Here is a 57,547-nt window from a genome sequence, read left to right as displayed (position 1 = left end):
ACCACCACCGCGCCGAACACTGGATCGTGGTCAGCGGCACCGCTGAAGTGACCTGCGACGACAACGTGTTTCTGCTGTGCGAAAACCAGTCGACCTACATCCCGATCGCGTCGGTCCACCGTCTGCGCAACCCGGGCAAGATTCCACTCGAGATCATCGAAGTGCAATCGGGCAGCTACCTGGGTGAAGACGATATCGAGCGGTTCGAAGATATCTACGGTCGCTCCACCCCGATCGAGCGCGGCGTGTCGGTGAAAACCATCGCGCAGTAAGCGTTCAGCAAAAATAAAAGCCCCCGTCCAGCCCGCTGCGTTCCCTATCCGCAGTGGGTTGGGCGGGGGCTTTTTTGCTGACGTGATGCCAAATCAGATTTTCGCTGGATTTCTATTTTGCTTTGCAAATGTTTTCCATTTATCTAACAACTCGCCAGGCAACGGATTCAATTTGCCCGTTCTAAAATAACCATTTTGTAATTCGCTCGCTGTCACATGGCCTGAATCAATCATGAATTTGGCCATGTTCCCGCCCCAATGCTGAGCGTCTCCACCTACGCTTGTTGTGAAATAACCCGTTTTGTACTCCGCCCCGGGATACATGGCTTTGAACACCTGATAGGCAAAGTAGTCGGTAATGTGTTCGTCATAATTACTGTTACTGACAGACGTATCCGTATCCCGTTGAAAGCCAACATGTTCGTGCGATGAAGAATGCAAGGCTTCGTGAACAATTGTTGAACGGATTTTATCGACATCAAGCTGACCGTTTTCAGAATAATCGGGGGCGGTTACCCCCATGTAAATTGTTCCGTCTGGCGACGTCCAGGCGGCAGGATTGGCACGAAGTTCTACCTGATTGAACTGCATCGTTTCATTGCCAGGAACAGACCTGATTTTTTCAAAAAGTTCTTTGTGTGTTACATCCACTACTTTTATAGGGCTAACCGATACACCAAATAGTTGATGGATTGTTTCGGCTAGCTGAGTCGTGTCAACGTAGTTTTTTGTTTGCCATGGTTCTGAAGCCTGATTCGCTGGCATTTGTGGACGCGCCAATACGATAGGCTCAAACAGCTTCTGAGCCTGCGCGACTTGCCCAGGCAGTGGTGGCGGTGGCGGCATAGGGCCGGAGCCAAACGGAGGAGGTGGAGGTCCAGCCGATCCCGGTGGCGAAGGTGGTTTTGGAGGTACGGTCGGTACATTAGGCACACGGCCATCGCCATCGATCAACGTGACAGGGTTATTTCTAACCATTCGATACAGGTTCAAGCCATCGACCGCGCCTGCCGGATCAGGATTCAGCCAACGCTGCAACCACGGGATGTAATAGCGAAACCCATAGTAATAAAGCCCCGTCGCATCCCGCTCCTTGCCTGAATACCGAATGGTTTTGTAGTCGACTGCAATGCCATCTGCACCGGCAAACCACGCCGTCTCACCGAAGGGATAGTAGATTTCGCGGCTGATGATGCGTCCGTCATTGGCCAGTTCCACCGTGCAGGAATTCAGGTGATCGACCAGGGTATACCGATACTGATCGTTGATGCCGGACGGTGGATCGCTTTCCCAGTGCAGGACCCGAACAGAATCAAGGCCGGCCTGTGCGGTGATGACGTGCAGCCTCTCCCCGGTGCCACTGTCGGTATGAAGTTCCAGCCCGGGTAAATAGCGCACTTCGGCTATCACGGTTCTGGCATTGGTCTGCAACGAGCGAGTTTTTCGTACCCGTTGGCCACCGCCATCGTAGCGGTAGGCCTCCACGTCATTTCGTCCAGAGTCGCGCTCCACCGGGCTCACCGACTGCAATTGATTGCGCAGATCCCATGTCAGGAATCGCCCGGGATCCAGCTCCAGTAAATTGCCTCGGGCGTCGAATGCCGCGGCGATTTCTTCCTCGGTCGGCGGTTCGCCGTGGCGCCAGGGCAGGCAACGATTGCTGTACCGGGCGGCTTGCAGATCACATCCGGGACTTTGCGCACCGACATGTGTCAGCTTCAGCAGGTTGCCGCTGTCGTCGTACCTGTAGGTTTGCTGGTAGTTGCTGAGCGCCGCCGGATCGTTGCGCCCAACGGATGCCGGCCCTTGGCTGGAAGCGCCCGCCTCCCAGCCAGACGCCGCGATCAATTGATACAGACTGTCGTAAACAAATCGACTGACGGGGTCGATACGTTGATTGTTGAAGTACCGCACCGGCAACGCCTTGTCTTCGATGCTCAGCACATTGCCCATTCGGTCATAGGCGTAGCACAGGTGTTGCAGCAATCCGTTTTGATCAACGTGCGCCCGGCGCTCGATCAGACGCCCGTCTTCCGAAGAGTAGTTGAGGGTCGTTTGAACGTTATTACCCGCCACTTCGCGAGTGATCTGTCCTTGGGCGTTGTACTCGATCTCGCTGACCAGGGTTTGCCAAACCGGCTTGCCCGCCAGTTTCAGGGCGCTGTGGAATAGCCGGCCATCAAGGGTGAAGCCAAAGGTCTGACTGTTCCGCCTGGCATCGACCGATTCGAGCACATTCCCCAGCGGGCCGAACCGCCAGGTAGAGACCGCTCCGTCGCCGGACTCCAACAATTCATTGCGATCAGCAATCGGCTCTGGCCAATCAGGGGCGACGGCCTCCAGCGTGAAATGCTGAACGTGACTGATGCACTGGCCGGTGATCGCAAACGCCTCAGACAATACGGTCCCGCCGGGGCCATCCTGTCGAATCAATTGCCCGGACGCGTTGTGATCCTGATGCCCCTGAGCGGGACGACCATATTCCATGCGCTCGGCACACCGTCGTGGTGCTGTGGCAACGTGTTCAAACACCGCCACCGGACGTAGCCGTTCGTCGTATTCAATTTCGCGTCGTGTGCCGCGACTGTCCCAGTCATGCAGCACTTCATTGGCCACGCCCAAAAGACTGATCTGCGACCCGGCATCCACGCTCAGCGTCGATACGGCAACATCGGTCAGCGAATACACCGTCACGAGATTGGCGGGTGCCAGCGGGTCTTGTTCCTGTAACGACCAAAGCCGGGGGTCCCACTGTTTGACGGCGCGCCCGGCGGCATTGTGAAGCGTGCGGTTGATGCGTGCCTGAGTCGGCTCGCCTTCAACTTCGCGCCAGTAATCAATGGAACGAATCGGCAGCGCTCGCGGATCGACGACCGACACTGTGGGGGTTTTATAGTGCATGCCGACGCGTCCCTGTGAACCAGCGGTTATCTAACCGCTCGCGCCACGGTACGGCTACTGTCAGAAATTACAGTTGCGACCAACGGCAATGGCGCTTGATACGCGAATGTCCATTGCGGCGGCCCTTCGGTAGGATGAGGCTCATGAGTTCAAGGAGCGTACCCACATGTTCATCGGTGTCCTGCTGGTCATCACCTGGCTGATCCTGTTGCTGCGCTACCCATCCAGGGCGTTGCCCGTGTCGATGGCGGCCGCCATCGGTTTGGGCCTGGTGGCCACTTGGGTGATCTGGCTGGACAACCGTGAAGTCAAGCAACTCGCCCGGCTGGAGCTGCGTATCGCCTACGCGCCAGAGCAGTGCCCGGCGGATCGCCCGTTGCAGTTGAAAATGAACAACGGCAACGACGTACCGCTAACCGAATTGCGCTGGCGCATCGCCGCCTATGCGCCGGGCGATACGGTCAATCTGGCCGATAACCAATATGAAGCCCCACGCTATCGTGGCCCCGGTGAATTGCAGGCAGGCGCCAACTGGGAAGACTGTTTGCCCTTGCCGCCATTGCGTCCCGGCTATCGCCCACAAACGCTGGAGTTTCGCGCCGAGCGTTTGCAGGGTAGTTTCTCCGACTAACCCACTTCTTTCTTTGCACAAGGACCGCGCCATGCCCGTTGCGTTGATTACCGGTTGCTCCAGCGGCATTGGCCGCGCCCTCGCCGACGTGTTCAAAGCTGCCGGCTACGAAGTCTGGGCCAGCGCCCGCAAGGCCGAAGACGTGGCCGCATTAGCCGCTGCCGGGTTCACTGCCGTGCAACTGGATGTCAATGATGGCGCCGCGCTCGAACAGCTGAGCGAGCAGATCAATCAGCAACATGGCGGCCTCGACATTCTGATCAACAACGCCGGTTATGGCGCAATGGGGCCGCTGCTTGATGGCGGTGTACCGGCGATGCAGCGGCAATTCGAAACCAACGTGTTTGCGATTGTCGGCGTCACCCGTGCGCTGTTCCCGGTGCTGCGTCGCGCCAAGGGTTTGGTGGTGAACATCGGCAGCGTTTCCGGGATTTTGGTCACGCCGTTTGCCGGTGCCTACTGCGCCTCGAAGGCCGCCGTGCATGCGTTGAGCGATGCGTTGCGCATGGAGCTGGCGCCGTTCGGTATCCGCGTAATGGAGGTCCAGCCGGGCGCCATCGAATCAAGTTTCGCCAAGAATGCCGGGCATGAAGCTGAACAATTGATCACTGAGCATTCGCCGTGGTTTCCACTGCGTGAAGGCATTCGTGCGCGGGCCAAAGCGTCTCAGGACAAGCCGACGCCGGCCCGGGAATTTGCTCAGGGGGTGCTCAAGGCGGTGCAGCAGGGCACGCCACCGCGTTTGATTCGATTGGGCAATGGCAGCCGGGCGTTGCCCTTGTTGGCGGGATTGCTGCCGAAGGGGTTGCTGGAATCGGGGTTGATGAAGCGGTTCGGGTTGCGTGGACAACTCTGAAACCGGGCCGACGCCATCGCGAGCAGGCTCGCTCCTACAGGGATCTTGGGTGTGGATGCTATCTCTGCCACCCAACAGAACCTTGCAGGAGTGAGCCTGCTCGCGATGGCGTCCGAACAAACACAGAACATTTCAGGAACACACTTCAATGACCGACTACACCGACTACTTCGACGAAGTCATCCAGGCCCACGTCGCCATCGAACAATGGCTGGCCGAAGAACGAGACGACTTGGAGCTTGAACAACTGCTGAGCCGGTTTTCGCCACAGTTCTCCATGATCTCGCCATTGGGCCGAGTGCTGGATTACGAGGCCTTGAGCGAGTTGTTCCAGATGGCCGGTGGGAAGAAGCTCGGGTTCAGGATCGAGCTCAGTGACTTGCGCGGTGTGGCGCTGTATGACGGCGGCGCGGTGGTGACTTATCGCGAACAACAGACCGATGCCACCGGGCTGCATTCGGATCGGCGTTCGACGGTGGTGTTTGAGAAGGCCGCCGCCGATGGCAGGATTATCTGGCGGCACTTGCATGAGACGTTTTGCAAAGAGTGAGACCGAGTCGCGGCCTTCGCGAGCAAGCCCGCTCCCACACTTGAGCTGCGTCGATCACATCTTTTGCGTTCACTGAAGATCGAATGTGGGAGCGGGCTTGCTCGCGAAGGCCGCCACTCGGTCCAACGGCTAGTTAACCACCACCGTACAGGTAATCCCCGCTGCCAAAAGCACGCCCTCCGGCACGTCATCAATGTGAATCCGCACCGGCACCCGCTGCGCCAAACGCACCCAGTTAAACGTCGGGTTCACATCGGCAATCAGCTCGCGACTCTCCGGGTTATCCCGGTCGTAGATGCCGCGAGAAATGCTCTCCACATGCCCCTTCAGCACCTCGCCGCTCATCAATTGCATGTCGGCCTTATCGCCCACCCGCACATGGGGCAATTTGGTTTCCTCGAAGAAGCCGTACACCCAGAACGAGTTCATATCGACCACGGCCATCTTCGCTTCGCCGATGCGCGCGTAGTCGCCACGATGCACGTTGAGGTTGGTCACATACCCGTCCACCGCCGCCCGCACCTCGGTGCGTTTGAGGTTGAGTTCGGCGGCTTCGAGTTGCGCTTGCGCGTGTTGATAATCGGCCAGTGCCGAGTCGGCGATGTTGCTGGCGTCGTCGCGATTTTCCTTCGAAATAACCAGGTTATCCATGTCGGCGCGGCGACGGGCATTGACCTTGCGCATCTCCCACGTGGCCTTGCGTGAAGCCACCAGCGACTGCGCCTGCTTGACCGCGATACGGTAGTGTTCGGGGTCGATCTGCATCAGCAAATCGCCCTTCTTCACCTGTTGGTTGTCGCGCACCGGCACGTCCACGACTTCCCCGGTGACGTCGGCGGCGACGTTGATGATGTCGGCGCGTACCCGACCGTCGCGGGTCCACGGGGTGTCCATGTAATGCACCCACAAGGTCCGGCCGATCCATAGTGCGAGGGCCAGCACCAACAGGGTGGCGAGCAGGCTGAAAAGCTGTTTCATCAGGGCCTTCTTCAGAAATAGAGAGTCAGTGATAAACGGTCAGCGCCAGGGCGCCGAACAAACAGGTAAACAGGCTCAGGCGCAGCAGCGCCGGGTGCCAGAAGAAGCGGTACAGGTCGAACCCGGACAAGAACCGGTCCAGCGCCCACGCCAGTGCGGCGGCGATGAAAAACATCAGCGTCATGGTCGGCATGTACACGCCGTGGAAGGCGATTTCACGAGGCATGTGCAAGTCCTTGTGGCTCGGTTTTCGTGTAGGCCGAAAGTGGCGATTGCGGGTCCAGCAACGAGGTACGAATGAAGTGCAGGTAGCTCTTCACCCGGCGCAGGGCCGAGGTGTCGAAGTGCGGTGCGAAAGGTTCATCGGTGGCTTGCACACGGCTGATCGCATGGTCGACCGCGATCAGACTGCGCTCCAGATTGTTCTGGTTCGGTTGCAGAAACAGCCGCACCAGCGAACGGCCCATCACGCGGATTGCCTGGCGCCACGGCTGCGATTCGGCATACGCCGGATGCACCGGCAGAATCGCCTGTTCCTTGCGCAACTCGATGATCGCGTGACCGACTTCCAGCACCACGAACATCCAGCGCAGCAAGTTGCTTTGTACCTGCGGTTGGCCCGCCGCGAGGCCATACGCCTGATGCAGCAAGTCCCGCGTGCGGCTTTCGAAACTCGACGCCAGCCCCTTGAGCTTGCCGCTGATCGCATACACCACTTGCCCGCGCAGGTCCTGCTCGAGCCGGCGCCACAACCAGCGGCTGTTTGGCGGCAAAATAATCGCCCCGGCCGCCGCGCAGACGAGCATGCCCAACACCATGGCGATGTAGTCGTTGATGAAGGCGTAAGGGTTGTAGACCGTGAGGTTGTCCGGCACCGAGCCGGTGCTGAAGAAGATCAGCAAACCGAGGCCGACCCCGGCGTATTGCGGGCGCGACGTGAGGAACGAACCGAGCACGATCACCGGCGCGAGCATCACGCACAGCAGCGGGAAACCGTCGATCCACGGGAAGATGAAAAACATCTCGACGAAACCGATCAGTGCGCCAAGGAACGTCCCGCAGGCCATCTGAAACGCCATGCGTTTAGGGTTTGGCGTGGCGGCTGAAAGGCCGACAGTTGCCGCCGCAATCAAGGTCATCGTTGCGCCACTGGGCCATGCGGTCGCCACCCAATAGCTGCCGAGCACCACCAGAATGAACGCCGCCCGAATCCCCGACGCCGCCGAGGCCATCCAGTTGGTTTGCGGGGTGAACGGCTCGTCCCATTGCTCCCGCGCATGGCTGTGATCGGCCAAGGATGCGTGGGTCTGTGCATAACTGTGCAGGTCGTCGACGAAGCGATAGAGCAACTCGTACGCGGTGTGGAAATCCAGCAGCTCGGCGTCGCTCGGGTTGCTCTCCTGAAAGGTCGCCCGCAAGCGGCGAACCCGCGTCGGCAAACCTTCTTTATACGCGCTCAACTCGACAACCAGGCGTGCGGCGTCTGCGTCGGTCAGGGCACGACCGCTGAAACCGTCGAGCACTTCCGCCAGGTCCTGCAGACCCGGTTTGATTGCCGCGACCGCCGGCTCGGCGCCGCTGCTGCGCGAGCGTTCGAGCAACTGATGCAAGGCGTTGAAGCGGGTGGTGATGCCCATGAATTCGCTGTTCAAACGATTGAGCCGACCGTTGCGCCGACGCATGTGCGGGTCTTCGAACACGGTCACGCTGCGCAAGCCTTCCAGCCCCACCGCTTCAGCGATGAAGCGCACATTGCTGGCTTCAAAAGCCTCCTGTTTGCTGCGACCGCGCAAGCCATCGGTGACGAACAACGCGAACACACCGAAGCGCTGGTACAAGGCGTTGCGCATCGCGGCGCTGGCGGTTTGCGGCAGGATCGCGGCGCTGACCAGCGTCGAGCAGAGAATGCCGAGGGAGATTTCCAGCACCCTCCAAACGGCGGCCATGAACGCGCCGTCCGGGTGCGCCAACGCCGGTAAACCGACCATCGCGGCGGTGTACCCGGCCAACACAAAACCGTAGGCGCGAAAGTTGCGATACCGCGCCGCACCAGCCGAGCAGATGCCGACCCAGATCGCCAGCGAGCCGAGGAACAGTTCGGTGTTTTGCGCGAACAAGGCAATCAGCGCCACCATCACCGCCGAGCCGGTCAAGGTGCCGAGAAAGCGGTAAAAACTCTTGGCGAACACCTGACCGCTTTGCGGCTGCATGACGATGAACACGGTGATCATCGCGGTGCGCGGTTGCGGCAACTCCAGGCGCATCGCCAGCCACAAGGTCAGGAAAGCGGCGAACAACACCTTGAAGATGTAGACCCAGGTCACGCCATCGCTGCGCGCCCAGTCAAAAAAGCCCCGGCGCCATTCAAGGGAATACAGCCAGCGCAAGGGGGCGGGCAAGGGAGTCATGAAAGCCTGCTCATTAAGATTCGATTCAGACGCAGAACCTGTGGGAGCGAGCTTGCTCGCGATGGCGGAGTGTCAGGCGACACATGCATTGACTGACACGGCCTCATCGCGAGCAGGCTCACTCCTACAGGGGCCGAGTTCACTTCAGGAGACTCGGGGTTTTCGGGGCCTGGGTCTGGCTATCTTTCGGCACATCATTCCCCGCGCCAAGCCCGCCACCCAACGCCGTCACCAGTTCCGCATGCGCACTTAACCGCGCCGCCTGCACCTGCTGCTGCACCTGCTGCTGCTTGAACAGCAACGTCTGCGCATTCAGCACATTGAGGTAGTCGGTCAAGCCGCGCTGATAGGCGATCATCGCGATGTCATACGTTTTCTGCGCCGTGGCCACGGACTCGGCGGCGAAGGCCTGCTGCTTGTCCATCGACTCGCGGCGGATCAATTGATCGGAGATGCTCTTCAGCGCATTCACCAGCGTCTGGTTGTACTTGGCCACGGCGACGTCATACCCCGCCGACGCTTCGCCCAACTCCGAGCGCAAACGCCCGCCATCGAAGATCGGCAACGAGATCGCGGGGCCAACGCTGTAGTTGAGTTTTTTGCCGGTCAAGAACTCCAGCGCCCCACCGCCGGTGGCCATGTAGCCGAGGCTGCCGACCAGATCGACGTTGGGATAAAAACCGGCGTGGGCGACATCAATGCCGCGCGCTTGCGCCGCCACTTGCCAGCGACTGGCAACCACGTCCGGGCGTTGGCCGAGCAATTGCGCGGGCAGCGACGACGGCAGTTTCAGCGCGGCGCCCAACGACAGCGTTGGCCGCTGCACCTTCGCGCCCTCCCCCGGACCAAAACCGGCCAGGGCCGCGAGCTGGTTGCGGCTGAGGGCGATTTCTTCGTCCAGCGCATCGATTTGCCGATGGGTTTCCGGCAACGGCGTTTGCGCCTGACTGACTTCAAAGTGCGTGCCGATGCCACCGTCCAGACGCTTCTGTGCGAGGTCGAGAATCTGCTGTTGCTGCAGCAGCGTCGCTTCGACGATGTCGCGCTGGGCGTAATGCAGCGACAGTTCGATGTAGGCGCGCACGATGTTGTTCTGCAATTCCAGCTGCGCCAGACGTGCTTCGGCGGCGCTCATGTGCGCCATGTCCACGGCACGCTCGGTCGCGTTGCTTTCGCGCCCCCACAGATCGAGCGCATAGCTGAAGCCCAGCGCCGCGTTGTTGTCCCAGGTGGTCGTGTTGGCCAGTTCGCCCGGCCCATAGAACTGATCGGTGGGCCAGTTGTGGCGCTTGAGGGTGGATTCGCCATTGACCTGCAACGACTCGGCGGACTCGGCAATGCCGGCCATCGATTTGGCCTGGCGCACTCGCGCCGCCGCCATGGCCATGCTCGGGCTGCCTTGCACGGCGAGGTCGATCCAGCGGTTCAGTTGCGGGTCGCCATAGGCCTGCCACCATTGAGCGGTGGGCCAGTGCGCGTCCTGCGCGGCGTGTTGAATGGCTTCGTCGGTGGCCAGCGAGTCGGCCTCCAGTGCCTTGCCCTGCGGGGCGATACCTGCGGTACCGATGCAGCCGCTAATTGCCAGGGTTAAAGCCAAAACACTGAGCGTCTGAAGCGCTCTGCTGATGCGACGCGGCACTGCTGCGATTTCCTGAGGTGGGGGGGTATTTCGGAGATGCGCAATTCTAGGGGGCGGCCGGAACGGCGATAAGCTGGGATTCTTGTGAATCTTTGTTACCGTTAACGCGATAATCCCTTGGTCGGGGTCTCAGACTTTGAAACCTTGTGTCACAATTTGCCATCTCCCTTGAGAGCACCCCATGGACACTTTGCAAAACATGCGCGCCTTCAGTTACGTGGCCGAGGCTGGCAGTTTCACCGCCGCCGCCGTGCAACTGGACACCACCACCGCCAACGTCTCGCGCGCGGTCTCCAACCTGGAAGCCCACCTGCAAACCCGCCTGCTCAACCGCACCACCCGCCGCATCGCGTTGACCGAAGCGGGCAAGCGCTACCTGTTGCGCTGCGAGCAGATCCTCGCCTACGTCGAAGAAGCCGAAGCCGAGGCCAGCGATGCCCACGCACGTCCGGCCGGACAGCTCAAGGTGCACACCATGACCGGCATCGGTCAGCACTTCGTGATCGACGCCATCGCCCGTTATCGCAAGACGCACCCGGACGTGACCTTCGACCTGACCATGGCCAACCGCGTGCCGGACTTGCTCGACGAGGGCTACGACGTGTCCATCGTCCTCGCCAGCGAACTGCCTGATTCGGGCTTCGTGTCCCAGCGCCTGGGCATCACCTACAGCATCGTCTGCGCCTCGCCGGCGTACGTGAAAGCCAACGGTTGCGCGCAAAAGCCCAGCGACCTGCTGAACCACATGTGCCTGCGCCTGGTGAGCCCGGTGATCCCGCTGGAAAAATGGGCCTTCGACGGACCCGACGGCCAGGAGACAGTAACCATCAACAGTTCACCGTTTCTGGTGAACTCGGCGGACGCAATGAAGACCGCGATCACCAGCGGCATGGGCGTAGGCGTCTTGCCGGTGTATGCGGCAATTGAAGGCTTGCGCAACGGCACGCTGGTAAGAGTGATGCCGAATTACCGCTCGCAGGAATTGAACCTGTATGCGATTTACCCTTCACGGCAATATCTCGACGCGAAGATCAAGACCTGGGTCGAGTACCTGCGCGGCTCGTTGCCGGAAATTCTGGCGGCGCATCAGGCGGAGTTGGCGGCGTATGAATTGAGTGGGAGTCTGGGCGGGGCTCGGCTGGCCAACTGATTTCACGGTCCTACAGACGCGCTGATTTTGGGGAAGGATTCCGACGCGTTCTGTCGGTTGTTGGGTCAGACGGGAAATGGGTAGGCTTTGTGGGTCGCTGCCAAATCAGCGATCGGGTCTGGAAAACCTGACAACCCTCCATCACACCTCATGGCATACTGCGGCGATTTTTTGCACGCAGTTCTTTGTTATGGCGGCTGTGCGCGGGAGACCTTCGGGTCTGCCGGGTGTGATGGTGGTCCGGTTTTTCCAGTCCGCGCACAGTTGCCACCCTTTCGCCTGGAAATCGAAAGATGGCAGCTCCATTTCATCGCCATTGAGTAACTTCCATATGATCAAAGAAACCCCGAATCCTCCGGAAACCGACGACGTTTCCCCCTACGAATCCATCGATTCCAAAAAATTCCACGACGCCACCGAGCGTGCGTTGAATCACTACCTCAACCCTGCGGCCCTGAAATCACCGCCCACCCGCAAACCCAGCACAATGTTCATGCTTGCACCGGACCTCAAGGACGAAGACCTGCTGGCTCACACCTGTGAATCCCTGGCTCAGGCCAGCGTGATGGCCGGCGATTTTGCCGCCTACCTGGAAGGCCCGCACCGCAACACCGCCATGGCCATCCAGCAAATCGTCATGCTCGCCGAACTGGCCGCGAACCGGATGATGGACAACCTCGTACTGCCCAAACCCGCGCCACATCGCTGATCCCACTGATGCGTCAATCCCTGTAGGAGCCGAGCTTGCTCGCGATGACGGAGTGTCAGTCGCCATCAACGTTGAATGTGAGTCTGCTATCGCGAGCGAGCTCGGCTCCTACGGTGGATCGGTGTACATCTGCCAGAGAATGGTCGGCTGTCAGGCCGCCATCGCTGGCAAGCCAGGCTCCTACAATTGATCGGCGTACACCAGCCGCTTCTCACCACTCAACAGGCCGAGCGTTAGCTCGCCTGCAGCTCTTGATCTTGATTCACCCGCCCCCTCGGGAGGCTGAGTGGAGGTGTGCATCCGGGGAGTGGCGCGCAGCGCCGTTCGACGCAGTCGAACACGCTGCATGTAGGTCGTCGCGAAGCAGACCGGAGGGCAGTGTCCCCGGATGGATACCGGAGCGAAGGAACGCCGAGCCCTGGCGAGGGGCCGGACGCTCGGGGCGAGACCTTTGGTTACTTTGGGGCGTTTGCCAAAGTGACACGCCGTAAGGGCGGAACCATTAGCGGCCGTTACCGCAGCAACGGATATGTACACCAAGGAAGAGCATGGTCGTCTGTCAGGACGCCATGACGAGCAAACCCGCTCCCACAGTTTGAAGTGGCGCATATCCGACGTCCGGGCACTCGTACAAAAGCGGGGAAGAATGATAGCGTGCTTGGCATTCTCCACGCCCGACGAGCCCTCCTCCCATGAAAAAGACTGTCCTCGCCTTCAGCCGCGTCACGCCGCAAATGGTTGAACGCCTGCAACAAGACTTCGACGTGATCGTGCCAAACCCGAAAAACGGCGACATCAACGCCCAGTTCAACGAAGCCCTGCCCCACGCCCACGGCCTGATCGGTGTCGGTCGCAAACTCGGGCGTGCACAACTGGAGAACGCCACCAAACTGGAAGTGGTGTCCAGCGTCTCGGTCGGCTACGACAACTACGACGTCGCCTACTTCAACGAACGCGGGATCATGCTGACCAACACCCCGGACGTGCTCACCGAAAGCACCGCCGACCTGGCGTTTTCCCTGCTGATGAGCAGCGCGCGCCGCGTTGCCGAGCTGGACGCCTGGACCAAGGCTGGCCAATGGCAAGCCACCGTCGGCGCGCCGTTGTTCGGCACCGATGTGCACGGCAAAACCCTGGGCATCGTCGGCATGGGCAACATCGGCGCGGCCATTGCCCGTCGCGGTCGCCTGGGCTTCAACATGCCGATCATTTACAGCGGCAACAGCCGCAAGACCGAGCTGGAACAAGAGCTCGGCGCGCAATTCCGCACGCTGGATCAACTGCTGGCCGAAGCCGATTTTGTCTGTCTGGTCGTGCCGCTCAGCGAAAAGACCAAACACCTGATCAGCCATCGCGAACTGGCGCTGATGAAGCCGAGTGCAATCCTGATCAACATTGCGCGTGGCCCCGTGGTCGACGAGCCGGCCCTGATTGAAGCGCTGCAAACCAACCGCATTCGCGGCGCCGGCCTGGACGTCTACGAAAAAGAACCGTTGGCCGAGTCGCCACTGTTCCAGCTGAAAAACGCGGTGACCTTGCCGCACATCGGTTCCGCCACTCACGAAACCCGTGAAGCCATGGCCAACCGTGCCTTGAATAACTTGCGCAGCGCCTTGCTGGGCGAGCGCCCGCAAGATCTGGTCAACCCGCAAGTCTGGAAAGGCTAATTGACAACGGGCAGACGTTTTCAAGCGTCTGCCCGTTCGTTCAAGCCAATGTGCCATTCCCCTGCAACGTCGGTGCCTTGGGTTTACGAAACACCAGGACGTTGCCCAGCATCACCAACACCAACCCCACCAGCGCCGGTGCGGTCCATTGGTAGCCTTCGGCAAACGCCGACACATTCAGCGCCACCACCGGGAACAACACCGTGCAATAGGCCGCGCGTTCTGGCCCCATGCGGCCCACCAATGTCAGGTAAGCGGTGAAGCCGATCACGGAACCGGGAATGACCAGGTACAACAAAGAGCCGATGTAACGTGTGCTCCATTCGATGTCGAAAGGAATGCCTTTGACCAGGCACCACACCGACAACATCGCCGCGCCATACGCCATGCCCCAGGCGTTGGTGGTCAGTGGTTTCAGACCGGCCTTCTGTTGCAGGCTCGACAGCATGTTGCCGGCCGAGAAGCACAGGGTTCCGAGCAGCGCCAGGCCCAGGCCGAGCAAGGTTTCCGGGCTTGCGGTGTGGCCCGCCAGTTCAGGCCAGAACAGCAGCCCCAGCCCGAACAAGCCCAACGCCCCGCCCATCAGCACATTGCGCGCGATTTTCTGGCCGAAGAACACCCGCGCATTCAGGGCGTTCCATAGCGTCGCGGTGGAAAACACCACGGCGACCAGACCGCTGGGGATCCACTGACTGGCGGTCAGGAAGCACATGAAGTTGACGCAGAACAGGCACAACCCCTGCGCCAGACAGATCAAGTGACCACGCCGATTCATCACTTGCAGGCGTCGACTCAACAGCAACATCGCAAACAGCACCAACGCCGCGAGGCCGAAGCGATAGACGATCGACACCGGAATCGCCACCACGCCCAATTGCCATTTCAGGGCAATCCAGGTGGTGCCCCAGATCAGCACGGTCAGCAAGTACAACGACAGATTCATGGCAAACACTCCTCGATAGGGGCTCAGTGTCCTGCACCGCCCCTTTCTGCACTTGCATAAACTTGCGCTTTTGTCGGCTCAGAGGCTGGCAGGCCAAGGTCTACGGAGTAGGATGCAAGGCGTTGGAGAGAACCGATCATGCCCGCACTGGAATCACTGCAAGTCTTTCAAGCCCTCAACCGCTCGCCCAATGCTCGCCTCGAGCACAGTGCCGAGCTCGGTGACGGTATGGCTGCAGCCTTGTGGAGCAATCATCACGACGCCCAGGACTACGAAGCGCCGAGTCATCACACGCTGTCGTGCTACATCGCCGGCGGCACCGGCACGTTTCGCCGCGGTCAACCCGGCACCAAGGGCGGCCCGGACAAACTGTGCATTCTGCCGGCGGATCACCAGTCAGGCTGGGTGATCAACGGCGATATTCGCCTGGCCCACGTGTATTTCAGCCCTGAACAATTCGCTCTCGGCTGCGTCACCCTGCTGGACCGCGAACCGCGTGAACTGCAATTACGCGAAGGCACTTTCCTCGACGATCCGGCGCAAGCCCTGCGCTTTCGACACATGCTGACCCTCAACTGGAATGAACCCGGCGAACGTTTGCTGACCAGCAGCCTGGCCCATGAACTGCTCAGCCACGTGTTGCTTGGCCAAATCGGCATGCGTGAGGGGTTGCGGCTCAAGGGTGGATTGGCGGCGCATCAGCGGCGGCAGTTGGTGGAGTTCATCGATCACCAGTTGGCCGAGGCCATCAGCCTTGGGCAACTGGCGGCGCGGTGTGCGCTGTCGGAATACCACTTTGCGCGGATGTTTCGCGAGAGCTTTGGTTTGCCGCCGCATCAGTATGTGTTGGCTCGCAGGCTGAGCCGGGCGCGGGATTTATTGCGCTCGACGTCGCAGCCGTTGGGGGAAATTGCGTTGGCGTGCGGGTTTGCCAGTGCGAGTCATTTTACCAATCGGTTTCGGCAGGCTTTGGGTGGGACGCCAGGGGAATATCGGCAGGCGTTTTTGCGGTAATCCTGAAGATTATTGGTGTCTGTCAGACCGCCTTCGCGAGCAAGCCCGCTCCCACATTTGAACGCATTCCCATGTGAGAACTCGGTCGAATGTGGGAGCGGGCTTGCTCGCGAAGAACGATGACGGGGCCGTCGTTCAGAACTCCAAAGTGCTCGACAACAACACCTGCCGCGAATCCCCCATCGACACAAAGAACCGGCTCGCCGCCGAGGTGTAATACGTGCGGTCAAACAGGTTCTTCACGTTAAGCTGAAACTTGACCCGCTGCCCTTCAACCTGGGTGTCGTAGGTCGCGAACGCATCCGCCACGGTATAGCTCGGCAGGTCAAAATCGTTCACCGCGTTACCCGCTCGTTCACCGACATAACGCGCCCCCGCGCCGACCCGCAACTGATCACCGCCGATAATGGTGCCGACGTCATAGACCGCCGACAGCGAGCCGCTGTTCCTGGCGACGTTTTGCAGCTGCTTGCCTTTGTAGTCTGGGTCTTCGGTGACTTCGGCGTCGGTGTAGGCGTAGCTGCCGATCATGCTCCAGCGGTCCGTCAGTTGACCGGTCACATCCACTTCCAGGCCACGGGAACGCACTTCGCCGGCGGCGCTGTAAATCGTCACCGGGCCTTCGGAATTGGCCACCAGCACGTTGCGTTTCTTGATGTCGAACAGTGCGATGTCACCGGTGATGCGCCCCGACAGATCGAACTTGGCGCCGATTTCCCAGGCTTTGGCTTCTTCCGGCGCGACGCTGCCGTCGAGCACGGTGCTGCTGCCGCTCAACGGCGCGATGGTGGAGTTAGGTTTGAACGATTCGGTGTAGCTGCCGTAAAACGACAATTCATCGGTGTAGCGATAGACCAGGCCTGCGCGCGGTATCCACTTCTGGCCGTGGCTGTCGGTGTTGGCCCGGAACGGCACGCCTTTACCGGCGTATTGGTCATACTCCTGGAAGCGCCCACCGGCGACGAAAATCCATTTGTCAGTGAGGTGAATCGAGTCCTGCAGGAAGATCGAATCGCTGCGCAGTTCATCGGTTTGCGCACTGTCCGCCGGGCTGACCGTGGTGCCAGCGACTTCGCGGCCGTAGACCGGGTTGACGTAGCTGAAGGTGCTCAGGCTTTTCTGGCGGATCAGGTCTTCGCGGTAGATCTTGCGGTACTCGTCATCGACGCCGAACACCAGGTCGTGTTTCATTCCGGCGAACTCGACATTGCCTTCGAGGCTGGCGGTGGTGAAGCGGTCGGTGCTGATCGCATTCTGCGTGCCGTCCATGCTGCGGGTCAGCGTGCCTTTTCGGGTGTCGATGGCGGTGACGCGCACTTGGCTGGCGTCGTAGGTTTCACGGTTCCAGCTATAGCCGAAGTGGGCGCTCCAGTTGTCGTTGAGTTCGTGATCGGCCTCGAAGTGGTAGAGGTCCGAACGGCCTTCCATGTTGTTGAACGGCTCGTCGAGGCGCTCGTTGCGCGAGATGTCCAGCGGGTGGTTGGTGCGCGGATCGATGATCGTGCCACGGTCGAACGGGGTCAGGAACTCGCGGTGTTCGTAGGAGAACAGCAGCTTGGTGCTCTCGCCAAACCAGGCCAGCGACGGCGCCACCAGCGACTCGCGGTGGGTGCCGAAATTGCGCCAGTAATCTTCATCTTCGTGGTCCAGCACCATGCGGTAAGCGAGGCCGGAGGTGCCGAGTGCACCCGTGCTGTCGAGGCTGCCACCGCTGCCGTTTTTGCCATCGCCATAGGTCGAGCCGCGCAGGGTCAGGGCATTGTATTGCTCGAGCTCCGGCTTCTTGCTCACCAGATTGACCACGCCGCCCGGGTCTTGGATGCCGTACAGCAACGAGGCCGGCCCCTTGAGCACTTCGACACGATCGACACTTTCATTCATGCCGCGGCCCTGCACGATCGGCATGCCGTCGCGCATGATCGAACCATTACGGTTGTCACCGAAACCGCGAGTCATCACCGAATCCTGAGTGCTCGCCAGCGTATTGCCCTGGGTGATGCCGCTGACATTGGCCAGCGCGTCATCCAGATGGCGCGGCAACTGATCGCGAATGACCTGGGCCGGGACGATGTTGACGGTCTGCGGGATTTCCTGGAGCAAGGCCGATGAGCGCATCACCGAACTGGTGGGCGGCGGCTGATAGCTCATGGATTGATCGGCGACCGAGGTGATGGTGGTCGCGCCCAGGTTCAAGGTGCCGGCGGTGGGCACGGGTTCAAGCATCAGGGTTTGCGCATCGGTGCGGCGGAAGGTGAATCCCGAGCCGCTAAGCAATCGCTGCATGGCTTGCTCGGCACTCAACTGACCGTTGATCGCTGGAGCGTTGAGGCCGTACGGCGCTTCGTCGGTGTAGACCACGCTGATGCCGGTGACCCGGCTGAAGTCGCTCAGGGCCTGGGGCAGTGGTTTGGCGGCGATGGCGAAACTGAACGGGGCACGCTGTTGCGTGTTGTTGGCTTCCGTCGCCGAGGCGATGTTCAATGGCATCAAGGCCAGCGCCGAAATACTCAATGCCGAACCACCCAACCACTGTGTGACCGAACCCGATTTTGCCCTGGACTTCATTGCTCAATGACCTGTGTAGAACCGTTACGGATGCGAATGACTCGCAGTTTCAGTCACTACACGGATGGGGGTTGGGTTTACCTCACTGGAATTTTGAAAATATTTTTGTTTTGAGGGATGTGGTGTTTGATCTGTCCTCATCGCGAGCCTTAACGCAAAATAATCAGCCCCAACACAGGGTGCTGCTCAAACCCCAACACCCCCTGCAACGAACTCAACACCGCCTGTGGGTCCTTGCTCGGAAAGCTGCCACTGATTCGCTGCTTCGCCAGTTCATCGTTGAGCAACATGATCCGCCCCGGGTAATACCGCCCGAGGTCCTGCACCACCTCCGCCAACGTCGCCTTGTAGTAATTGAGCCAGCCCTGACGCCAGGCCAACTGCGCCTCGCTGTCGACGGCGTGCAGTTTCTCCACCGCGCCGCCGCCGAAGGCCACTTGTTGGCCGGCGGTCAGGATCTGTGGCTCGGCGTACTTCTTCGCTATCACGCCGACACGTCCGGACAACACCGTGACCCGAGCCCCCTGCGGTTGCAGTCGCACCTCAAACTGCGTGCCCAGCACCCGTGCCTGACCTTTCTCGGCGTCGACCACAAACGGATCGCCCGTATGCGTCACGCTGAAAAACCCGGCGCCGCGCCGCAACTGGATATGCCGTTCACCTCGACTGAAATCCACCGCGATGGCGCTGTCGGCATCCAGCGTAACTTGCGACTGATCCGCCAGCGTCACGGTGCGAATCTCGCCCGGCGCCGAGACATAGTCCGCGCCCAGATCGTCAATCCATCGCGCAGGCTGCCAACCCGCGCCGAGACTGATCATCAACAACAGGCACGCCGCCGTCGCCAGCGCACCCGACCACCGCCGCACGGTGTGGCGGCGTGATTGATTCATGGCATTGAGATAGCCCTGCAGGGCGAAAGCGTCTTCATCGGCCAGGGTTCGCGCTGGCGATTCGCTCATTTCCCACAGCACCAGGGCCTGTGCATAAGCCTCGGCATGGGCGGGGTCCGCCTGCAACCAGTGACTGAATGTAAGTTGATCGCCACTGCTGGGCTGGTCGTGCAGCAGGCACAGCCATGCGAAGGCGGTCTGCTCCTGAGCGGGCGTCGGGGTGACGCGGTCGAGCTGACTCACGGTGCTTTCCCTGGCGTGCGCGTTGGCGGTTCCCGCAGGCTGGCCTTGCAGGCATCGAGGGCGCGCATCATATGTTTTTCCACGGCGCTTTGGGACAAGCCCATGGCCTTGGCGATTTCGGCGTATTTGCGACCGTGGATCCGGTTGAGCAAGAAAATTTGCCGCGTGCGTTCCGGCAAGGCGCGCAGTGCCGCTTCGACGTGACGCAAATCGTTGCCGGCTTCCAGCGCGGCTTGCGGCTCACTGCCGTGGCTGTCTGGTGCCTCCGGCAGCCAGCCTTCATTGACCCGCACCCGCGCGCCTTCGCTGCGCAAATGGTCGATGGCGATGTTGCCGGCGCAACGCAGCAGGTAGGTGCTGAGTTCCTCGACCTGCACCAGCGGCCGACGCCAGAAACGCAAGAACAAGTCCTGCACCAGATCCGCCGCCGTCGCCCGACACCCCACGCGCCGGTTCACCAGGGCTTCCATCTGCGAACGCTGGGAAAGAAACACCTGAAGGAAATGCGCACGCGCCCCACGATGCTCCTCGTCGTGTGATTCGGGAGAGAAAACCGCGAGCGTGGTGGTGTCTTTCATGTTGCGACCTTGAAACCGATGAGGCCGCGTGAAAGTCATGGGGCCAGCGAGGGCGCAATATTAATGATAAATATTCTCATACGCAAAGAGATCCGATTGCGGCCGTTGACTTCCCTGTGGCGAGGGGGCGTGTTCCGTTCGGCTGCGAAGCAGTCGCTAAACCTGCCATTAGGGTTTGCCTGATACAACTCATTGGAGGGTTCCAGGACTGCATCGCAGCCCAACGGGGGCAAGCCCTCTCCACAGAGATCCCGTGAAGGCACAGGAATTTGCGGACCCAGAAACAAGAACGGGCCTGCATCAGCAGGCCCGTTGTCAGTAGTGGAAAGGTAAAAAGTGAATCATCTGTCAGCCGTTTTGCGCGGCCTGTTCGTTCTCGAGAAACTCTTCTTCCAGCAGCTCATCGGCTGCGGCTCGTTCGAACGGCACTACCGCGGCACGTGGTTTGCCTCGCAGTTTGCCAAACAGGTGTTCCAGCGCATGTTCAAGTTTTTCGGCCGCGCCGTCGATCGCCAGTTCCAGGTTATCGGCTTTATGGGTGACAGAAATCGGTTGGTGGCCTTTTGGCCGCGCTTCAAGCTGGCAGCGCATGTCGTGCGGTCCGGGCTTGTCGCCATTTTCGTCTGCCAGGTGGACCTCGACGCGGGTCAGGTCCTCTGCGTAACGTTCGAGCGTGCTCTCAATGGTAGTACGTACCCACTCCTCCAGTCGGATGCTGCTTTGAATATGGTTATCGCTGTTGACTTGGATTTGCATAGTTCATCCCTTATTTCAGCTAGCTCGCGAGAGGCCCTTCGGCGAGCCCTTGGGCGTTATCACCGTGACCTCTTACTTACACAATCGGTCTGCGCGCAGAACAATTCAACCCCTAAAAAAAGATAAATCTGGATTCGCAAAAAAAGCCGGACAACGGGTAAAAGCGCTGTTAAGGTCGGGAGTTGGGTCGACGCACTCCTTTGTCATAATTGCTCACATCTGCTGCTCTGCCTGCGGGTGCAAACTTCGAAAGATCCCCGCCTCCTCCACCAGCCAGTCATGCACCGCGCGCACGCCCGGATGGCTCAAGGCCCCCGGTGCATACAGCAGCATGTAGCGCTTGTGATTGGGTACCGCCAGCCCGAACGGCACGATCAATGTCCCCCGCTCCAGCTCATCGTTGAGCAACGTGCGCCGCGCAATCGCCACGCCCATCCCGGCAATGGCCGCTTCAATGGTCAGGTGATTACGATTGAACGTGTGACCGCGCCGTACGTCGGCGCCCTCGAAGCCGATGGCATTGAGGTAAAACTCCCATTCCGCGTATTCATAGCTTCCGCGCCAGGCGGTGATGTCGTGCAACAACGGGAAATGCACCAGGTCCGCCGGACCATGCAGTGGCGGTCGTCCGCGCAACAGGCTCGGTGCACAGACCGGGAAAATCTGCTCGTCGAGCAAAGCGGTGGATAGCAGGCCGGGGTAGCTGCCATCGTTCAGGTCGATGGCCAGATCGAAATCACCTTCGTGCAGCGGCACGCTGCTGTCCTCGGCCACGAGACGTAACTGGATGTCCGGAAAACGCTGTTGTAATCGTGGCAAGCGTGGGGTCAGCCATTTGCTCAGGAATGACGGAATCGAGCGCAGCCGCAGCGTTCCGCTGATCATTCCGGCGTCCAGACGACGCAATTCTGCATCAATGCTGCCATAAGCCTCGTTGACGGTAATGGCCAGGCGCTGACCTTCAGCGCTCAGCTCCACGCCCCGAGCGCGACGGTGGAAAAGTCGAAAGCCCAACCGCTCTTCCAGCTGCCGGATTTGCTGACTGACCGCCCCTGGCGTGATGTGCAGCTCTTCGGCGCAACGGGTGAACGACAAGTGCCGCGCGGCACAGGAAAACACGTGCAGCCAGACGTAGGTCTGGGCATGCAATAGACGACTCATCGTTTAGTCCTGCTAAAGGCTGTCTTAGGAAGTTTCGTTGGTCACGGTCGACCGAGGTCGTCAGTATCGCCGACATTGCGCTGGTCCTACAAAAATGGCAGCGATTCCTCTTCCATTGCTTGTATAGGCTTTAGCATGGCTATCAGTGTTTTCGATCTCTTCAAAATCGGCATCGGTCCGTCCAGCTCCCACACCGTCGGCCCGATGCGCGCCGCCGCAACCTTCGCCCAGGCGCTGGTTGACCAGCATGTGCTGGACGCCGTACGTCGGGTAGAAATCCGCCTTTACGGCTCCCTGTCAGCCACCGGCGTCGGCCACGCGACCGACCGCGCCTGTGTCATGGGCCTGATGGGCGAATGGCCGGACAGCATCGATCCCACCTCCATCGACGGCCGTATCCAGACACTGCGCGAAACCGGTGAATTGTCGCTGGCCGGCAAAACAACAATTGCCTTCGACTGGCAGCGCGATCTCCTGCTGCTGGACGAGAGCCTGCCTTTCCACCCCAACGCGATGTCGCTGACAGCCTTCGGCGAATCCGGCGAACTCTACGAGCAAACGTATTACTCGGTCGGTGGCGGTTTCATCATTGAAGCAGCGCAAGCCGAGTCGGGCATCGCGCCTGCCGGTGATGTGGTGCTGCCTTACGATTTCTCCAGCGCCGCCGAATTGCTCCGGCTCTGCAATCAGCACGGTTTGCGCGTTTCCCAATTGATGATGGCCAACGAATTGGCCTGGCGCAGCGAAGCCGAGATCCGCCAGGGATTGCTGAACATCTGGTCGGTGATGCGCAAGTGTGTCGAGCAGGGTTTGCGTCACGAAGGCATTCTGCCGGGTGGCCTGAACGTCCCGCGTCGTGCGGCGAAACTGCATCGCAGCCTGCTGGAAATCGGCAAGCCGAATGTCATCACCTCCACCCTGTCGGCGATGGAGTGGGTCAACCTGTTTGCCCTCGCCGTAAACGAGGAAAACGCCGCGGGCGGACGCATGGTCACGGCACCGACCAACGGTGCGGCGGGGATCATTCCGGCGGTGCTGCATTACTACACGAAGTTCAACCCGGACGCGTCGGACGACGACGTCGTCGCGTTCTTTCTGGGCGCGGCGGCAGTCGGCATCCTGTGCAAGAAAAACGCCTCGATCTCCGGCGCGGAAGTCGGCTGTCAGGGCGAAGTCGGTTCGGCCTGCGCAATGGCAGCCGCCGGTCTGGCCGACGTGCTCGGCGCCACCCCGGAGCAACTGGAGAACGCCGCCGAAATCGGCCTGGAACACAACCTCGGCCTGACCTGCGACCCGGTCGGCGGCCTGGTCCAAGTACCGTGCATCGAGCGCAATGCGATTGCCGCGGTGAAAGCGATCAACGCCACGCAAATGGCCCTGCGCGGTGACGGCAAACACTTTATTTCCCTGGACCGGGTGATCCGCACCATGCGCGACACCGGCGCCGACATGCATGACAAATACAAAGAGACTTCACGTGGCGGTTTGGCGGTGAGCTGGGTGGAGTGCTGATTGCACTGTCTGCGGTCATCTCTTCATTTATGCCCTGAAACGGGCAGGCAAATAGAAGGCGGGCTGCCTGATTGTCGGGGCGCCCGCCTGCTTTTTGCCGTGATCATTGTTCGACAATTTTTCAGGCATGCCCCTTGCTACGTCACCTCTGAGGCAAACGGACTTTTGAAATCTCAGCGAGCGATCTGCCGATGGTCCGGTGGTGCGAACCAACCCGAACATGGCCGGTCAACAACTGCACGTTCAATCAAGCGGTGACGCATCATGGACAACCCCTTTCAGGTCATTACCGATGCCTTTGCACCGGATTACCAGATCAACCTGAGCATTCAGGGTCTGGACGGCAGCATCATGCTGACCCTCTCCAACAGCGGCCGTGTAGTGGCCAAACGGATGATCAGTGCCGAACAACGCAATGACCCCAAGCGCCTGAAACGCCTGGTGCAAAGCATTCAGTTCGGCATCGCCATCGAACAAGGCCACAGCGCCATGACCATCCTCGAAGCCATGACCGACGGCGACAGTCGCTCCCTGCCACCTCCGCCAGTCAAAGGCCATCCGCGATCTGCGATCAGGCTTTAAAGCTCGCCCTTCTCCACTTCGGGATGCTCACTGGAACCCGCACCGACCTTGCGTTGCGGGTGCTCGATCTTCACCGAAGGAAATTGCGACGAAGCGTAGCGCACCACCAGAATCGAGAATGCCAGCAGCAGAATCCCGCCGCACAGGTAGATGATCCCCACGTCCGGCGGGTTGTGGTGCGAGACGTTGGAGATCAGCAGCCGCGTCAGCGCGGTGATCGCCACGTAGATCAGGAATCGCACCGGCATGTGATTGGTCTTGAAATAAATCCCGACCATCGCGCCCAGCTCGAGGTAGATGAACAGCAGCAAGATGTCGTCGATCTTGATGTGCCCTGCTTCGATCATCTGCAAGAATTCCATCACCGCTGCATACGCGGTCACCGCGCCGATGGCAAACAACGCCAGGTAGTGGAAGGTCTCGACGAACAGGTTGCCCAGGGACTCGGCCAGTTGGTGCACGTTCTGCCGCAAGTTCTCGGCCCAGTTTATTTTCACGATGATGCTTCCTTAGCTCGGTTCGAGCGGATGATGCGGGATTGACGTGACGGTTGTTCTGCATGCAGAAAAAAGGCCAGTCGCTTTCCGTGAGATGGAGATGGGCGGTTACTGGACACTTTTGTGGTGTCTGCTCGCGAAGGGCGCAACACGGTTCACCTGACAAACGCCAATTTCGGTCTACATTAAAAAGCCACTACCCAAAGCGCAGGGATTCGCTTATCCTTTTCGCTGTATATAAATACAGTGGTCGAAACAGACAACTAACGTGAAGGCATGTGAGGTGGTGAATGGCCGTCGAAGTGGTATACCGCAGCAGCCGAGATCTGGAGCGCTTGTTCATGGATAAAGCCGAAGCTGACCGTCATGACAAAATGCTCGAACTGGCTGAGTTGCTGGCTGAAGTGTTGCAAAAAGCCGTTCCGTCCCTGACCGAACAGCAAGTGGAAGAAGCCGGGATCTACATGGCGAAGAATCGCGATGTGTTCGCCAAGGCATTCAAGAGCCAGCCGGATGCCTTGTCCGAACTGCTGAATGTGCCGGTGGAAGTGGTTGCACAGGCTGAACCTGCCGAGTCGACTGAAGCCGCTGAGCCGACGCCGGCCAAGCCCGCGAAAGCGGCCAAGACGCCGAAATAAGTAATGCCCGAATTGAATAGGCCCTGAGTCGAAGGACTCAGGGCCTTTTTCATGTCCGGGAAAATTAACGGCTCAGCGGTACAACACTTTCTCTGCCAACTCGTCCGCCACCCGCGCAGGTGAACGTTTTTCCGCTTGGGCATGGGCGAAGACTTCGGTCAGCCGCGAGGCGATTTTCGACAGGTGCGCGGTGATGGTCGTCAGTTCTTCGCCACGGTGTTTGAGCGAAACGTAGATCAGCCCACCAGAATTGATCACGTAGTCCGGCGCATACAGAATGCCGCGCCGCTCCAGTTGATCGGCGACTTCCAGGTGCGTCAGTTGGTTGTTCGCAGAGCCGGCCACCGCCGAGCAGCGCAGTTGTGTCACGGTGTGGCTATTGAGTACGCCACCCAGGCCGCACGGCGCGAGGATGTCGCACGGTGTGCTGAGCAGTGCATCGTTGGCAATCGGGTGAGCCCCCAGTTGCTCCATCGCCAACTGCACCTTGCCGTGATCGATATCGCTGACCAGCAATTCCGCGCCCGCCGCGTGCAGTTGTTCGGCGAGCGCATAACCGACATTGCCCAACCCCTGAATGGCCACCCGCAGGCCTTCCAGATTATCGCTGCCCAGACGGGCCATCGCGGTTGCTCGAATACCGGTGAACACGCCCATGGCGGCATGCGGTGCGGGGTCGCCAGCCGCCGTGGTGCTGGTGACGTGCTGGGTTTGCTGGGCGATGCAATCCATGTCCGCCACCGAGGTGCCGCTGTCGATGGCGGTGATGTAGCGACCGTCGAGCTGATCGATACAGCGTCCGAACGCCTCAAACAGCGCGGCGCGATTTTCAACGTGGATCGGACGAACAATCACCGCCACGCCGCCACCCTGGGCCAGGTTGGCCAGCGCAGCCTTGTAGCTCATGCCTTGCGCCAGGCGTATGGCATCCTCGATCGCTGACTCGTCGCTGGGATAGGCAAGGTAACGACAACCGCCCAGGGCAGGCCCGAGCCGGCTGTTATGAATGGCAATGACCGCCTTCAACCCGGTGACCGGGTCGACGCTCAGGTGCAGCGATTCAAGGCGAATGCTTTGCATGAGAGCGAACATCGTGGGGCTCCCGAATCACTTCTTGTAGTCGCCAGTATAGGCTTGCGCCCAAAAATTGCAGAAGCGCACCGGAATAAGCAGCGCGGCTTTGCAGGCTTTCGGACATAACCTGAAACCGGATGTGTGCAGCACTGGACGAATGCCGGAGACGGGGCTAAAACGAGGCATTCGCCGGAGATTTCAATGACGCCCCGCCAACGCTTCTTCGATTGCCTGCAACGTTCACCGCCCGCGCTGTTCGAAGCGGCGCTGTGGATGGCAGTCGAGCACGATTCCAGGCTGAGCCCCGAGGCCGTGCTGGCCGACTTCAACGATCTGACACAGCACGTCAGCTACGGCTTGCCGATGTTACCGGTCAGCGAACTGGCCCAACCGTTGTTGCGGCGGATGAATGACCTGGGGTTCGCCCAGGACGATTTCACGCCACTGCGCCCGCAAGTCGCATTGCTCAATAAGGTGCTGGAACTACGCCGCGGCCAACCGCTGACCCTGGGGTTGATTGCGCTGGAATTGGCCAAGCGTCTGGAGATCCCGCTGGTGGGGGTCAACTTCCCCGGGCACTTCCTGCTGCGAGTGCCCGGTGCCGACCACCTGCTTGACCCTTGTGGCGGGCGCCGGTTGTACCCCAACGACTGCCGGGAACTGCTGCAACGCCAGTACGGCCCGAACATGAAACTTGGCGCTGACCATTTGCTGACGGCGGATCCGTTACAGATGCTGCAACGCCTGTCGCGAAACCTGCGTCAGCTGCACCTTTCCCACGATGACTACATCCGCGCCCTGGTCGACGCCGAACGAGTGCTGGAACTGGGCAATGCCAGCGCCGCCGATTACCTGGCCAGAGCCAGCCTCTATCAACGCCTGGACTGCCCGAATGCCGAGCGCTTCGATCTGGAGCATGCGCTGTTGCTCAGCGACGACCCGATCCAGCGGATACGCCTGACCGAACGCCTGGGGCACCTGCCGCCGAACTCGATCGTCCACTGACCGCAGATCCCTGTGGGAGCGAGCCTGCTCGCGAAGGCGGTGTGTCAGTCGACATCTACGTTGACTGATGCACCGTTATCGCGAGCAGGCTCACTCCCCCATTTTGATCAGGTGAGGCTTTATGGGGTGTCTGGCTGGTTGGCCGGGTGGGCCTTGATGAACGCCGGATGCTTGGCAGCCAACGCGGCTACTCGGCGAATCCGTGGGTACGCCTCAAGGGAAATGTTGAATCGCTCGGCCGCGTACAGTTGTGGGATCAGATAGACATCCGCCAATCCGGGCTCATCGCCAAAGCAATAACCTTCATCCCCGATCAACTGCTCCACCGTCGCCAGCCCCTGGCTGATCCAGTGTCCGATCCACTCCACCACTTGCGGTTCGTCATGGCCCAACTGGCGCAGCTTGTTGAGCACGCTGACGTTGTGCAACGGATGTACGTCGCAACCAATCACCGCCGCCACACCGCGTTGGTGCGCGCGGACGGCAAGGTCTTTGGACAGCAGCGGCACCTGTGAATAACGTTCTTCGAGGTACTCGATGATCGCCGGCGACTGAATCAACAGGTCGCCTTCATCCGTGCGCAAGGCCGGCACCCGGCCTTGCGGGTTGATGCCCAAGTAGGCCGGCTGGCGATGTTCGCCACCTGGCGGTGAAATCAGGTTGATCGGCAGCGCCTCATAATCCAGGCCCTTAACCGCCAGTGCGATACGCACCCGATACGACGAAGTCGAACGGTAGTAGGTATAGAGTTCCATCAACCGATCCTCTTAACGCGCCGGCAGTACTTTGCCGCGGCATTCGCCGAAGCCGATGGACGCGAAACCCTCACGGCTGCAACGCGCACGCAGGATGATTTCGTCGCCATCTTCAAGGAACTTACGCACCTCACCCGATGCCAGTTCGATCGGCTTTTTACCGCCCTCGGTGATTTCCAGCAGACTGCCGAACTGACCGTTTTGCGGACCGGACAAGGTGCCCGAACCGAACAGGTCACCGGCCTGCAACTGACAGCCGTTGACGCTGTGGTGCGCAACCATTTGCGCCACGGTCCAGTACATGTGTTGGGTGTTGCTGAGCGTCAGGCGATGGGCCGGCAGGTTTTGCTCGCGCAGGCCTTCGGTGAGCAGCAGAACTTCCAGCTCGATGTCGAAACCGCCAGCGGCCTGGTCGCGCTTGTCGAACAGGTACGGCAGGGGCTGCGGATCGCCTTCAGGGCGCGCAGGCTGGGCGCGACGGAACGGCTCCAGCGCTTCGGCGGTGACGACCCACGGCGAGATGCTGGTAATGAAGCTTTTCGACAGGAACGGGCCAAGCGGTTGGTATTCCCAGGCTTGAATGTCACGCGCCGACCAGTCATTGAGCAGGCAAAAACCGGCGATGTGATCGGCGGCGTCACCGATGGCGATCGAGTCGCCCATCTCATTGCCCTGGCCAATCCAGATGCCCAGTTCCAGTTCGTAATCCAGACGTGCGCACGGGCCAAACGTTGGCTCGGTCTGACCGGCCGGCAAGGTTTGCCCTTTCGGACGACGAACGTCAGTCCCGGACGGGCGAACGGTCGAGGCACGACCGTGGTAACCGATCGGCACATATTTGTAGTTCGGCAGCAGCGGGTTGTCGGGGCGGAACAGTTTGCCGACGTTTTGCGCGTGCTCGATGCCGACGTAGAAGTCGGTGTAGTCGTTGATTTTCGCCGGCAGGTGCATTGTGCAATCAGCCGCCAATGGCAGCAGTTTTGCGCCTTGGGCTTCGATCTTGCCGTGCAGCGTGCTGCCTTCTTTGAACAGTTCCAGCAGGCGTTCGCGCAAGGCAACGCGAGCGTCACGACCCAGTTCGAAGAACGCGTTCAACTGACCGCCACGGGTGGCTTCGACCGCGGCTTTGGCTGTGCCGTCGAACAGGCCGGCGTCCAGGGCCGCTTCCAGATCAAGGATATGGTCGCCAATCGCCACACCGCTACGCGGGGCCGAACCGTTCACGCTGAACACGCCCAGCGGCAGATTCTGCAGAGGGAAATCAGCATGGCCGTTGGCGGAGGCAACCCAGCTACGAGTGATTGAAGTCTGAGTCATGGGTTATCTCCGGGTCGGGTCAAACGTAGCGGGCAACGTGGCCCAGCAAGCGTCGTAATGGGTTTGCAGTTGCGGGCAATCGAGGGCGAAACGGCTCGGGCGCAAGACCTGGCTGGTCTCGAACATGAACGCCATGGTGTTGTCGATTTTCGCCGGCGCAAGCTCAGCGCTGATCGCTTTGGTGCAGGTTTCGCCATCCGGGCCATGAGCGCTCATGCAGCTGTGCAAAGACGCACCGCCGGGCACGAAGCCCTCGGCCTTGGCATCGTAAGCACCCTGGATCAGGCCCATGAATTCGTTCATCAGGTTGCGATGGAACCACGGCGGACGGAAGGTGTTCTCGGCAACCATCCAGCGCGGCGGGAAGATCACGAAGTCCAGGTTGGCCAAACCGTGCACGCTGGTCGGCGAGGTCAGGACCGTGAAAATCGAGGGGTCCGGGTGATCGAAGCTGACCGTGCCAATGGTATTGAAACGGCGCAGGTCATATTTGTACGGCACGTTATTGCCGTGCCAGGCAACCACGTTCAGCGGCGAATGATCAAGCTCACACCCCCACAACTGACCGAGGAATTTCTGCACCAGCGTGGTGGGTTGCTTGAGGTGTTCGTAGTGCGCAACCGGCGTCAGGAAGTCCCGCGGATTGGCCAGGCCATTGCTGCCGATCGGCCCCAGGTCCGGCAGACGCAGCGGTGCACCATGGTTCTCGGCGATGTAACCGCGGGCTTGCGGATCGAGCAATTCAACGCGGAATTTCAGACCACGCGGCAGCACAGCGATTTCCAGCGGCTCCAGTTCCAGCACCCCGAGTTCGGTGGCGATGCGCAAACGGCCCTGCTCCGGCACCAGCAGCAGTTCGCCGTCAGCGTTGAAGAACACCCGCTCCATGGAGCGATTGGCGCGATAGCTATGGATGCTGATTCCGGACGGTTTTTCCGCGCCAGAGTTGGCCGCCATGCTCACCCATCCGTCGATGAAATCGGTTGGCTCGGTCGGGATGTCCAGCGGGTTCCAGCGCAGGCGATTGGGGGTCACTTCACCCAATGGGCCGCCGGCCAGTTGCCGATCCAGTTTGACGAACGCCGGGTGATTGGCCGATGGCTGAATGCGGTACATCCAGGTACGCCGCGCTTCGCTGCGAGCCATGGTAAACGCAGTGCCTGAAAACAATTCAGTGTAGAGGCCATACGGGGCTTTTTGCGGAGAGTTCTGGCCGACAGGCAGTGCACCGGGCAACGCCTCACTGCTGAATTCGTTGCCGAAGCCGGACTGATAGGCCAGTGCTGGCGCGGTTGAATCAGGGTTCATGGAGCCTCCTGAACGGGGACCAGGCGCTGACCTGTCGCTCTGTTGCAGAGGTTCGGCACGCCGTGGGGTTATTTTTATCGTAATTTGATTACGCATAACGTAATTTGATTGGTATTGACCGTCAAGCTATAAAGACGCCCATTCGTCCCGGGATCAGGCCGCCTCCATGGAAACGCCGCGCAACAACGACAAACAGAAAGTCCGCTCGGCCGAGGTCGGCACCGATATCCTCAAGGCGCTGGCCGAGTTGTCGCCCTCGACCTCCCTGTCGCGCCTGGCCGAACACGTTCAGATGCCAGCGAGCAAGGTTCACCGTTATTTGCAGGCGTTGATTGCCAGCGGTTTCGCTGAGCAAAATGCTGCCACCAACCATTACGGACTGGGCCGCGAAGCCCTGCGCGTCGGACTCGCCGCTTTGAACAGTATGGATGTGCTGAAAGTCGGCGCCCTGCCCTTGGCCGAATTGCGCGATGAATTGAACGAGACGTGCTTTTTGGCGGTGTGGGGCAATCAGGGGGCGACCGTTGTGCACATCGAACCGGCCGTGCGCGCAGTGACGGTGGTGACGCAGTTGGGTTCAGTGTTGCCGTTGCTCAGTTCATCCACAGGGCTGGTGTTTGGCGCGTACCTGCCCAAGCGTGAAACTGTGGACTTGCGTGAGCAGGAACTGCAAAGCAGCGCTTCGCATGCGTTGGTGGACGATCAGGCCTATGCAGCGTTGTGCGAACAGATCCGCGAACGCGGTCTGCATCATGTGCATGGCTTGCTGATGCCGGGGGTCGATGCGTTGTCGGCGCCGGTGTTCAATGCTGTCGGGCATGTTGCGGCGGTGATGACCATTGTCGGCCCGACCTCATTGTTTCATGCCGATGAGAACGGCCCGGCGGCGCAGCGGTTGCTGGCAGCGACGCGGGCCGTGAGTTGGCGGATGGGGTATGAGCCATCACCGATGTCTCAAGACCGGAGCTGATCAGCTCCGATCATTGATCCTCGGGATAACGCCTTGAGGCGAGTCCCGACTTTCAACCGATCACGCGGGTCGTACTCTCGGGAGTCCAGTGCGGCACAGCCACCGCAGTGACATAAGTGATTCCAACCGGCACGCCGGTGACGGCCGAGAGAACGTCGGTCAGATCCTTGATGGTGGACAGCAGGCCAAGTGCCGAGGCCGCCGATCCTACCGAGGCGGCTTTACCCAGATACATGACGATTGCGCCGCGCCACGCCGTAGCAAAATGTGCATTGGCGCCTGCAGAATCGCCATAGCTGGATGCGATGATGCCTTGCACGATTGAATGACTGATCTTCAACACGCTGACGACGAAACCCACCGGCGGGACAAGGATCGAAATCACATCCAAAGCCACCGCGAGAACAATCTTTGTCTCCTGCCAGAACGCTTCGATTGGCGAGGTGGTCAGCACATCCAGATCATCAAGCGAGCGACCAATCAGGCTTTCGTATTCGGCCTTGAAGTTGTAGACCGGATAAGTGCCGCCTAACCCAGGCACTGGTGGAGTACCTCGCGGATCTCGTGACTTGCTGATGTAAGCGCCGACCCTGTCCCGCCCACGCAAACCGGCCAGACCCAGAAGATGCTCGCCCAAAATACGATCGTTCTCGATAGCCCTGGATAAATCACCGACCCAGATAAAGGCTTTGCCGGGCGAATTCGGGATATAGGCAAACTTTACGTGCCCCTCACCAAAAACATACCCTCCCGCTATGCGCGCACCTTCAAGCCAGAACTCATAAACCCCTTCGCCAGGCGCACTGCCGGGTGAAACACCGTCTGGCGTCCTGGTGTCTCGATCCAGCCCCTTGATCGACTCTATCAGCCAGTCATAATGCCCCGACGGCAACGTGCCATTGAGCTTTTGCGTCAGCGCCGCCCTGAACATCTCGTTTTTCTTGAGTTCCCGGTACAGATTTGCCCGCAGATCAATATCCGCCTTCCATAGAAAGTTTGACTTCAGGTAATGGCTGTAATGCTCGCCTGGCATCAGGTCGATAAGCTTATTGAGCGTACTGGAATTCAGCTCAGTCATTGGCTTGCCCGTGTCCTTCCACCAGAATTCAGACACCCTGATACTGTCTCTGAGCGTATTCGATCCAGGCAGCAAAATTTTCTCGAACACATTCGCATCGCTGCGCCACAGATGCCAATTGATAAACAACTGCGTCAGCGTCATTGCGCCTTTATGAAACTTCACCATGACGCGATCAGGATCGATCCGGCGATCGCCAGTTCGCCCCAGATACTCATTTAACCGACTCATGACCAATTCACGAGAAAACGTGTGAAAGCCCTGGATATGAAACTTGTCTTTTGACGCGTTATAAATGGCCTTGAAGTCCGTGTTCAAACGATTGTACAAGCGGCGATCTTCCGCACCCGCGTTTCGGTACCAAGGGGGCGTGACAGCCTTTTCTTCGGCTTCCTCCCAGTCAAGGACACTTTCAATACAGCCCTTTAACCCATCGTTTTCAACCCAGGCAACCAGATTGACCTGATCCCACCATGCTCGGCCCTGAATCCTTTCCCTCGGTTCACCACGGGGCCATTCCTTGCCGATTACTTCATGTTCCAGGTTATACCGATCACTTTCATGCACTTGGGTTCGAAGGTAGGTGCGTCCCTCTTCTTCAAGCGCCCACAATCCTATGTACCGTTGCAGACTGTCCAGATCGGAGAATTCGTACCAGTCTTTATTCATCGGCGAACCGGGTGCATAGAGCACGTAAGTTTTGAGATTCGCGTCGCCTTCTTTTCTGCGGTAGACAACAAGATCCTTCAAGGGCTTGAAGTTATAGAACGATCTTAATGCGATTCCAGACGCTTCAATCGATGGGTCGCCAAAGTTGAAGCGCTGAACAATATCCTGTGCAACCCAGGTAATGTGCTTTTGCATGATGGCGCCGAACAGCGTCAAGGCAGTCTTTCGACCCAGCACTTCCAGCATCGCTTCCTTGACGTTCTGCTGGCCATACACTTGCTGCCGAGCGGGTCCATACGCCAGACGCAGATCCTGAGTTTCAATGGCCCGCATTATGTTTTCAGGCGTCAACCTGGAGAGGCCATAGTCTTTCTCCAGCGTAATCGTGTAGCGCCCTGCCCGATCATGCGCCCCATAAATGAAAGCCTGGGTCAGCGTCTTCCGCTCACGGTGTTCAATCCGTTTGCCATCCGCCATCCCGACCCAGTGCTGAATATTCACAAACACCGTATCGGGATCGATTCGTTCGTCGGTTCCCGGCGAGATGAATGCCTCTACGGCCTGCCGGGCATACGCTGTGAGGCTCGCCACGTCTTGGGTCAATTCATGTAGCTGGACCTGGCTTTCAAGCAGGTTCCTCTCCAGACCTACATACAACTCCTGATTGGTGACATAGGCATTTTTAAACCACTCAGGGCGGGCATTCTCCATCATCGCCTTGATCAAAAACACATTTCGCGCATTTTCAGCACGTACCAGCGCATTCATGGATAGCACTTTATCCAGCGGCTGCCATGCTGCCGCGGTATGCGCGCCGACAGTCACTAACTGTCGCACTTGATAGATGAGATCACGACGTTGCCTTGCCAGCAGGCCTTCAGCGCAATGCTCAAACAGGTCTTCAAGGATTCTCGCGTAACGAATCGCTGGAACCATCGATACCAGAGCGCTCTCCTCCTCCGACAGCCCCTGCAACAGATCGGCGCGGGTCGACGCATCGGACAGGCGGTGTTGCAACGTTTGATGAAGTGCACTCACGGTGCTGAATTTTTCTAATCCACCGAACGGTGAAAAAAGAACCACCTCTTGACCGCCTGCTGGATTCAGCTCATTTGCGACCGCGCCAGAAAGAGAAATAACAAAGGTGGATGCCAGCGTCGAGAAACCTCCCTGTTGTTTTTCAACCGAGACGGCGTAGCAGGAACTTGGCAGTCCCGAAACGATTAAACTGTTAATGGTCGCGACGTCACTGGTGGACATCAGGTTTTCGCTAGCCGCCATGTCCAGCTCGCGCCAGAAAAGTCGCGCCTGAAGATTGCGCAACTCCCGTTTCGGCGACGGCAAAGAACGACCCTTGCTGTCAACACTATTGGAAACGCTCCAATAGTCCGCTAATACTGAACTGCATTTCTCAGGCAGCTTCTGCATCAGGTCGGCCATCATTTTGCCGACGTTTGCCACCTCCACAAACTTCAGCCTGAACGTTTCACTGTTAATCTTATCGAGTTCATATACACCGTATTTATCAGCCGTGTACTGGGGAGGCCTGCCGCGTTTAAAGCACGCTAAAAATACATCCAGCACATTGCCGGTAGGTTCGGCATTAGAGACTATTACGCCCGAGCGAAGATTAATAAAACGGCGCGATATGGAGGCGTCAGAATCCAGTTTTTGAAGTTCGTCTGCCAGGCAAATATGAAGAAACGTCTTGAACGAAGGGATTCTTTTGAGTGCCTCGATCAAATGGGTACGGGCTTCATGCACCGCGTCCAGCGTAATGTTTTTTTCCTGTTCGTTTAGCATTATCGATCTCATTTAGTTTGATTACAAAAGCGGCACGCTGTTGCCGACTGGATTGAGATCAAACTAAAACAGATAGCCTCACCCTTAAAAACCCAAAACACTTTTCAATACTTGTATGAGAAATTTCAATACCGAAGAGACACATAAAGAATAAACAAAACACCTAAACATACACTCACAACACAGCAGCCAACCGCTCAGCAATTACTAAACCAACACACAAAAACATCCCTTTCATAAAGGCTAAAAAAACAAGAAAAAACACCAACCTTTACATATAAAAGGAAACATCTCCCCCCGCATTTTTTTCAATCAGAGAATAGTTGTATGGCAGCAGCGGACTGGAGCCCGATAGCAAACAGTCCTTCACTCACTCCAGCAGACCCACACTCTTGGCTTTCGCAACCGCTTGCGTCCGGCGCTCCACACCCAACTTCCCGTGAATTCTCCGCGCATGTGTTTTCACCGTGTGCAAGGAGATAAACAACTGCTCGGCTATTTGTTGATTCGAATTGCCCAGCGCAATCAGCTTGAGCACTTCCATTTCACGCTGACTGAGTGGATTGATTTCACTCTCCGGCAGATTTTTTCCCGAACGGCCCCAAGCAACGTCCAGCGCCGGCAATAGATCAGGCTGGCGCAATCGCAACTCTCCGAGCGCCTGGTGAAGGTTATGGTGCCTGGCAAGATTCAACCCTTTGTGCAATCCATCCCGGGCGCCGACCCTGTCACCGTTCTGCCATGCGACTTCAGCCGCGGCGAACAGCAATTCGACCTCCAGCGCCCGCATGCCTGCGCGTTGCGATTGTTCAAGTGCCTGGGCGAAATGGTTCATTGGGTCTTTGGCCTGGCGCAGAGCGACCTTTGCCAACACCAACAGATAATCGATACGCGCAATCAACATCAGGGTGGCGGGAGGCGCCTGCCGCACATGCGGACCACGGTAGTGGCGCAGTACACGACTGAGTGCCTCATGGGCCAGTTCCGGGCGACCCTGCTGAAGCCAGAATTGACTGCTGATCTGCAACAGCACACCGCGATATACGGTGTCAGGAATCTGCCGTTGCTGCATCAAGCGCTCGGCATCGCGCAGCTGGACAAATGCTTGGGCGTAGTCGCGCTGATTGGCCGCCACCTGCGCCAAACCGAGGAAACCATAAAGCACCCGTTTGTCGTGATTGCGTAAACAGATGAGCAGCCCCGCTTCGAAATGCGCGGCAGCCTGCGCATCCAGGCCCTGGCACAAACTCAAGCGCCCACGGTGCAAGGCGATTCGCCCGAGCAAGGGCTCGGCGTTTCGCTGCTGCTGAGTGAGCAAGCCCTGAACGTTGGCGAGCAACTGGTCGGCTCGTTGAGGGGCTCCACGTTGCTCCAGCAATTGGGCATGATCGAGCTCCAGCAGCCCTTCGAAAACCAGCGAGCCTTGCGCCCGCGCCAGGCACAACGCATCGCGGTTTATCGCCTGCGCCGCTTCGAGTTCGCCCCTGAGCAGGGCCTGTTGCGTCAAACCCGACAGGCACATCAAGCGCACGGGCCAGAGGTCAGGACCGAGCACAGTTAACGCGTCGAAAAAATGCGCGCGCGCCCCCTCCATCCGTCCCTGCAAATGCAGTAGCCAGCCCTGCTGCGCCTGCCACCGTGCAATCAGTTGCCGCTGCAGAATTGCCGACGGCTGTGGGATGAATCGTGACAACTGCTCAATGCAATCGGCGGCTTGTTCAAACCGCCCGGCAAACAACGACGCCGCCGTGATCAGCCCGACCAGTTGCGGCGAACTGAACATCAGCGCGTCGCCTTGTTGCTCGTACAACCGCAACAACAGCACGACGGTCTGCTCCTCGAACAAATGCTCGAAACTGAAATGCTGCAACAGGCTGACCGCGACCTCGAACTCTTCGGCGAGCAAGGCCTGTTCGAACGCCGCTTTCCAGTCCTGCTCAGCGGCGAACCACTGACAAGCTCGGCGATGCCAGGAACGTCCGGCCGGCCATTGTTCATCACGCATCAATTGCAGGAGTGGAGGGAAGATCTGCAGCCAGTCGGCCGAGTCCTGCCAAGGCTCGATAAAGCACCCCAGATCCTGCAACGTCTTCAGGCATTGCGCGCCCTCCCCTGCGCCAAACAGGTGATCACACAGGCGAGCATTGAAGCGAGGCAAATGCGCGAGTACCCGCCAGGCCTCTGTCAACTCAGGGGTCAGGCTGGTGAACAGTTCGTGTTCGAGGTAATCGAGCAAAGTGTCCGGTCGACCGTGAAGTGTGTCGCTGCGTGACCAGTCGCATTTTTGCAGCAATGCCACGCGCACCCCGGCGCACCAACCGCCACTGCGCTGGATGATTTTGCTGGCAGCGGTGTTGGCATCAGCCGGCGTCAGGTGGTGCAACAGCGAAGCAATTTCAGAGGGTTCAAAGGCGAGCGTCGAGCGCTCGCATTCGTATAACTCGTCATTGAGCAGCAACCGTGACCAATTGCATTGCGGGCGACGTCGAGTGCCCAGCCACCAGGTCAACATCGGACTGCTGACGGACAGCATGCGATCCAGCAGCTGGTCGAGTTCGGGGTTCGGGACACGGCAAAAATCGTCGAGAAACAGCCAGGTCGTCGACTGCAAACGAGCCAGCGCGCCAAGCAGCGCGGTTTCCTCCGATGACGCCAATTCCAATGCCTCGGCCACACGCTGACGAAAGTCCGCCGCGCTCACGGCTGCGCCCGACAACGGCAACCAGCACACCCGACACTGCGACGGCGCCTGCAACAGACAATCGACAAGCAACGCCGACTTGCCACTTCCAGCGGGGGCGCAGATCAATTTCACCCGGGCAGTCGACGCCCGCAACGGTTCGCTCAAACGCTCACGCGACAGATGAAGAGAGGACAGGCGGGGCAGGAATCCGGAACGGTCCAGACACGGAGTCATGGCGGTCATTGCAGCGTGCCTTCTTATAGTTGTGAGGCCACCCTAGACCTGTCTAACCCGCTTGTTTAGAAGTATTCAGCACGCTGATTGGCAACCATAAAAAAGGCGACCACCCGGTCGCCTTTTGCACGGTGAATGGATAAAGCCCCTACCGAACCCCCTCCGCACGCAACGCCGATGGCGTGTAGTCGGCAATCTTGGCTTCGAAGCCAAACTCGAAACTGTGCTTCTCTTCGTTCTTCATCCCCAGCGCGATGTATCGGCCGGCAATGATGTCGTAGAGCGCTTCCAGTGTGTACGCCTGGGCCTGGTGGTCGTAGTAATACTGAGCATGCCCTTCTGCCACTCGCCACAGTTGCCCACGTCCGTCGTAGTGATCCGCCAGTGCCACTTGCCAGCTGTCTTCGTCGATGTACATGTGGCGCTTGGCGTAGATGTGCCGCTCGCTCGGCTTGACCGTGCCGACCACTTCCCAGACGCGGTGCAGTTCGTAACGGGTCAGGTCCTGATTGATGTGGCCGGCCTTGACGATGTCGTCGTACTTGAGGCTCGGCGAGTCGAGTTTGTAGCTGTTGTACGGGATGTACATTTCCTTCTTGCCGATCAATTTCCAGTCGTAGCGATCCGGGGCGCCGGAGAACATGTCGAAGTTATCGGACGTACGCAGACCGTCAGCGGCGGTGCCCGGGCCGTCGTAGGCCACTTGCGGGGCTCGACGTACACGACGCTGGCCGGCGTTGTAGATCCACGCCAGACGCGGTTCCTTCACCTGATCGAGGGTTTCGTGCACCAGCAGCACGTTACCGGCCAGACGCGCCGGCGCGGTAACCGACTGTTTGAAGAACGTCAGCACGTTGGCGGATTTGTCCGCGTCCAGGTCCTTCATAAGTTGCGGGACGGCGATTTCTTCCTCGAAGCGGATCGGCGTGTAGCTGCCGTTCGTTTGCGGGGTCACTTGGGTAATGATGCGTTTGAGGTTACCGCCGTGGTATCGGGTGATGTGGTTCCACATCACTTCGACGCCGTTCTTGGGAATCGGGAACGCGTAGTAGCGGTTGCCGGTGAACCCGGCCAGGCCGTTACCGTCGTTGATGGCGGTCACGTTCAGCGCACTGCGCTTGGCCGACTCGTAGATTTCCGGCGGCACGGCCACGGTGCGATGGGTCGGGTAGACCGGGATCTTGTAGGTTTGCGGGTAGCGCTTGAACATCGCCACCTGACCTTCCGACAGTTTGTCCTTGTACTTGTCGACAGTCGCCGGGGTGATCACGAACAGCGGTTTTTCAGTGGCGAACGGGTCAGCGAGAAAGCCTTTGCTGTCCACCGCACCCGCATTTTTTGGAATGCCACCGGTCCAGGCCGGAATCGATCCGTCGGCGTTGCCGGCCTTCTCGGCCCCCAGCGGCGTGAGGCTGGTGCCGAGTTTGTTGGCTTCATCCGGCGATACCGCCGCCATCACGTTGGCAGCCAGCAAGCTCAGGGCCAGGGCGCCGCATTGCAGAATCATCTTGCACATTGAAAATCATCCTTCTCAGCCAGATCAGAAGTTCACGCCGAAGCTCAGCGCCACGAAGTCGCGGTCTTCGAGGACGTTGTAGTCACCACCAAAAAAGTCGGTGTAACTGAGGCTCGCGGTATAGGTGTTGCGATAGTCGGCATCGACGCCGACGCTGACCGCCTTGACGCCTTCGTTGAACAGCCCGTTGGGACCGTAGCCGGCAACGTCATGCGACCAGGACAGGTTGGGCTTGAGGTTGACCCCGGCGAACACGTCCGCGTAATCAAGGATCGCCCGGGCGCGGTAGCCCCACGAGGTCGAGGTGACGAAGCCTTCGGTGTCGCCACCGAAACCGTACTGGCCGTAGACTGAGTCGCGGCCGTAACGCAGCTGACTGCGCCCCTCCAGGCCACCGACGTGAACCACCGCCGCTTCGCCGACCACGGTCAGTCGTTGCGCGCCCAGTACCTGATCGAAGAACTGCGTCAGGGTGCTCTGGATTTGCGTGACTTCCTTGCGGCGGTAGCCTTTGTTGTCAGCGCCAGGCGTCGTCGCGATGGGCGATGCAGCACCGCCGGCAATCGGGTTGATCAAGGCCAGGGTCAGGTCGTTGGTGTTGACCTGCACCGGAGCGTTCGGCCGATAGCTGATCTCGCCGCTCCACGCAGTGCCGGTCGACAAGGTGGTGGAGAAACTCGCGCCGTAGAGGCGAATGTCTTCCGGGTAATCGAGGTAATACTGACCGCGACCGAGCATCACACTTTGGGCCAGACCCGCACCGCTCCCCGGTGCCAAGCGGTTGGCAATACCGACCATGCCCGGCAGGCTGGCCAGTGTCGACGCGCCAGCCGTGACGGTGCCCACCGTCGGTGTGCGGCTGTGGTAGTTCATGAAGTACAACCCGTATTCGGTGTCATCCCCGAGCCAACGCAACGCGGTGCCCCACTGCCCGGAATCCCGCGCATCGCGGTCGCCGCCACGGGGAACGACCACGCCTTCACGGGTCACTTGAATCGGCTGACCGAACGCCGCTGCCAATGGCGCCAACGGAGCAATCGCGGGACTGCCGACGGTGTAATTGTTGTTGCAACCGTCGGCCGCCACGTCGACAGCGAAGAACGTGCCGCAGTTATCAAGAACAGTCTGGTCCCATTCCAGCTGGTAGAACCCGTCGACCGAGAGCTGATCCGTCAGGCCCTGGGAGACGTACAGCATGTTGACCGGAATCAGCCCTTCCTTGATCTCGGCACCTGGACGGCGGAACGCTGAAACGTCGATCGGGTTGATGCTATTGATGGAGTTGCCGATGAAGGTACTTTCACCCCAGCTCACTACCTGCTTACCGGCGCGCACGCTGCCCGGCAGGTCGGCAATGGCGTAGTTGTGATAAACGAAGGCGTCGAGGATTTGCGCGCCGGCAGACTTGGCCCCTTCCTTGCGGCCGTGGTCGCTGATTTGTTTGAACGGGCGATCTTCGTCCTGCAATTCGAAGTCATACCAGTACTTGCCCCGCACGAACACACCGGTATCGCCATACTTCAATTCAAGGTCGTGGATGCCCTTGACGATTTTGGAAAAGGTTTCGCCCTTCCCGAAGTTCTGCCGCCCGTCATCACCGGTCGAGGACTGCCCGGTCCCGCCGTTGACGGTGCCCACCAACGATTTCTCGGCATCGCGCATGCCCCAGCTCGCGCCGACGGACAGTGAGGAGTCAAACGTCCCCTCGATCTCGCCGATATTGAATGAAACAGCCTGCGCCTGGGCACAGCAACCCAAGGCCACCGCAGCGGCCAGCGCCTGCGGTTTGAAGATGGCGCGCATTGTTGTTTTTGTCATGCGTCTTCCCCGGTGAGTGACAGAAGGCCCCACCCTACTGCCGCAACCGGGGAGCGATAAGCGCACCAAGGAGGTATTCGCGGTGTACCTCTAAAGGATGAATGCCCAGGTGGGCCGCGGCTTTGCGCCCGGTATGGATGGGCTGGATGAAGGGTTATCAGCCAGATGCATGGGCAAGGCGCGAGGGTGCGTCCGGCTGCGGCTGCACAAGGGTGATAACACGGGACTGTTGCTCAGGCTGCAACACTGCATGTCGCGAATCGCTATTTTTCCTTTGGACTCAAAGGCTTATTCTTGCCGGGCTTTCACGGTGATCCACCGGACAGCACGACGCCATGGGGTGTGATCAATCCACGCCATCGGCAACAGAATTTAGATGAATCGACGCTTTTTCGATTGATCGCCCCGTGTACACAGACGTTGATTTGTAGCTCCTGATCCAACGTCTTACTTGGCCGCTGCGTTTGCAGCGGCCTTTTTTATGGGTAAGAAAAAAGAATGTCTCGAATTTAATGCGGGTTAACTCTTTCGATCCGGAAAGATGGAACAACTACTTACCACCTAAAAGGAAAATACCTACACGCTTCACAGACCCAATATTTTCACCTCTGACATAAGCTTTTTTCAGCGAGCAACAATTACTCATGGAAGAACAACATGTCAGAGAAGCAAGGTCCGACACATGAATGACCGGTATCACACGTTATCGGAGAGCTTGGCAAAGTTGACTTGCCAACCACTTATATTGGTGCACAGCCGAAGCTTGGAACAGATCCGAAAGGCGGCGGATTTCGAGTGCCGCCGACACGCCCCGGAATCGGCTCGGGCGTCACGTTAAACGAAGGACTTCGGCGCGAAACCCGCGACAAAATCAAAGTTACGGAGAACTCCGTAAAAAATGAACACAGCGCAAGACTTCAGAACTTGACAGGAACAACCGAAAGCGACTTGTCAAACCTGAGAGTTCAACATCCGGTTTCAGCAACAAGTCCCGCGCAAGCGCATCAACACGAACTCAACATCCGAAATCTATTCATCCAACAAAAGACAGCTGAACTACACGTTCAAACCGCAGCAGGCGATTCCTTCTATGGTCATAGTCCCATCAATAAAACAATTGGTGACTACCTGACGAAAGCTCAAACCCTTGAAAAGCCAGTAACACCCTACGGCCCCGTTTATGCAAGGTGGGTCACATCTTATAAAGCCGCTTACTCTGCAAACTTCCTGGCAGAGCAAATTAAACTTCTACATACCCAACACATACATGTGCAGAACCTTCTTGCCGCTGCTCAAGCGCAAGAACAACGACAACTAGAAGCGGAACGCGAAGCTCATCGAGTGGCGGCAGTGTTGGCCCGCGCAAATGAGGAGGCTGCTGATAGAGCCCGTGAGCAGGCGCGACTAAATGCTGTAGAAAACGCATGGCAATTGGCAGTTGAGCAGGCTCGGATTGCGTCAGAAGCGGCAGCCAAACGGCAGGAAGAAAAAGCACGCGAGGCGAAAGAGCGAGAGGAAGCCAACACCAAAAAGCAGGCGAAACAGCTCGCAAGATTAAATGCGATGGTTGCGATGTTCGAGTCGCGGGAAGCCGCCAAAGCCAGTCGGCCGGGATGCTCCGTCAGTGGGCATGACCTGGACTCCAATCGTCACGCCGAACGACGCGTCAACCAACCTCCCCGTCAGCGAACGGAACATTGCCGTTTACGATGGCACTACCTTAACGGCGCTTGAAGGAAGGACAGATTCATTTCCGGAGCTTGACCTCTACAGCTTTGGTGGATTCATCACTGTCTTCCCGAAGGATTCGGGCATCCCGCCGATCTTTACGATGTTCAAAGATCGAAGGGATGATCCTGGAATGGCCAGTGGTTATGGAGAACCAGTGTCGGGAATGTGGCTGGAACCGGCGTCGCAGGGCAATGGCGCAGTGATTCCGAACCGGATCGCGGATAAGCTTCGGGGACAAGAGTATTCAAGTTTCAGGGTTTTTAGAGAGCAGTTTTGGAGAGCTGCCATTGACGTCCCTGAACTCGTCACACAGTTCACGGCCAACAACATGCATGAAATGAAGAATGGAAGAGCCCCTTTTTCTCGTAGAAGTGACAGATCAGGTGGCAAAATAAAGTTTGAACTCCACCCTCTGAACCGTATTTCAAAAGGTGGCGACGTCTACGATATCGACAACATCCGAATTGTTATTCCGAAACGTCACTCTGAGCTTCACAAAGGGGGAAACTGAAATGAAAAAACTTAACATCTCCGACTACACCGAAGCAGAGTTTCTCGAATTTATAAATGTAATCTGCCGGTCTGAGCACCCAACGGAAAAAGATCAAATCGATGCGGTTCTTTTATTTGAGGTACTAACAGAACACCCAGACGGAGCCGATTTAATTTACTACGCAGACTCAGAAGAAGAATCCACACCTGAAGCCATCATTGAAAAAATCAAAGCCTGGCGAGCTGCCAACGGCAAACCCGGCTTCAAAATGGAAGAATAGAAATAAAACAGTGGAGCAGGCAGTCGTGCCTGACTCCCCCTTCAAAGCTGTCACACCGCACACCAAACTTCCCACTACTTACACGCCTTTCGGAAAGCGCCTACAGGCTTCGGTAAACACACAAAGCGCCCCATCCATTAAGGTTAATTACAGCTCAGACACTGATACTCATTACGTGCTGACTTTAACTTAATTAACCCCGAGTCGCTTTTTCATGAAACCCATCATCTACAACAAACACCACGCCACCCAGAGTTCGAACAGTCGGGTGCGCTTTTTGATCTTTCACTACACGGCCGGCAATTTCTCCAGTTCAGTCAATGCATTGACCGGCCCGAATGTCAGCGCACACTATCTGGTTCCTGACATCACCGATCCGAGCTACTTGAAAGCAGGTTACACCGGGCAGGAAGTCTTCAGCCTTGTCGACGAAACCAAACGTGCCTGGCACGCGGGTGTCAGTCAGTGGGGCAACCGCAGCAGTCTGAATGACACCTCTATCGGAGTCGAAATTGTTAACCTGGCGACGTTCAGCCAGGGGGTGTTCAACTTCCCGCCGTATCAGCCAGAACAAATTGTCGCGATTGAACAACTGGCGCTGAACATCCTTGGGCGCTATCCGGATATCGGCCCGACACATGTCTTGGGTCACTCTGACGTTGCGGTCGGTCGCAAGAGTGATCCGGGGCCGAAATTTCCCTGGCATGCCCTGTATTTGAAAGGCATTGGTGCGTGGTTCGACGATGCCACCCGCGACGCCTATCTGCAGCAATACAAAGAAGCCGGGATTCCAGCCCGTACCGAATTGCTCAAACTGTTCAAAACCTATGGGTATGACATTTCAAATGCGTCTACCGAACAGGGCTTCACGCAACTGGTTCGCGCCTTTCAGTTGCACTTTCGCCCTGAAACATACGACGGAATCATGGACGTGCAAACGGCGGCAAATCTGGCCGCATTGATTCGCAAGTACTTTCCTTGATAACCGATGCAACCCCGAACACTAAGTACCAGCAAGGTCGTCAACGGCCTTGCTGGTCTCCATCAAAGGGAATACTTCTGCAAATTCCCCATCATTTCCTTCAGCGCTTCAATATTGTCCTTGGGATGCGCCGCGCCCTCGAAATCACAAATCTGCTCCCACCGCGCCGCCACATCCTCCGGCGAGAACCCCACCCGCGGATCGAACCCGGCACCCAGGCTACGTTCCCAGCGCACCTTGCCCATCCAGCCGCCACCGACTTCAAACAGCCCGGAAGTTTCTTTGCAGTTTTCACTGGCCAGGTACACCACCAGCGGGCTGACCAGTTCCGGTTTGAGTTGTTCGAACACTTGCGGCGGGATCAGGCCTTCAGTCATGCGCGTGCCGCCAGTCGGCGCGATGGCGTTGACCAAAATGTTGTTTTTGCGGCCCTCGATGGCCAGTGTGCGAGTCAGGCCATAGAGGCCGAGTTTGGCCATGCCGTAGTTGGACTGGCCGAAGTTGCCGTAGATGCCCGAGGTCGACGCGGTGAAGATCACTCGGCCATAGTTTTGCTCGCGCATGTGCGGCCAGGCGGCGCGGGTGACTTTGTAGGCACCTTCGACGTGGACGCGGTAAACCAGGTCCCAGTCGGCGTCATCCATTTTGTGGAAAGTCTTGTCGCGCAGGATTCCGGCGTTGTTGACCACCACATCGATACGGCCGAACACATCGAGGGCGTGCTGGACGATTTTGTCGCCGTCGGTAACGGAATCATGGTTGGCCGCGGCGATACCGCCGGCCTCACGAATCTCGGCCACCACGCGGTCTGCCGCAGACGCGTTGGCGCCCTCGCCTTGCGCCGAGCCGCCAAGATCGTTGACCAGCACTTTGGCACCCTGTTTGGCGAACAGCAGCGCGTGTGCCCGGCCCAGGCCGCCGCCCGCACCGGTGACGATCACGACTTTATCTTCGAAGCGCACAGACTCATTCATGGGGAAACTCCAGCAGGCCAGGGACAATAAGCCCGAGTGTCAGGCACGGCGCTGCGGCTCACAATGAACAAGGGTGAGGCTGAATGGTGCCCGATAAGGCAGGGGGATAATCAGGAGTACGCGAACCTGCGCGGTGGCAAAATCAGCCGATCACGAAACTCCTGGTAATGCTTGAGCACCTGCGCCGGGGCTTCGGTCTGTGGGTAATGGCCAATCTCGGCCAGCAGGACCGTGTCCGGGTTAGGGATCAGCTCCCGATAGCGCGCGACCATGTGTGCACCGGAAATGGGGTCGACCTCGCCATCAATGACACGCAACGGCACTTCGCCGCACTGCATGGCACCGACCCAACGATCGCGATGGACCCGTCGCTCCGGGATATAGGTGATGAGTTTATGCATGACCCGCTGGCCGTGATTGCTGTCGATCAACCCCCAGAAATCATCCATTTCACTTTCAGTAGGTCGGGTCATCCGCCCGAAAATCTGCCGAAAACTCTTCACCAGCGCGTCACGCGTGAAGGCGCGGCCAATCATCCAGCCCAAGGGGCTGAGCAGCAGTTTTTGCGCCAGCAGCGGACGGTGGGTTTCGGGAAAAAGGCCACCGTTGAGGAACACACAACTGGCGATATGAAGGCGGGTTTCGTAATGCCGGGCCAACAATTCCTGCGCCACGCTGTCGCCATAGTCGTGAGCCAGCAGGTGCACCGGTTGCGTGACACTCAAATGCGCCAGCAACGCCTGCTGCAAGTCGGCCTGCTCGAGCAGGCTGTATTCATGGTCCACCGGCTTGGCGGAATCACCGAAACCGAGCATGTCGCAGGCAATCACGCGATACCGCTGCGCCAGCGGTTGCCACAGGTAATGCCAGTCCCAACTGGCGGTCGGAAAGCCATGGATGAGCAACAGCGGCTCACCCTGCCCGGCCGTCCAATAACGGATGTTTTGGCCACGGAATACGAACGTCTGGCCACGTTTACGCCAGACACACAGGGGGATCTCGGCGAGTGGCATTAGAGTTTATAACCCGGGTCTTGTTGATCGAGTTTGCGTAGCAGCGCCGGCCAGGCCAGCGCGCCACCCATCCCTTGAGCACTTTTGGTTACGCCGGCGATCATCGCCTTGGCGCCCGCCAGAATCTGCGGTTCGATAGCGATCAATTCGGCGCCGCCATTCTGTGCCAACACCTGGATATCGCAGGCGCGCTGGAACGTAAACATCATCAGGAACGTGTCGGCGATGGTGCCGCCACAGGTCAACAGACCATGGTTGTGCAGCATCAGGAAGTTGTTTTCACCGAGGTCGGCTTGCAGGCGCGCCTTCTCTTCATGGTTCAGCGCCACCCCTTCATACGCGTGGTAAGCCAGGCTGGACAGGACAAACAAGGATTGCTGGCTGATTGGGAGAATGCCTTGCTTTTGCGCCGAGACCGCAACGCCTGCCGCGGTGTGGGTATGCAACACGCAAACCACATCGTGGCGAACTTCATGAACGGCGCTGTGAATGGTGTAGCCCGCCGGGTTGATCTCGTAGGGGCTGTCCATCAGCTTGTTGCCGGCCTGATCAACCTTGACCAGGCTCGATGCGGTGATTTCGTGAAACATCAGCCCGAACGGGTTGATCAGAAAATCTTCGGTGCCCGGCACCTTGGCCGAGATGTGCGTAAAGATCAGATCGTCCCAGCCATGCGCGGCGACCAAACGATAACAGGCCGCCAGATCGACGCGGGTCTGCCACTCGGCGGCACTGACCTGACCTTTGACACTGTGGGGCAACTGGCTGGGGGCAACATTCACGGCAAGACCTCCTGTTCTTATTGTTGTGCTGTCGTAACAGCAGTCTAGTCAGACCCTGGTCTTCGTGTAGTTGCATTGGCAGCCAGCTTGATGGCCTAGCGAGTCAATGGCGCAATGAGTCTGGATCCATGTCAAAGGACCGACGCCAGTAACCCTGTCGCGCAGAGACTCGACTGGCTCGCAAGAAGTATGACGAGCCTCATCTTCAGCGCAAAGCGCTGACCAATTTCGCCAGCCAAGGCTCGGCATCGTCTTCGGGGTTCACGGTTTCGCTGGCGTCCAGACGCAGCATCGGCAGTACTTCGCGCAGCCCCAGTTCACCGAACAATTCGCGCATTTGCTCGCCGCCGCCGCAGAACGTATCGCCATAGCTGGCATCGCCCAAGGCAATGACTGCTCCCGGCAGGCCGCGCCAGGTGGCGGGCAATTGATCGCGAATCATCGAATACAACGGTTGCAGGTTGTCCGGCAATTCACCCATGCCGGTGGTCGACGTCACCGCCAGAAACGCTTGCGGTTCGAACGCCAGGACATCGGCCAGTGACGCGCGCGGGTTCTGCAGGGTTTCGTAACCGGCAGCGTTCAAAATACTTGCAGCCCGACGGGCAACTTCTTCAGCTGTGCCGTACACCGAGCCGGAAATAATGGCGACTTTCATCAATCTGATCCTGAAACTGAGTGAAAGACCGGATATTAACAGCAGGACAAGCATTGTTCTTTTAGAATGCAACACACCCTCACACCGGAAAGGACTCTCCGATGATCAATGCTCAATTGCTGCAAATGGCGATCAATGCTTCCAACGACGGCATCGTGATTGCCGAAAAGGAAGGCGAGCTGGACAACATTCTGATTTACGTGAACCCGGCGTTCGAACGACTCACGGGTTACACCAGCGAAGAAGTCCTCTATCAGGATTGTCGCTTCTTGCAATCCGGCGACCGGGATCAGAAAGCGCTTTCAATCATTCGCGAAACATTAAACAAGAATGGATCCTGCCGGGAAATCCTCAGGAACTACCGCAAGGACGGCACGCCTTTCTGGAACGAACTCTCGCTGTCGACGGTGAAAAACCCGATCGACGGACAGACGTATTTCGTCGGCGTGCAAAAGGACGTTACGACGCAAGTCAAAGCGCAGCAACGCGTGGCGCAGCTGGAATCACAGTTAGCCGAGGCGCTCGCCGAAGTTTCTTCGCTGAAAGCGACGAACGGAGCAAACAAAACTGCGAATTAAGTGTCATTAACTACAATCACCAATGACTTTGTAACTATATCTTTCGAGCAAGCCATGCAGCGCGACGCACTCCTCACTCAGGATGAGCTGGATTTCATCCAGACCATGCAACACAACCCGCAGCTTAATGTGCGGGATGCGACGTCGAGCCTGCTCGTCAACGGTGGTTCGCAGATACGTGATTTGCTCACACGCCTCGCCGCTCATGAGCAAGTCACGATTCAGGCCAATTTCGAAAACCAGCAAATGACCTTCCCCCTGCATCTGGTGGAAGACGAGTTTCATGCGCTGCATTTACGTCTGGGTGTGCCGAGCATTTACGAAGATGGGCCGATGGTTCGTCCTTGGCGCCTGGTGCTCGAAGAACCGGTGGCGCTGGAAAACGCCAAAGGCCAGCCCGGCACGATGTCTGTGCATGAAGTTTCGTGCAAAGGGGTTTTGCTGGAAGTACGCAACAAGACCAAGCCACCCAAGCATTTTGCCTTGTGGTTCAGCCCGTCAGGCTATGAACGGATTGCATTGCGCGGCAGCTTTGAGCGTGAAACCGAACAGGGTTTTTATGCCTATGAGCTGAGTCAATCTGACAAGGACGAAACCGAACGCTTGCGTCAGTACATCCTTCAGCAACATCGCCTGACGCACCCTGCGCTGCATACCTGAACCTCAGGTATCCAGATTTCCCGCCAGGAACTGTTTCAGACGCTGGCGCATCACCGCCCCCCCGTTCCCCAGACATCCGATCGACGACCCGGCCAGGCTTTCCTGAGCCAGTTCCGACGCATCACCGGCGAGCAACAACTGACAATCCAGGCTCATGGCCAGGCGAATCAGACGCCGAGGCATTTCTGCGGTCGGCGCGTGATTGGACACCAACACCAACGCCTGCGGTTTGACCCGCTCACAAATCAGCGTCAACTCGTCGAAGGGCTGACCAATTGCCAGCAACTGAATCGCCGAATCGACGGAGCTCAAGTACAGCGCGGTGATCAGGACTTCCAGCTCATGGGCCTGTTCGGCGAGAGCACAGACAATGATTCGACGCGGCTGCATGACCCGCACCAGCAGCAGCCTTTGCAACACGCGAGAACGCAGAAAGCCGTCCAGAAAAAGCCATTTGCTGGTCAGGCCAAAGGCTTCATGGTGGTGCAGCAATCGCTTCCAGAGCGGCAGTAATATGTCCTCAAACACCACCGAGAGCGGGTAGCTGGAGAAAATCTGCCCATAAACCTGCTCCAGCTGAACCTCATCAAAAGCCTTCACCGCGACCAGGACTCGTTCTTGCCAATGCTCATAGTCGGCGCGAGCGAGTTCGTCGGAAATGATAGGCGCCAGCGCCTTGAGCGGTTCGATCTTGGTCAGAATCTCGCCAACCTTGCTGACCGCGACGCCGCGCTCGATCCAGCCAAGGATGCTGCGAATGCGCTCGATATCGGCCATCGAGTACAAACGATGCCCACTTTCGGTGCGCGTGGGCTGGATCAGGCCGTAACGCCGCTCCCAAGCACGCAGCGTAACCGGATTGATACCCGTCAGCCGGGCCACCTCGCGAATGGGAAAAAGCTCTTCCCGATCCAGGGAAATCTTCGATTGCGGGACAGAAGTAACGTCAGTCAGAACCGGCATCAGAAGTCGACTTCCATGGCCAAATTGGATCCCATTTTAACCCTCCTATCCCCCAACTGTTCAAGGCATTAATTATAGACAAACGTCTTTGGGTTCTTGACCTTAATCAGGAATAATCCTTGCTTGTCTAAAGTCGCAGCCCACTACCCCGGTGCTGTGCCTGGCGAAACGCCTACCCGGTGTAACGCAAACGTCTACGGAGATACATGATGTCTACCTCCCCCGTCACGCTGATGGTTGCGCGCCGCGTTGCCGAAGGACGCTATCAGGACCTGATGGCCTGGTTGCGCGAAGGCGAACAACTGGCCACCGATTTTCCCGGTTATCTCGGCTCCGGCGTGCTCGCTCCACCGCCCGACGATGACGAATTCCAGATTATCTTTCGCTTTGCCGACGAGCAGACAATGCACGCCTGGGAACACTCTGCGTCGCGCACGGCCTGGCTGGCGCGCGGCAGTGACCTGTTCGCCCACAAGACGGAACACCGCGTCAGCGGGATCGAAGGCTGGTTCGGCGCCGTCGGTCAGCGCCCGCCCCGCTGGAAACAGGCCGTGGCGATCTGGTTGGCTTTCTTTCCGGTGTCCCTGTTGTTCAACTTTATCCTGGGGCCTTTGCTGAACGAAGTGAGCCTGCTTCTGCGAGTGCTTGTCAGCACGCTGTGCCTGACACCGTTGATGGTCTACTTCTTCATTCCTTTGTCGACCCGTCTACTGGCCAACTGGCTGAACAACACACCGGCACGACCATTGACCGTCCAGCCTTCCACGCAGAACCGCTAAGCCGTCACCCGCCTAGGTACACGCCTCCCGTCGCTGGTATAGTTTTGCTCTTACCGCGACGCGAGCCGTTCATGACCACTTTCGCAGCCCCAATCCTCATCACCGGTGCAGGCCAGCGTGTCGGCCTGCATTGTGCGCAGCGTTTGATTGAAGACGGCCATCAGGTGATATTCAGCTACCGCCGTGAGCGCCCCGGCGTCCAGGCATTGCGCGATCTGGGTGCTATCGCGGTATTTGCCGATTTTGCCACTGAAGCCGGGATCCTGACATTCATCACCGCCCTGAAAACCCACACTGACAGCCTGCGGGCGATTGTCCACAACGCGTCCGAATGGCTGAGCGAAACGCCGGACAACGACGCCGCCGCCTTCACCAGTATGTTCAGCGTGCACATGCTTGCGCCCTACCTGATCAACCTGCATTGTGCCGACTTGCTGCAACGCTCACACCCGGCGGACATTGTGCACATCAGCGATGACGTGACGCGCAAGGGCAGCAGCCAGCACATCGGCTACTGCGCCAGCAAAGCCGGGCTCGACAGCCTGACCCTGTCCTTCGCCGCTAAATATGCGCCGACAATCAAGGTCAACGGTATCGCGCCTGCCCTGTTAATGTTCAACCCCGAGGACGACGCGGCTTACCGCGCCAAGGCGCTGGCCAAGTCCGCGCTGGGCATCGAACCTGGCAGCGAAGTGATCTACCAGAGCCTGCGCTACTTGCTCGACAACCCCTATGTCACCGGCACCACCCTGACCGTCAATGGCGGAAGGCACATCAAATAAGATGCCCCGCGAGGATGCTCCATGACGCTGATCCTGCCCCAGAACGCGCTGTCCCAAAGCTACCGCGAGATCCTCATCGGCCTCGGTGAAAACCCGGATCGCGAAGGCCTGGTCGACACCCCGCTGCGCGCGGCCAAAGCCATGCAGTACCTCTGCCATGGCTACGAACAAAGTGTCGAAGAGATCGTCAACGGCGCACTGTTCGCGTCCGACAATGATGAAATGGTCATCGTCGACAACATTGAGTTGTACTCGCTGTGCGAACATCACCTGCTGCCCTTCATCGGCAAGGCCCATGTGGCTTATATTCCAACGGGCAAGGTGCTGGGCCTGTCGAAAATTGCGCGGTTGGTGGACATGTTCGCCCGGCGCCTGCAAATCCAGGAAAACCTCACCCGGCAAATCGCCGATGCGGTGCAACAGGTGACTGGCGCGGCAGGCGTCGCGGTGGTCATCGAAGCCAAGCACATGTGCATGATGATGCGCGGTGTCGAGAAACAGAATTCAACCATGAACACCTCGGTGATGCTCGGCGCCTTTCGCGAGTCGAGCAATACCCGCCAGGAGTTCCTGCAATTGATTGGACGGAGCACGTCGTAATGCCACAACTTCAACCAGGCATGGCACGCATCAGGGTCAAGGACCTGTGCCTGCGGACCTACATCGGAATCAACGAGGATGAAATCCTCAACAAGCAGGATGTGCTGATCAACCTGACCATCCTGTATGCGGCCCAGGAAGCGGTGCGCGACAACGACATCGATCATGCGCTGAACTACCGGACTATCACCAAGGCAATCATCGCCCACGTGGAGGGCAACCGCTTTGCCCTGCTGGAACGCCTGACGCAGGAAATCCTCGATCTGGTCATGGCCAACACGTCGGTGCTTTATGCCGAAGTTGAAGTCGACAAACCTCACGCCCTGCGATTCGCCGAATCGGTGTCGATTACGCTCGCGGCCAGCCGCTAAGCTTCAAGCTTCAAGCTTCAGGCGTTAAGCTACAAGCCACCGCAATCCATCTTGCAGCTTGAAGCTTGCCGCTCGAAGCTGCCTCGCAGAGGCCCCCATGAACGATCAACAACGCCTGGAACTTGAAGCCGCCGCCTTTCGCCGGCTAGTGGCCCATCTGGACAGCCGCAAGGACGTGCAGAACATTGACCTGATGAACCTCTCGGGTTTCTGCCGCAACTGCCTGTCCAAGTGGTACAAGGCCGCTGCCGACGAACGCCAGATCGATGTCAGCCTCGATGAAGCCCGCGAAGTGGTTTACGGCATGCCGTACGCCGAATGGAAAGCCCAATACCAGCAAGAATCCAGCGCCGAACAGCAAGCGGCGTTCGCCAAAGGAAAACCCAATGAGTGATTTGAACACCCTGCGTGCCAGCCTAAAGAGCGGCGAACACGTCTTTGCAGACACCCTGGCTTTCATCGCCGCCGGTTACGACTATCAGCCAAAGGCCTTCAACAACGGCGGCGTGGAAAACGCCGCCGGTCAGAACGAAGGTTCGTGCAAGACCCTGGGTCTGGCGCTGCTGGAAGGCCTGAGCGACGAAGAAGCGCTGCTGGCGTTTGGCGAGCATTACCGCTCGGTGGTTGCAACGCCTGAAGGCAGCGACCACGGCAATATCCGCGCACTGATTGCTCAAGGGCTGGCTGGTGTGAAGTTCACTGAGCAACCGCTGACTCGCCGCTGATTCACGCCTGACTGCACATCCCGACTTTTAAGATTGACCCGGCCACTTTATTTCGTTTGCCCCAAACCGCTGCTCACGGCTTAGATAAAAAGAAGCATCCCTTCTTCAGAGTCGGTCATCCATGAGCAGCGAATCCATCAGCCGGTCGATCAACATCGTTCATCCTGTCACGCTCAGCCACGGCAAAAATGCCGAGGTCTGGGACACCGATGGCAAACGCTACATCGATTTCGTCGGTGGCATCGGCGTGCTGAACCTCGGCCATTGCCACCCGCGCATCGTCGACGCCATTCGCGAACAAGCCACCCGCCTGACCCACTACGCGTTCAATGCCGCGCCGCACGTGCCCTACCTCGAACTGATGGCGCGCCTGACCGCGTTCATGCCGGTGGATTACCCCGTCAGCGGCATGTTCACCAACAGCGGCGCGGAAGCAGCGGAAAACGCCTTGAAGATCGTCCGTGGCGCCACCGGCCGCACCGCCGTGATCGCCTTCGACGGCGCTTTCCACGGCCGCACCCTCGCCACCCTCAACCTCAACGGCAAGGTCGCCCCCTACAAACAGAAAGTCGGCGTGCTTCCCGGCCCGGTGTTTCACTTGCCTTACCCGAGCAAGGACAATGGCGTGACTTGCGCCGACGCGCTGAAGGCCATGGACCGACTGTTCAGTGTCGAAATCGACGTTGAAGACGTAGCGTGTTTCATTGTTGAACCGGTGCAGGGTGAAGCGGGCTTCCTGGCGATGGACGTGGCGTTTGCCCAAGCGTTGCGCACGTTCTGCGATGAAAAGAACATCCTGCTGATCGCGGATGAAATCCAGTCCGGCTTCGGCCGCACCGGCGAGCGCTTTGCGTTTTCGCGTTTAGGCATCGAGCCGGACCTGATTCTTCTAGGCAAAAGCATTGCTGGCGGTGTGCCGTTGGGCGCGGTGGTCGGCCGTCAGTCATTGCTCGACACTTTGCCCAAGGGCGGCCTGGGCGGGACTTATTCGGGCAATCCCATCGCCTGCGCCGCCGGACTGGCGACGCTGGATGAAATGACGGATGCCAACCTGCAAGCCTGGGGCGCACAGCAGGAAGAAGCGATCGTCAGCCGTTACCAAGCCTGGCGCGACAGCAAACTTTCACCGTATCTGGGCCGTTTGACCGGCGTTGGCGCGATGCGCGGCATTGAATTGGCCCATGCCGATGGCACACCGGCGCCGGCTCAGTTGACGCAGCTGCTGGCGTTAGCTCGAGACGCAGGCTTGCTGCTGATGCCCAGCGGCAAGTCGCGCCACATCATCCGGCTGTTGGCGCCGTTGACCACCGAAGCCTCCGTGCTGGAGGAAGGGCTGGACATCCTTGAGGCCTGCCTGAAGAAATTGGACTGAGCCCAAAGCCATGCAATCCCTGTGGGAGCGAGCTTGCTCGCGATGGCAGTTGATCATTCAACATTGATGTCGACTGATACACCGCTATCGCGAGCCAGCTCGCTCCCACAGGTTCTTCGGTCGGCCACAAAATCGCGGACATAAAAAAACCGGCTGCAAAGCCGGTTTTTTCATTTCAACGATCTCAGAACTTGGCGTTCTGCAGGTCGTCCAAGTAACGCTCGGTGTCCAGTGCGGCCATGCAGCCAGCGCCGGCCGAGGTAATGGCCTGACGGTAAACGTGGTCAGCCACGTCACCGGCGGCAAAGACACCTTCGACGCTGGTCGCTGTGGCATTGCCTTCACGGCCGCCCTGCACCACGAGGTAGCCGTCTTTCAACGTCAGCTGACCTTCGAACAACGAGGTGTTCGGGGTGTGGCCGATGGCGATAAATACGCCGTCGACTTTCAGCTCGTCGAAGCTGCCGTCGTTGTTCTTCAGGCGAGCACCGGTCACGCCCATGTTATCGCCCAGGACTTCATCCAGGTTCGAGTTCAGCTTCAGTTCGATCTTGCCTTCGGCAACCCGGGCATTGAGCTTATCGATCAGGATCTTCTCGGCGCGGAAGGTTTCGCGACGGTGGATCAGGGTCACCTTGCTGGCGATGTTGGCCAGGTACAGGGCTTCTTCAACCGCGGTGTTGCCGCCGCCGACCACCGCCACTGGCTTGTTGCGATAGAAGAAACCGTCGCAGGTCGCACAGGCCGACACGCCTTTGCCCATGAACGCTTCTTCGGACGGCAGACCCAGGTAACGAGCGCTGGCGCCGGTCGCGATGATCAGTGCGTCGCAGGTGTACTTCGCGCTGTCGCCGATCAGGGTGTAAGGCTTGGAAGCAAAGTCCACGGCATTGATGTGATCGAACACGATCTCGGTTTCAAAGCGCTCGGCGTGCTCCTTCATGCGCTCCATCAGCGCCGGGCCGGTCAGGCCGTGGACGTCGCCGGGCCAGTTGTCGACTTCGGTAGTGGTGGTCAGTTGACCGCCGGCCTGCATGCCGGTGATCAGCAATGGCTTGAGGTTGGCACGGGCGGCATAGACCGCAGCGCTGTACCCGGCAGGGCCGGAACCGAGAATAATCACTCGCGAATGACGGACTTCAGACATGACCTGCTCCTGTTGACCGGCCCTGAAAATCGGGCACGGAACGCCGGGTTGCCGGCGGGAATAAAAAAGGACCGTGGTTGACCTTGGGGAAGGCTTGAGTACGACAGTCCTGCAAAAAGAATGGGTGCAGCGTATCGAGGGGGCGAAGATTAAGGAAATACGGTTTAACAATCCAGCTCATAGGTGGCCTCTATCCCACTGAAGCGACTCTATAGGCGTCTTTGTTACAGTGGATGTCGATACCGCCCCCGCGCTTTCCCCCATTCGGCAAAGCCGGTAAGGTCGGCGCGTTTCCCTCTGCCCGGAGCACGTTATGCCCGCACCCGTCCTGTCCGGACCGCAATACCTGCGCGAAGGCCTCAAGTTGGTCCTCAGCCCAAGCCTGCGTTTATTCGTGTTGTTGCCGCTGGCCATCAACCTGGTGCTGTTCGTCGGATTGATTTATCTGGCCGGCCATCAATTCAGTCTGTGGGTCGATACACTGATGCCCACCCTGCCCGACTGGCTGAGTTTTCTCAGCTACATCCTCTGGCCGATTTTTGTGGTGCTGGTGGTGTTGATGGTGTTTTTCACCTTCACCCTGCTCGCCAACGTCATCGCCGCGCCGTTCAACGGCTTCCTCGCGGAAAAAGTCGAAGTGGTGGTACGCGGCACCGACGATTTCCCGTCCTTCAGCTGGGGCGAACTGATCGCCATGATCCCGCGCACCCTGTCCCGAGAGATGCGCAAACTGGGCTACTTCCTGCCCCGGGCGATCGGGCTGTTCATCCTGTCTTTCATCCCGGTGGTCAATATTATTGCTGCGCCGCTGTGGCTGCTGTTCGGGGTGTGGATGATGGCGATTCAGTACATCGACTACCCGGCGGACAACCACAAGCTGGGCTGGAACGATATGCTCGCCTGGCTGCGGCAGAAGCGCTGGCAGAGCATGAGTTTCGGCGGGATCGTGTATCTGGTGCTGTTGATCCCGGTGGTCAACATTCTGATGATGCCGGCCGCCGTGGCCGGGGCGACGCTGTTCTGGGTCCGTGAGCGCGGCGCGGAAAATCTGGTAGCCCAGCGCTGACCAGGTCATAAATCCATCATCAAAGCGCCACAATGACGACATGGCCTCAGCCCACACTGAGGTCATGACGACAGCTCTGCATATCACCCTGATCACTGAAACATTCCCTCCGGAAATCAATGGCGTGGCCAATACCCTCGGCCGTTTGTGCGACGGCTTGCGCGCGCGTGGGCATCAGGTGGAATTGGTCCGGCCACGCCAACTGTGTGATCAGCAGA

Annotated in this window: 53 protein-coding genes and 1 pseudogene (2 of these 54 cut by a window edge); 28 read left to right on the top strand and 26 right to left on the bottom strand. The window is 58.7% G+C overall.

The genetic code is table 11. The annotated features are described in order from the left end of the window. Positions 1-272, top strand: the 3' portion of a protein-coding gene (locus NL116_RS05540; protein ID WP_494376331.1) for a mannose-1-phosphate guanylyltransferase/mannose-6-phosphate isomerase. Its footprint begins 1,180 nt before the window's first position; only the last 272 of its 1,452 coding nucleotides appear in the window; its start codon lies beyond the left edge, outside the window; its stop codon occupies positions 270-272. 93 nt (positions 273-365) lie between these two features. On the opposite strand, the gene NL116_RS05535 is transcribed toward NL116_RS05540, so the two are convergent. After that, positions 366-3,173, bottom strand: a complete 2,808-nt coding sequence (locus tag NL116_RS05535) for an RHS repeat-associated core domain-containing protein (protein ID WP_494376330.1) — start codon at positions 3,171-3,173, stop codon at positions 366-368. Between the two features lie 166 nt (positions 3,174-3,339). On the opposite strand from NL116_RS05535, the gene NL116_RS05530 reads away from it, so the two are divergent. The 3 genes from NL116_RS05530 to NL116_RS05520 all read left to right on the top strand — a co-directional run bounded on the left by NL116_RS05530 (position 3,340) and on the right by NL116_RS05520 (position 5,210). Then, entirely contained in the window at positions 3,340-3,804 is a 465-nt protein-coding gene (locus NL116_RS05530; protein WP_494376329.1) for a multidrug transporter, read from the top strand. Between the two features lie 31 nt (positions 3,805-3,835). Beyond that, positions 3,836-4,660 (top strand): SDR family oxidoreductase, encoded by an 825-nt coding sequence (locus NL116_RS05525; protein ID WP_494376328.1) that lies wholly within the window; start codon positions 3,836-3,838, stop codon positions 4,658-4,660. Between the two features lie 148 nt (positions 4,661-4,808). Next, positions 4,809-5,210, top strand: coding sequence for a DUF4440 domain-containing protein (locus NL116_RS05520; protein ID WP_494376327.1), 402 nt, complete (start codon positions 4,809-4,811; stop codon positions 5,208-5,210). A gap of 129 nt (positions 5,211-5,339) precedes the next feature. Here the strand turns inward: NL116_RS05520 and NL116_RS05515 are convergent, their stop codons facing one another. The 4 genes from NL116_RS05515 to NL116_RS05500 all read right to left on the bottom strand — a co-directional run bounded on the left by NL116_RS05515 (position 5,340) and on the right by NL116_RS05500 (position 10,235). Further along, positions 5,340-6,188 carry an efflux RND transporter periplasmic adaptor subunit gene (locus NL116_RS05515; RefSeq protein WP_494376326.1) on the bottom strand — a complete coding sequence of 283 codons (849 nt, stop codon included), beginning with the start codon at positions 6,186-6,188 and terminating at the stop codon, positions 5,340-5,342. 25 nt (positions 6,189-6,213) lie between these two features. Continuing rightward, a complete protein-coding gene (locus NL116_RS05510) occupies positions 6,214-6,414 on the bottom strand; it encodes a DUF1656 domain-containing protein (RefSeq protein ID WP_008153498.1) in 201 nt (66 codons plus the stop codon). Next, positions 6,404-8,596, bottom strand: a complete 2,193-nt coding sequence (locus tag NL116_RS05505; protein WP_494376325.1) for an FUSC family protein — start codon at positions 8,594-8,596, stop codon at positions 6,404-6,406. The genes NL116_RS05510 and NL116_RS05505 overlap by 11 nt, the downstream gene beginning before the upstream one ends. Positions 8,597-8,735: 139 nt before the next feature. After that, positions 8,736-10,235: an efflux transporter outer membrane subunit gene (locus NL116_RS05500; protein WP_494376324.1), complete on the bottom strand. Its 1,500-nt coding sequence runs from the start codon at positions 10,233-10,235 to the stop codon at positions 8,736-8,738. Positions 10,236-10,416: 181 nt separating this feature from the next. Here NL116_RS05500 and NL116_RS05495 point away from each other — a divergent pair, with 181 nt between their 5' ends. The 3 genes from NL116_RS05495 (at position 10,417) to NL116_RS05485 (ending at position 13,761) form a co-directional block, all read left to right on the top strand. Further along, positions 10,417-11,385 carry a LysR family transcriptional regulator gene (locus NL116_RS05495; protein WP_027924598.1) on the top strand — a complete coding sequence of 323 codons (969 nt, stop codon included), beginning with the start codon at positions 10,417-10,419 and terminating at the stop codon, positions 11,383-11,385. A 331-nt stretch (positions 11,386-11,716) separates the two neighbouring features. Then, entirely contained in the window at positions 11,717-12,094 is a 378-nt protein-coding gene (locus NL116_RS05490; RefSeq protein ID WP_494376323.1) for a DUF6124 family protein, read from the top strand. Positions 12,095-12,786: 692 nt separating this feature from the next. After that, a complete protein-coding gene (locus tag NL116_RS05485) occupies positions 12,787-13,761 on the top strand; it encodes a 2-hydroxyacid dehydrogenase (RefSeq protein WP_494376322.1) in 975 nt (324 codons plus the stop codon). Between the two features lie 40 nt (positions 13,762-13,801). Here the strand turns inward: NL116_RS05485 and NL116_RS05480 are convergent, their stop codons facing one another. Beyond that, on the bottom strand, positions 13,802-14,704 hold the full coding sequence (locus tag NL116_RS05480) for a DMT family transporter (RefSeq protein WP_494376321.1): 903 nt from the start codon (positions 14,702-14,704) through the stop codon (positions 13,802-13,804). Positions 14,705-14,842: 138 nt separating this feature from the next. Between NL116_RS05480 and NL116_RS05475 the strand changes: the two genes are divergently transcribed. Further along, entirely contained in the window at positions 14,843-15,718 is an 876-nt protein-coding gene (locus NL116_RS05475) for a helix-turn-helix domain-containing protein (protein WP_494376320.1), read from the top strand. A gap of 135 nt (positions 15,719-15,853) precedes the next feature. On the opposite strand, the gene NL116_RS05470 is transcribed toward NL116_RS05475, so the two are convergent. The 5 genes from NL116_RS05470 to NL116_RS05450 form a co-directional block, all read right to left on the bottom strand. Beyond that, complete coding sequence (locus NL116_RS05470; protein ID WP_494376319.1) at positions 15,854-18,283, bottom strand: TonB-dependent siderophore receptor; 2,430 nt, start codon at positions 18,281-18,283, stop codon at positions 15,854-15,856. Between the two features lie 149 nt (positions 18,284-18,432). Next, entirely contained in the window at positions 18,433-19,419 is a 987-nt protein-coding gene (locus NL116_RS05465) for a FecR family protein (RefSeq protein ID WP_494376318.1), read from the bottom strand. Continuing rightward, a complete protein-coding gene (locus NL116_RS05460; protein WP_494376317.1) occupies positions 19,416-19,997 on the bottom strand; it encodes an RNA polymerase sigma factor in 582 nt (193 codons plus the stop codon). Before NL116_RS05460 ends, NL116_RS05465 begins: the two co-directional genes overlap by 4 nt. Before the next feature lie 348 nt (positions 19,998-20,345). Further along, entirely contained in the window at positions 20,346-20,753 is a 408-nt protein-coding gene (locus tag NL116_RS05455; RefSeq protein WP_494376316.1) for an HPF/RaiA family ribosome-associated protein, read from the bottom strand. 213 nt (positions 20,754-20,966) lie between these two features. Next, on the bottom strand, positions 20,967-21,914 hold the full coding sequence (locus tag NL116_RS05450; RefSeq protein ID WP_494376315.1) for a LysR substrate-binding domain-containing protein: 948 nt from the start codon (positions 21,912-21,914) through the stop codon (positions 20,967-20,969). Positions 21,915-22,049: 135 nt separating this feature from the next. Between NL116_RS05450 and NL116_RS05445 the strand changes: the two genes are divergently transcribed. Both NL116_RS05445 and NL116_RS05440 read left to right on the top strand, forming a co-directional pair. After that, positions 22,050-23,426, top strand: coding sequence for an L-serine ammonia-lyase (locus NL116_RS05445; protein WP_494376314.1), 1,377 nt, complete (start codon positions 22,050-22,052; stop codon positions 23,424-23,426). A 264-nt stretch (positions 23,427-23,690) separates the two neighbouring features. Beyond that, positions 23,691-24,008, top strand: coding sequence for a DUF3509 domain-containing protein (locus tag NL116_RS05440; protein ID WP_494376313.1), 318 nt, complete (start codon positions 23,691-23,693; stop codon positions 24,006-24,008). Here the strand turns inward: NL116_RS05440 and NL116_RS05435 are convergent. Then, entirely contained in the window at positions 24,005-24,505 is a 501-nt protein-coding gene (locus tag NL116_RS05435; protein WP_027924586.1) for a phosphate-starvation-inducible protein PsiE, read from the bottom strand. The genes NL116_RS05440 and NL116_RS05435 overlap by 4 nt on opposite strands. A 290-nt stretch (positions 24,506-24,795) precedes the next feature. On the opposite strand from NL116_RS05435, the pseudogene NL116_RS05430 reads away from it, so the two are divergent. After that, a pseudogene (locus NL116_RS05430) lies at positions 24,796-25,035 on the top strand (YebG family protein); the annotation flags it as partial. Positions 25,036-25,215: 180 nt separating this feature from the next. Here the strand turns inward: NL116_RS05430 and NL116_RS05425 are convergent. Beyond that, positions 25,216-26,235, bottom strand: a complete 1,020-nt coding sequence (locus NL116_RS05425; protein ID WP_494376312.1) for a Glu/Leu/Phe/Val dehydrogenase family protein — start codon at positions 26,233-26,235, stop codon at positions 25,216-25,218. Positions 26,236-26,418: 183 nt separating this feature from the next. On the opposite strand from NL116_RS05425, the gene NL116_RS05420 reads away from it, so the two are divergent. Next, positions 26,419-27,222, top strand: coding sequence for a SirB1 family protein (locus NL116_RS05420; protein ID WP_494376311.1), 804 nt, complete (start codon positions 26,419-26,421; stop codon positions 27,220-27,222). 119 nt (positions 27,223-27,341) lie between these two features. On the opposite strand, the gene maiA is transcribed toward NL116_RS05420, so the two are convergent. From maiA to hmgA, 3 genes are read right to left on the bottom strand one after another with little or no spacing between them, the layout of a single operon-like run. Further along, complete coding sequence (gene maiA / locus NL116_RS05415; protein WP_494376310.1) at positions 27,342-27,977, bottom strand: maleylacetoacetate isomerase; 636 nt, start codon at positions 27,975-27,977, stop codon at positions 27,342-27,344. Between the two features lie 12 nt (positions 27,978-27,989). Then, complete coding sequence (gene fahA / locus NL116_RS05410) at positions 27,990-29,294, bottom strand: fumarylacetoacetase (RefSeq protein ID WP_494376309.1); 1,305 nt, start codon at positions 29,292-29,294, stop codon at positions 27,990-27,992. A 3-nt stretch (positions 29,295-29,297) separates the two neighbouring features. Further along, positions 29,298-30,602 carry a homogentisate 1,2-dioxygenase gene (hmgA, locus tag NL116_RS05405; protein WP_494376308.1) on the bottom strand — a complete coding sequence of 435 codons (1,305 nt, stop codon included), beginning with the start codon at positions 30,600-30,602 and terminating at the stop codon, positions 29,298-29,300. Positions 30,603-30,768: 166 nt separating this feature from the next. On the opposite strand from hmgA, the gene NL116_RS05400 reads away from it, so the two are divergent. Beyond that, positions 30,769-31,572: an IclR family transcriptional regulator gene (locus NL116_RS05400; RefSeq protein ID WP_494376307.1), complete on the top strand. Its 804-nt coding sequence runs from the start codon at positions 30,769-30,771 to the stop codon at positions 31,570-31,572. Positions 31,573-31,624: 52 nt separating this feature from the next. Here NL116_RS05400 and NL116_RS05395 read toward each other — a convergent pair whose 3' ends face one another. From NL116_RS05395 to NL116_RS05380, 4 genes are all read right to left on the bottom strand, one after another. After that, positions 31,625-35,122: a dermonecrotic toxin domain-containing protein gene (locus NL116_RS05395; protein ID WP_494376306.1), complete on the bottom strand. Its 3,498-nt coding sequence runs from the start codon at positions 35,120-35,122 to the stop codon at positions 31,625-31,627. A gap of 370 nt (positions 35,123-35,492) precedes the next feature. Further along, positions 35,493-38,048, bottom strand: coding sequence for a LuxR C-terminal-related transcriptional regulator (locus NL116_RS05390; RefSeq protein ID WP_494376305.1), 2,556 nt, complete (start codon positions 38,046-38,048; stop codon positions 35,493-35,495). A 139-nt stretch (positions 38,049-38,187) separates the two neighbouring features. Continuing rightward, positions 38,188-39,555: a DUF1329 domain-containing protein gene (locus tag NL116_RS05385; RefSeq protein WP_494376304.1), complete on the bottom strand. Its 1,368-nt coding sequence runs from the start codon at positions 39,553-39,555 to the stop codon at positions 38,188-38,190. Positions 39,556-39,579: 24 nt separating this feature from the next. After that, entirely contained in the window at positions 39,580-41,373 is a 1,794-nt protein-coding gene (locus tag NL116_RS05380; RefSeq protein WP_494376303.1) for a DUF1302 domain-containing protein, read from the bottom strand. 729 nt (positions 41,374-42,102) lie between these two features. Here NL116_RS05380 and NL116_RS05375 point away from each other — a divergent pair. The 4 genes from NL116_RS05375 to NL116_RS05360 all read left to right on the top strand — a co-directional run bounded on the left by NL116_RS05375 (position 42,103) and on the right by NL116_RS05360 (position 44,859). Beyond that, positions 42,103-43,107, top strand: a complete 1,005-nt coding sequence (locus NL116_RS05375) for a hypothetical protein (RefSeq protein ID WP_494376302.1) — start codon at positions 42,103-42,105, stop codon at positions 43,105-43,107. After that, the gene (locus NL116_RS05370) at positions 43,004-43,615 is read left to right on the top strand and encodes a pyocin-S2/colicin E7-DNase domain-containing protein (protein ID WP_494378006.1); all 612 of its coding nucleotides are present in this window, start codon (positions 43,004-43,006) and stop codon (positions 43,613-43,615) included. The genes NL116_RS05375 and NL116_RS05370 overlap by 104 nt, the downstream gene beginning before the upstream one ends. Before the next feature lies 1 nt (position 43,616). Then, a complete protein-coding gene (locus NL116_RS05365; RefSeq protein ID WP_494376301.1) occupies positions 43,617-43,877 on the top strand; it encodes a bacteriocin immunity protein in 261 nt (86 codons plus the stop codon). A 214-nt stretch (positions 43,878-44,091) separates the two neighbouring features. After that, positions 44,092-44,859, top strand: coding sequence for an N-acetylmuramoyl-L-alanine amidase (locus tag NL116_RS05360; protein ID WP_494376300.1), 768 nt, complete (start codon positions 44,092-44,094; stop codon positions 44,857-44,859). Between the two features lie 62 nt (positions 44,860-44,921). Here NL116_RS05360 and NL116_RS05355 read toward each other — a convergent pair whose 3' ends face one another. From NL116_RS05355 to NL116_RS05340, 4 genes are all read right to left on the bottom strand, one after another. Beyond that, positions 44,922-45,833: an SDR family oxidoreductase gene (locus NL116_RS05355; protein WP_494376299.1), complete on the bottom strand. Its 912-nt coding sequence runs from the start codon at positions 45,831-45,833 to the stop codon at positions 44,922-44,924. A 110-nt stretch (positions 45,834-45,943) separates the two neighbouring features. Next, positions 45,944-46,846 (bottom strand): alpha/beta fold hydrolase, encoded by a 903-nt coding sequence (locus NL116_RS05350; RefSeq protein WP_494376298.1) that lies wholly within the window; start codon positions 46,844-46,846, stop codon positions 45,944-45,946. Continuing rightward, on the bottom strand, positions 46,846-47,628 hold the full coding sequence (locus tag NL116_RS05345) for a class II aldolase/adducin family protein (protein ID WP_494376297.1): 783 nt from the start codon (positions 47,626-47,628) through the stop codon (positions 46,846-46,848). Before NL116_RS05345 ends, NL116_RS05350 begins: the two co-directional genes overlap by 1 nt. Before the next feature lie 205 nt (positions 47,629-47,833). Further along, the gene (locus tag NL116_RS05340; protein ID WP_494376296.1) at positions 47,834-48,286 is read right to left on the bottom strand and encodes a flavodoxin; all 453 of its coding nucleotides are present in this window, start codon (positions 48,284-48,286) and stop codon (positions 47,834-47,836) included. Between the two features lie 101 nt (positions 48,287-48,387). Here NL116_RS05340 and NL116_RS05335 point away from each other — a divergent pair, with 101 nt between their 5' ends. Both NL116_RS05335 and NL116_RS05330 read left to right on the top strand, forming a co-directional pair. Continuing rightward, positions 48,388-48,864 carry a PAS domain S-box protein gene (locus tag NL116_RS05335; protein WP_494376295.1) on the top strand — a complete coding sequence of 159 codons (477 nt, stop codon included), beginning with the start codon at positions 48,388-48,390 and terminating at the stop codon, positions 48,862-48,864. Positions 48,865-48,918: 54 nt separating this feature from the next. Next, positions 48,919-49,524: a hypothetical protein gene (locus NL116_RS05330; protein WP_494376294.1), complete on the top strand. Its 606-nt coding sequence runs from the start codon at positions 48,919-48,921 to the stop codon at positions 49,522-49,524. 3 nt (positions 49,525-49,527) lie between these two features. On the opposite strand, the gene NL116_RS05325 is transcribed toward NL116_RS05330, so the two are convergent. After that, a complete protein-coding gene (locus tag NL116_RS05325) occupies positions 49,528-50,487 on the bottom strand; it encodes a MerR family transcriptional regulator (RefSeq protein ID WP_494376293.1) in 960 nt (319 codons plus the stop codon). 209 nt (positions 50,488-50,696) lie between these two features. Here NL116_RS05325 and NL116_RS05320 point away from each other — a divergent pair, with 209 nt between their 5' ends. The 7 genes from NL116_RS05320 (at position 50,697) to NL116_RS05290 (ending at position 55,116) form a co-directional block, all read left to right on the top strand. Then, positions 50,697-51,266 (top strand): antibiotic biosynthesis monooxygenase, encoded by a 570-nt coding sequence (locus tag NL116_RS05320; RefSeq protein ID WP_494376292.1) that lies wholly within the window; start codon positions 50,697-50,699, stop codon positions 51,264-51,266. A gap of 71 nt (positions 51,267-51,337) precedes the next feature. After that, positions 51,338-52,048, top strand: a complete 711-nt coding sequence (gene folM, locus NL116_RS05315; RefSeq protein ID WP_494376291.1) for a dihydromonapterin reductase — start codon at positions 51,338-51,340, stop codon at positions 52,046-52,048. A 21-nt stretch (positions 52,049-52,069) separates the two neighbouring features. Further along, a complete protein-coding gene (gene folE, locus NL116_RS05310; protein ID WP_494376290.1) occupies positions 52,070-52,648 on the top strand; it encodes a GTP cyclohydrolase I FolE in 579 nt (192 codons plus the stop codon). After that, on the top strand, positions 52,648-53,019 hold the full coding sequence (folX, locus tag NL116_RS05305; protein WP_027924563.1) for a dihydroneopterin triphosphate 2'-epimerase: 372 nt from the start codon (positions 52,648-52,650) through the stop codon (positions 53,017-53,019). The genes folE and folX overlap by 1 nt, the downstream gene beginning before the upstream one ends. Before the next feature lie 97 nt (positions 53,020-53,116). Continuing rightward, positions 53,117-53,413: a DUF1244 domain-containing protein gene (locus tag NL116_RS05300; protein ID WP_494376289.1), complete on the top strand. Its 297-nt coding sequence runs from the start codon at positions 53,117-53,119 to the stop codon at positions 53,411-53,413. Then, positions 53,406-53,744: a HopJ type III effector protein gene (locus NL116_RS05295; RefSeq protein WP_494376288.1), complete on the top strand. Its 339-nt coding sequence runs from the start codon at positions 53,406-53,408 to the stop codon at positions 53,742-53,744. The genes NL116_RS05300 and NL116_RS05295 overlap by 8 nt, the downstream gene beginning before the upstream one ends. A 121-nt stretch (positions 53,745-53,865) precedes the next feature. Next, positions 53,866-55,116 (top strand): 2-aminoadipate transaminase, encoded by a 1,251-nt coding sequence (locus tag NL116_RS05290; RefSeq protein WP_494376287.1) that lies wholly within the window; start codon positions 53,866-53,868, stop codon positions 55,114-55,116. Between the two features lie 184 nt (positions 55,117-55,300). On the opposite strand, the gene trxB is transcribed toward NL116_RS05290, so the two are convergent. Further along, the gene (gene trxB / locus NL116_RS05285) at positions 55,301-56,263 is read right to left on the bottom strand and encodes a thioredoxin-disulfide reductase (RefSeq protein ID WP_494376286.1); all 963 of its coding nucleotides are present in this window, start codon (positions 56,261-56,263) and stop codon (positions 55,301-55,303) included. Between the two features lie 313 nt (positions 56,264-56,576). Here trxB and cysZ point away from each other — a divergent pair, with 313 nt between their 5' ends. Together cysZ and NL116_RS05275 are read left to right on the top strand one after the other, a co-directional pair. After that, positions 56,577-57,329 (top strand): sulfate transporter CysZ, encoded by a 753-nt coding sequence (cysZ, locus tag NL116_RS05280; protein WP_494376285.1) that lies wholly within the window; start codon positions 56,577-56,579, stop codon positions 57,327-57,329. A 40-nt stretch (positions 57,330-57,369) separates the two neighbouring features. Beyond that, positions 57,370-57,547, top strand: partial view of a glycosyltransferase family 4 protein gene (locus tag NL116_RS05275; RefSeq protein ID WP_494376284.1) — the 5' portion only. The gene runs 1,022 nt beyond the window's last position; only the first 178 of its 1,200 coding nucleotides appear in the window; the start codon lies at positions 57,370-57,372; the stop codon falls past the right edge of the window.

It is taken from the genome of Pseudomonas sp. FBCC-B1667, assembly GCF_059133255.1.
This window is presented reverse-complemented; position numbering and strand designations above follow the sequence as displayed.

Bases quoted from the DNA above. Each gene is read 5' to 3' on its own strand.
- NL116_RS05535 (WP_494376330.1), bottom strand. From the start codon at position 3,173: ATGCACTATAAAACCCCCACAGTGTCGGTCGTCGATCCGCGAGCGCTG.
- NL116_RS05530 (WP_494376329.1), top strand. From the start codon at position 3,340: ATGTTCATCGGTGTCCTGCTGGTCATCACCTGGCTGATCCTGTTGCTG.
- NL116_RS05525 (WP_494376328.1), top strand. From the start codon at position 3,836: ATGCCCGTTGCGTTGATTACCGGTTGCTCCAGCGGCATTGGCCGCGCC.
- NL116_RS05520 (WP_494376327.1), top strand. From the start codon at position 4,809: ATGACCGACTACACCGACTACTTCGACGAAGTCATCCAGGCCCACGTC.
- NL116_RS05515 (WP_494376326.1), bottom strand. From the start codon at position 6,188: ATGAAACAGCTTTTCAGCCTGCTCGCCACCCTGTTGGTGCTGGCCCTC.
- NL116_RS05510 (WP_008153498.1), bottom strand. From the start codon at position 6,414: ATGCCTCGTGAAATCGCCTTCCACGGCGTGTACATGCCGACCATGACG.
- NL116_RS05505 (WP_494376325.1), bottom strand. From the start codon at position 8,596: ATGACTCCCTTGCCCGCCCCCTTGCGCTGGCTGTATTCCCTTGAATGG.
- NL116_RS05495 (WP_027924598.1), top strand. From the start codon at position 10,417: ATGGACACTTTGCAAAACATGCGCGCCTTCAGTTACGTGGCCGAGGCT.
- NL116_RS05490 (WP_494376323.1), top strand. From the start codon at position 11,717: ATGATCAAAGAAACCCCGAATCCTCCGGAAACCGACGACGTTTCCCCC.
- NL116_RS05485 (WP_494376322.1), top strand. From the start codon at position 12,787: ATGAAAAAGACTGTCCTCGCCTTCAGCCGCGTCACGCCGCAAATGGTT.
- NL116_RS05480 (WP_494376321.1), bottom strand. From the start codon at position 14,704: ATGAATCTGTCGTTGTACTTGCTGACCGTGCTGATCTGGGGCACCACC.
- NL116_RS05475 (WP_494376320.1), top strand. From the start codon at position 14,843: ATGCCCGCACTGGAATCACTGCAAGTCTTTCAAGCCCTCAACCGCTCG.
- NL116_RS05470 (WP_494376319.1), bottom strand. From the start codon at position 18,283: ATGAAGTCCAGGGCAAAATCGGGTTCGGTCACACAGTGGTTGGGTGGT.
- NL116_RS05460 (WP_494376317.1), bottom strand. From the start codon at position 19,997: ATGAAAGACACCACCACGCTCGCGGTTTTCTCTCCCGAATCACACGAC.
- NL116_RS05455 (WP_494376316.1), bottom strand. From the start codon at position 20,753: ATGCAAATCCAAGTCAACAGCGATAACCATATTCAAAGCAGCATCCGA.
- NL116_RS05450 (WP_494376315.1), bottom strand. From the start codon at position 21,914: ATGAGTCGTCTATTGCATGCCCAGACCTACGTCTGGCTGCACGTGTTT.
- NL116_RS05445 (WP_494376314.1), top strand. From the start codon at position 22,050: ATGGCTATCAGTGTTTTCGATCTCTTCAAAATCGGCATCGGTCCGTCC.
- NL116_RS05440 (WP_494376313.1), top strand. From the start codon at position 23,691: ATGGACAACCCCTTTCAGGTCATTACCGATGCCTTTGCACCGGATTAC.
- NL116_RS05425 (WP_494376312.1), bottom strand. From the start codon at position 26,235: ATGTTCGCTCTCATGCAAAGCATTCGCCTTGAATCGCTGCACCTGAGC.
- NL116_RS05420 (WP_494376311.1), top strand. From the start codon at position 26,419: ATGACGCCCCGCCAACGCTTCTTCGATTGCCTGCAACGTTCACCGCCC.
- maiA (WP_494376310.1), bottom strand. From the start codon at position 27,977: ATGGAACTCTATACCTACTACCGTTCGACTTCGTCGTATCGGGTGCGT.
- fahA (WP_494376309.1), bottom strand. From the start codon at position 29,294: ATGACTCAGACTTCAATCACTCGTAGCTGGGTTGCCTCCGCCAACGGC.
- hmgA (WP_494376308.1), bottom strand. From the start codon at position 30,602: ATGAACCCTGATTCAACCGCGCCAGCACTGGCCTATCAGTCCGGCTTC.
- NL116_RS05400 (WP_494376307.1), top strand. From the start codon at position 30,769: ATGGAAACGCCGCGCAACAACGACAAACAGAAAGTCCGCTCGGCCGAG.
- NL116_RS05395 (WP_494376306.1), bottom strand. From the start codon at position 35,122: ATGCTAAACGAACAGGAAAAAAACATTACGCTGGACGCGGTGCATGAA.
- NL116_RS05390 (WP_494376305.1), bottom strand. From the start codon at position 38,048: ATGACCGCCATGACTCCGTGTCTGGACCGTTCCGGATTCCTGCCCCGC.
- NL116_RS05385 (WP_494376304.1), bottom strand. From the start codon at position 39,555: ATGTGCAAGATGATTCTGCAATGCGGCGCCCTGGCCCTGAGCTTGCTG.
- NL116_RS05380 (WP_494376303.1), bottom strand. From the start codon at position 41,373: ATGACAAAAACAACAATGCGCGCCATCTTCAAACCGCAGGCGCTGGCC.
- NL116_RS05370 (WP_494378006.1), top strand. From the start codon at position 43,004: ATGACCTGGACTCCAATCGTCACGCCGAACGACGCGTCAACCAACCTC.
- NL116_RS05365 (WP_494376301.1), top strand. From the start codon at position 43,617: ATGAAAAAACTTAACATCTCCGACTACACCGAAGCAGAGTTTCTCGAA.
- NL116_RS05360 (WP_494376300.1), top strand. From the start codon at position 44,092: ATGAAACCCATCATCTACAACAAACACCACGCCACCCAGAGTTCGAAC.
- NL116_RS05355 (WP_494376299.1), bottom strand. From the start codon at position 45,833: ATGAATGAGTCTGTGCGCTTCGAAGATAAAGTCGTGATCGTCACCGGT.
- NL116_RS05350 (WP_494376298.1), bottom strand. From the start codon at position 46,846: ATGCCACTCGCCGAGATCCCCCTGTGTGTCTGGCGTAAACGTGGCCAG.
- NL116_RS05340 (WP_494376296.1), bottom strand. From the start codon at position 48,286: ATGAAAGTCGCCATTATTTCCGGCTCGGTGTACGGCACAGCTGAAGAA.
- NL116_RS05335 (WP_494376295.1), top strand. From the start codon at position 48,388: ATGATCAATGCTCAATTGCTGCAAATGGCGATCAATGCTTCCAACGAC.
- NL116_RS05330 (WP_494376294.1), top strand. From the start codon at position 48,919: ATGCAGCGCGACGCACTCCTCACTCAGGATGAGCTGGATTTCATCCAG.
- NL116_RS05325 (WP_494376293.1), bottom strand. From the start codon at position 50,487: ATGCCGGTTCTGACTGACGTTACTTCTGTCCCGCAATCGAAGATTTCC.
- NL116_RS05320 (WP_494376292.1), top strand. From the start codon at position 50,697: ATGTCTACCTCCCCCGTCACGCTGATGGTTGCGCGCCGCGTTGCCGAA.
- folM (WP_494376291.1), top strand. From the start codon at position 51,338: ATGACCACTTTCGCAGCCCCAATCCTCATCACCGGTGCAGGCCAGCGT.
- folE (WP_494376290.1), top strand. From the start codon at position 52,070: ATGACGCTGATCCTGCCCCAGAACGCGCTGTCCCAAAGCTACCGCGAG.
- folX (WP_027924563.1), top strand. From the start codon at position 52,648: ATGCCACAACTTCAACCAGGCATGGCACGCATCAGGGTCAAGGACCTG.
- NL116_RS05300 (WP_494376289.1), top strand. From the start codon at position 53,117: ATGAACGATCAACAACGCCTGGAACTTGAAGCCGCCGCCTTTCGCCGG.
- NL116_RS05295 (WP_494376288.1), top strand. From the start codon at position 53,406: ATGAGTGATTTGAACACCCTGCGTGCCAGCCTAAAGAGCGGCGAACAC.
- NL116_RS05290 (WP_494376287.1), top strand. From the start codon at position 53,866: ATGAGCAGCGAATCCATCAGCCGGTCGATCAACATCGTTCATCCTGTC.
- trxB (WP_494376286.1), bottom strand. From the start codon at position 56,263: ATGTCTGAAGTCCGTCATTCGCGAGTGATTATTCTCGGTTCCGGCCCT.
- cysZ (WP_494376285.1), top strand. From the start codon at position 56,577: ATGCCCGCACCCGTCCTGTCCGGACCGCAATACCTGCGCGAAGGCCTC.